Origin of the sequence: Streptomyces sp. NBC_00986, from assembly GCF_045162565.1 — a bacterium.
Lineage (GTDB): Bacteria > Actinomycetota > Actinomycetes > Streptomycetales > Streptomycetaceae > Streptomyces.
In genome coordinates this window covers 8,945,880-9,002,219 of the sequence record NZ_CP108733.1, presented here as the reverse complement: position 1 = coordinate 9,002,219, position 56,340 = coordinate 8,945,880, and the positions used below count along the sequence as shown (strand labels likewise).

At 70.6% G+C, this 56,340-nt stretch carries 55 protein-coding genes and 1 riboswitch (2 of these 56 running past the window's edge); of the genes, 30 read left to right on the top strand and 25 right to left on the bottom strand.

The window, feature by feature from the left end; translation table 11 throughout:
* The 3 genes in view from OG504_RS40440 to tyrS are tightly spaced (at most 45 nt apart) and all read left to right on the top strand, a layout consistent with a single transcriptional unit that may run on beyond the window.
* Window positions 1-139: the 3' portion of a TldD/PmbA family protein gene (locus OG504_RS40440; protein ID WP_405994234.1), read on the top strand. Its footprint begins 1,385 nt before the window's first position; the window shows 139 of its 1,524 coding nt (coding positions 1,386-1,524); the start codon falls outside the window, past its left edge; it ends in the stop codon at window positions 137-139.
* On the top strand, window positions 136-1,530 hold the full coding sequence (locus OG504_RS40435; RefSeq protein ID WP_405994233.1) for a metallopeptidase TldD-related protein: 1,395 nt from the start codon (window positions 136-138) through the stop codon (window positions 1,528-1,530). The genes OG504_RS40440 and OG504_RS40435 overlap by 4 nt, the downstream gene beginning before the upstream one ends.
* A gap of 45 nt (window positions 1,531-1,575) precedes the next feature.
* Window positions 1,576-2,844, top strand: coding sequence for a tyrosine--tRNA ligase (gene tyrS, locus OG504_RS40430; protein WP_405994232.1), 1,269 nt, complete (start codon window positions 1,576-1,578; stop codon window positions 2,842-2,844).
* A 66-nt stretch (window positions 2,845-2,910) separates the two neighbouring features.
* Here the strand turns inward: tyrS and OG504_RS40425 are convergent, their stop codons facing one another.
* Window positions 2,911-3,189, bottom strand: a complete 279-nt coding sequence (locus OG504_RS40425) for a GlsB/YeaQ/YmgE family stress response membrane protein (RefSeq protein ID WP_033286407.1) — start codon at window positions 3,187-3,189, stop codon at window positions 2,911-2,913.
* 254 nt (window positions 3,190-3,443) lie between these two features.
* Between OG504_RS40425 and OG504_RS40420 the strand changes: the two genes are divergently transcribed.
* Both OG504_RS40420 and OG504_RS40415 read left to right on the top strand, forming a co-directional pair.
* Complete coding sequence (locus OG504_RS40420) at window positions 3,444-3,842, top strand: DUF3099 domain-containing protein (protein ID WP_405994231.1); 399 nt, start codon at window positions 3,444-3,446, stop codon at window positions 3,840-3,842.
* Window positions 3,843-4,066: 224 nt separating this feature from the next.
* On the top strand, window positions 4,067-4,285 hold the full coding sequence (locus OG504_RS40415) for a hypothetical protein (RefSeq protein ID WP_405994230.1): 219 nt from the start codon (window positions 4,067-4,069) through the stop codon (window positions 4,283-4,285).
* Between the two features lie 23 nt (window positions 4,286-4,308).
* Here OG504_RS40415 and moaA read toward each other — a convergent pair whose 3' ends face one another.
* The 3 genes from moaA to OG504_RS40400 all read right to left on the bottom strand — a co-directional run bounded on the left by moaA (window position 4,309) and on the right by OG504_RS40400 (window position 7,455).
* The gene (moaA, locus tag OG504_RS40410; protein ID WP_405994229.1) at window positions 4,309-5,298 is read right to left on the bottom strand and encodes a GTP 3',8-cyclase MoaA; all 990 of its coding nucleotides are present in this window, start codon (window positions 5,296-5,298) and stop codon (window positions 4,309-4,311) included.
* A 184-nt stretch (window positions 5,299-5,482) separates the two neighbouring features.
* Window positions 5,483-7,102, bottom strand: a complete 1,620-nt coding sequence (locus OG504_RS40405) for a cation acetate symporter (protein ID WP_405994228.1) — start codon at window positions 7,100-7,102, stop codon at window positions 5,483-5,485.
* Entirely contained in the window at window positions 7,099-7,455 is a 357-nt protein-coding gene (locus OG504_RS40400) for a DUF485 domain-containing protein (RefSeq protein WP_405994227.1), read from the bottom strand. Before OG504_RS40400 ends, OG504_RS40405 begins: the two co-directional genes overlap by 4 nt.
* Window positions 7,456-7,697: 242 nt before the next feature.
* On the opposite strand from OG504_RS40400, the gene OG504_RS40395 reads away from it, so the two are divergent.
* The 3 genes from OG504_RS40395 (at window position 7,698) to OG504_RS40385 (ending at window position 11,909) form a co-directional block, all read left to right on the top strand.
* On the top strand, window positions 7,698-9,236 hold the full coding sequence (locus OG504_RS40395) for a S8 family serine peptidase (protein WP_405994226.1): 1,539 nt from the start codon (window positions 7,698-7,700) through the stop codon (window positions 9,234-9,236).
* Between the two features lie 107 nt (window positions 9,237-9,343).
* Window positions 9,344-10,798 carry a CoA transferase gene (locus OG504_RS40390; RefSeq protein ID WP_405994225.1) on the top strand — a complete coding sequence of 485 codons (1,455 nt, stop codon included), beginning with the start codon at window positions 9,344-9,346 and terminating at the stop codon, window positions 10,796-10,798.
* 100 nt (window positions 10,799-10,898) lie between these two features.
* Window positions 10,899-11,909, top strand: a complete 1,011-nt coding sequence (locus OG504_RS40385) for a CopD family protein (protein WP_405994224.1) — start codon at window positions 10,899-10,901, stop codon at window positions 11,907-11,909.
* 56 nt (window positions 11,910-11,965) lie between these two features.
* Here the strand turns inward: OG504_RS40385 and OG504_RS40380 are convergent, their stop codons facing one another.
* The 8 genes from OG504_RS40380 to OG504_RS40345 form a co-directional block, all read right to left on the bottom strand.
* Window positions 11,966-13,012 (bottom strand): zinc-dependent alcohol dehydrogenase family protein, encoded by a 1,047-nt coding sequence (locus tag OG504_RS40380; protein ID WP_405994223.1) that lies wholly within the window; start codon window positions 13,010-13,012, stop codon window positions 11,966-11,968.
* A 37-nt stretch (window positions 13,013-13,049) separates the two neighbouring features.
* Window positions 13,050-13,757 carry a lysoplasmalogenase gene (locus tag OG504_RS40375; protein WP_405994222.1) on the bottom strand — a complete coding sequence of 236 codons (708 nt, stop codon included), beginning with the start codon at window positions 13,755-13,757 and terminating at the stop codon, window positions 13,050-13,052.
* Window positions 13,754-14,632 carry a sterol desaturase family protein gene (locus tag OG504_RS40370; protein WP_405994221.1) on the bottom strand — a complete coding sequence of 293 codons (879 nt, stop codon included), beginning with the start codon at window positions 14,630-14,632 and terminating at the stop codon, window positions 13,754-13,756. The genes OG504_RS40375 and OG504_RS40370 overlap by 4 nt, the downstream gene beginning before the upstream one ends.
* Window positions 14,633-14,757: 125 nt before the next feature.
* On the bottom strand, window positions 14,758-15,492 hold the full coding sequence (locus OG504_RS40365; RefSeq protein ID WP_405994220.1) for a VIT family protein: 735 nt from the start codon (window positions 15,490-15,492) through the stop codon (window positions 14,758-14,760).
* Window positions 15,493-15,517: 25 nt separating this feature from the next.
* Window positions 15,518-16,783 carry an amidohydrolase family protein gene (locus tag OG504_RS40360; RefSeq protein WP_405994219.1) on the bottom strand — a complete coding sequence of 422 codons (1,266 nt, stop codon included), beginning with the start codon at window positions 16,781-16,783 and terminating at the stop codon, window positions 15,518-15,520.
* Entirely contained in the window at window positions 16,780-18,063 is a 1,284-nt protein-coding gene (locus tag OG504_RS40355) for an amidohydrolase family protein (RefSeq protein WP_405994218.1), read from the bottom strand. Before OG504_RS40355 ends, OG504_RS40360 begins: the two co-directional genes overlap by 4 nt.
* Before the next feature lie 10 nt (window positions 18,064-18,073).
* Window positions 18,074-18,958 (bottom strand): SDR family NAD(P)-dependent oxidoreductase, encoded by an 885-nt coding sequence (locus tag OG504_RS40350; RefSeq protein WP_405994217.1) that lies wholly within the window; start codon window positions 18,956-18,958, stop codon window positions 18,074-18,076.
* Window positions 18,958-19,755, bottom strand: a complete 798-nt coding sequence (locus tag OG504_RS40345) for an acetoacetate decarboxylase family protein (protein WP_405994216.1) — start codon at window positions 19,753-19,755, stop codon at window positions 18,958-18,960. The genes OG504_RS40350 and OG504_RS40345 overlap by 1 nt, the downstream gene beginning before the upstream one ends.
* A gap of 172 nt (window positions 19,756-19,927) precedes the next feature.
* On the opposite strand from OG504_RS40345, the gene OG504_RS40340 reads away from it, so the two are divergent.
* From OG504_RS40340 to OG504_RS40320, 5 genes are all read left to right on the top strand, one after another.
* The gene (locus OG504_RS40340) at window positions 19,928-20,911 is read left to right on the top strand and encodes a DEDDh family exonuclease (protein WP_366494352.1); all 984 of its coding nucleotides are present in this window, start codon (window positions 19,928-19,930) and stop codon (window positions 20,909-20,911) included.
* Window positions 20,912-21,004: 93 nt separating this feature from the next.
* Window positions 21,005-21,238 (top strand): hypothetical protein, encoded by a 234-nt coding sequence (locus OG504_RS40335; RefSeq protein ID WP_033286388.1) that lies wholly within the window; start codon window positions 21,005-21,007, stop codon window positions 21,236-21,238.
* Window positions 21,239-21,323: 85 nt separating this feature from the next.
* Window positions 21,324-22,118 carry an SURF1 family protein gene (locus tag OG504_RS40330; protein WP_405994215.1) on the top strand — a complete coding sequence of 265 codons (795 nt, stop codon included), beginning with the start codon at window positions 21,324-21,326 and terminating at the stop codon, window positions 22,116-22,118.
* 71 nt (window positions 22,119-22,189) lie between these two features.
* Complete coding sequence (locus OG504_RS40325; protein ID WP_405994214.1) at window positions 22,190-23,977, top strand: glycoside hydrolase family 15 protein; 1,788 nt, start codon at window positions 22,190-22,192, stop codon at window positions 23,975-23,977.
* A 5-nt stretch (window positions 23,978-23,982) separates the two neighbouring features.
* Window positions 23,983-24,738, top strand: a complete 756-nt coding sequence (locus tag OG504_RS40320; RefSeq protein ID WP_405994213.1) for an SDR family oxidoreductase — start codon at window positions 23,983-23,985, stop codon at window positions 24,736-24,738.
* A gap of 44 nt (window positions 24,739-24,782) precedes the next feature.
* On the opposite strand, the gene amaP is transcribed toward OG504_RS40320, so the two are convergent.
* From amaP to OG504_RS40295, 5 genes are read right to left on the bottom strand one after another with little or no spacing between them, the layout of a single operon-like run.
* A complete protein-coding gene (gene amaP, locus OG504_RS40315; RefSeq protein ID WP_405994212.1) occupies window positions 24,783-25,361 on the bottom strand; it encodes an alkaline shock response membrane anchor protein AmaP in 579 nt (192 codons plus the stop codon).
* A gap of 5 nt (window positions 25,362-25,366) precedes the next feature.
* The gene (locus OG504_RS40310; RefSeq protein WP_405994211.1) at window positions 25,367-26,044 is read right to left on the bottom strand and encodes a DUF6286 domain-containing protein; all 678 of its coding nucleotides are present in this window, start codon (window positions 26,042-26,044) and stop codon (window positions 25,367-25,369) included.
* Window positions 26,041-26,427, bottom strand: coding sequence for a hypothetical protein (locus OG504_RS40305; RefSeq protein ID WP_405994210.1), 387 nt, complete (start codon window positions 26,425-26,427; stop codon window positions 26,041-26,043). Before OG504_RS40305 ends, OG504_RS40310 begins: the two co-directional genes overlap by 4 nt.
* A complete protein-coding gene (locus tag OG504_RS40300) occupies window positions 26,424-26,609 on the bottom strand; it encodes a hypothetical protein (RefSeq protein ID WP_019060657.1) in 186 nt (61 codons plus the stop codon). The genes OG504_RS40305 and OG504_RS40300 overlap by 4 nt, the downstream gene beginning before the upstream one ends.
* Before the next feature lie 55 nt (window positions 26,610-26,664).
* Window positions 26,665-27,150, bottom strand: a complete 486-nt coding sequence (locus OG504_RS40295; protein ID WP_405994209.1) for an Asp23/Gls24 family envelope stress response protein — start codon at window positions 27,148-27,150, stop codon at window positions 26,665-26,667.
* Between the two features lie 87 nt (window positions 27,151-27,237).
* Here OG504_RS40295 and OG504_RS40290 point away from each other — a divergent pair, with 87 nt between their 5' ends.
* Window positions 27,238-28,047 carry a nucleopolyhedrovirus P10 family protein gene (locus tag OG504_RS40290; protein ID WP_405994208.1) on the top strand — a complete coding sequence of 270 codons (810 nt, stop codon included), beginning with the start codon at window positions 27,238-27,240 and terminating at the stop codon, window positions 28,045-28,047.
* A gap of 21 nt (window positions 28,048-28,068) precedes the next feature.
* On the opposite strand, the gene OG504_RS40285 is transcribed toward OG504_RS40290, so the two are convergent.
* From OG504_RS40285 to OG504_RS40275, 3 genes are all read right to left on the bottom strand, one after another.
* Window positions 28,069-28,881 (bottom strand): enoyl-CoA hydratase/isomerase family protein, encoded by an 813-nt coding sequence (locus OG504_RS40285; protein WP_405994207.1) that lies wholly within the window; start codon window positions 28,879-28,881, stop codon window positions 28,069-28,071.
* A gap of 117 nt (window positions 28,882-28,998) precedes the next feature.
* Entirely contained in the window at window positions 28,999-29,217 is a 219-nt protein-coding gene (locus tag OG504_RS40280; RefSeq protein WP_019060653.1) for a helix-turn-helix domain-containing protein, read from the bottom strand.
* 368 nt (window positions 29,218-29,585) lie between these two features.
* The gene (locus tag OG504_RS40275) at window positions 29,586-31,184 is read right to left on the bottom strand and encodes an ABC-F family ATP-binding cassette domain-containing protein (RefSeq protein WP_366432060.1); all 1,599 of its coding nucleotides are present in this window, start codon (window positions 31,182-31,184) and stop codon (window positions 29,586-29,588) included.
* Between the two features lie 438 nt (window positions 31,185-31,622).
* Here OG504_RS40275 and OG504_RS40270 point away from each other — a divergent pair, with 438 nt between their 5' ends.
* Both OG504_RS40270 and OG504_RS40265 read left to right on the top strand, forming a co-directional pair.
* On the top strand, window positions 31,623-32,513 hold the full coding sequence (locus OG504_RS40270) for a neutral zinc metallopeptidase (protein WP_405994206.1): 891 nt from the start codon (window positions 31,623-31,625) through the stop codon (window positions 32,511-32,513).
* A gap of 115 nt (window positions 32,514-32,628) precedes the next feature.
* Window positions 32,629-33,042 carry a VOC family protein gene (locus OG504_RS40265; protein WP_405994205.1) on the top strand — a complete coding sequence of 138 codons (414 nt, stop codon included), beginning with the start codon at window positions 32,629-32,631 and terminating at the stop codon, window positions 33,040-33,042.
* A 27-nt stretch (window positions 33,043-33,069) separates the two neighbouring features.
* On the opposite strand, the gene OG504_RS40260 is transcribed toward OG504_RS40265, so the two are convergent.
* The 3 genes from OG504_RS40260 to OG504_RS40250 all read right to left on the bottom strand — a co-directional run bounded on the left by OG504_RS40260 (window position 33,070) and on the right by OG504_RS40250 (window position 37,572).
* Complete coding sequence (locus OG504_RS40260) at window positions 33,070-34,479, bottom strand: hypothetical protein (protein ID WP_405994204.1); 1,410 nt, start codon at window positions 34,477-34,479, stop codon at window positions 33,070-33,072.
* Between the two features lie 242 nt (window positions 34,480-34,721).
* A complete protein-coding gene (locus OG504_RS40255; protein WP_405994203.1) occupies window positions 34,722-35,849 on the bottom strand; it encodes an alpha/beta hydrolase family protein in 1,128 nt (375 codons plus the stop codon).
* A 979-nt stretch (window positions 35,850-36,828) separates the two neighbouring features.
* Entirely contained in the window at window positions 36,829-37,572 is a 744-nt protein-coding gene (locus OG504_RS40250; RefSeq protein ID WP_405994202.1) for a class II aldolase/adducin family protein, read from the bottom strand.
* A 196-nt stretch (window positions 37,573-37,768) separates the two neighbouring features.
* Between OG504_RS40250 and OG504_RS40245 the strand changes: the two genes are divergently transcribed.
* From OG504_RS40245 to OG504_RS40225, 5 genes are all read left to right on the top strand, one after another.
* The gene (locus OG504_RS40245; protein ID WP_405994201.1) at window positions 37,769-38,572 is read left to right on the top strand and encodes a lysozyme; all 804 of its coding nucleotides are present in this window, start codon (window positions 37,769-37,771) and stop codon (window positions 38,570-38,572) included.
* Window positions 38,573-38,739: 167 nt separating this feature from the next.
* Window positions 38,740-39,990, top strand: a complete 1,251-nt coding sequence (locus OG504_RS40240) for an anion permease (RefSeq protein ID WP_405994200.1) — start codon at window positions 38,740-38,742, stop codon at window positions 39,988-39,990.
* A gap of 33 nt (window positions 39,991-40,023) precedes the next feature.
* Entirely contained in the window at window positions 40,024-40,245 is a 222-nt protein-coding gene (locus OG504_RS40235) for a hypothetical protein (RefSeq protein ID WP_405994199.1), read from the top strand.
* Between the two features lie 278 nt (window positions 40,246-40,523).
* Window positions 40,524-41,390 (top strand): helix-turn-helix domain-containing protein, encoded by an 867-nt coding sequence (locus tag OG504_RS40230; RefSeq protein WP_405994198.1) that lies wholly within the window; start codon window positions 40,524-40,526, stop codon window positions 41,388-41,390.
* Between the two features lie 43 nt (window positions 41,391-41,433).
* A complete protein-coding gene (locus OG504_RS40225) occupies window positions 41,434-42,066 on the top strand; it encodes a hypothetical protein (RefSeq protein ID WP_405994197.1) in 633 nt (210 codons plus the stop codon).
* Between the two features lie 246 nt (window positions 42,067-42,312).
* Here the strand turns inward: OG504_RS40225 and OG504_RS40220 are convergent, their stop codons facing one another.
* On the bottom strand, window positions 42,313-42,531 hold the full coding sequence (locus OG504_RS40220; protein ID WP_405994196.1) for a DUF397 domain-containing protein: 219 nt from the start codon (window positions 42,529-42,531) through the stop codon (window positions 42,313-42,315).
* 268 nt (window positions 42,532-42,799) lie between these two features.
* Window positions 42,800-42,942: riboswitch (cobalamin riboswitch) on the top strand.
* A 99-nt stretch (window positions 42,943-43,041) separates the two neighbouring features.
* Between OG504_RS40220 and OG504_RS40215 the strand changes: the two genes are divergently transcribed.
* The 7 genes from OG504_RS40215 to cobI are packed head-to-tail and all read left to right on the top strand — an operon-like array spanning window position 43,042 to window position 53,987.
* Window positions 43,042-43,983 carry a cobalamin biosynthesis protein gene (locus OG504_RS40215; protein WP_405994195.1) on the top strand — a complete coding sequence of 314 codons (942 nt, stop codon included), beginning with the start codon at window positions 43,042-43,044 and terminating at the stop codon, window positions 43,981-43,983.
* A complete protein-coding gene (locus tag OG504_RS40210) occupies window positions 43,980-45,491 on the top strand; it encodes a cobyric acid synthase (protein WP_405994194.1) in 1,512 nt (503 codons plus the stop codon). The genes OG504_RS40215 and OG504_RS40210 overlap by 4 nt, the downstream gene beginning before the upstream one ends.
* Complete coding sequence (gene cobN, locus OG504_RS40205; protein WP_405994193.1) at window positions 45,488-49,141, top strand: cobaltochelatase subunit CobN; 3,654 nt, start codon at window positions 45,488-45,490, stop codon at window positions 49,139-49,141. Before OG504_RS40210 ends, cobN begins: the two co-directional genes overlap by 4 nt.
* A complete protein-coding gene (locus OG504_RS40200) occupies window positions 49,138-51,153 on the top strand; it encodes a putative cobaltochelatase (protein ID WP_405994192.1) in 2,016 nt (671 codons plus the stop codon). Before cobN ends, OG504_RS40200 begins: the two co-directional genes overlap by 4 nt.
* Entirely contained in the window at window positions 51,153-51,752 is a 600-nt protein-coding gene (gene cobO / locus OG504_RS40195; RefSeq protein ID WP_405994191.1) for a cob(I)yrinic acid a,c-diamide adenosyltransferase, read from the top strand. The genes OG504_RS40200 and cobO overlap by 1 nt, the downstream gene beginning before the upstream one ends.
* Before the next feature lie 7 nt (window positions 51,753-51,759).
* Entirely contained in the window at window positions 51,760-53,256 is a 1,497-nt protein-coding gene (locus OG504_RS40190; RefSeq protein ID WP_405994190.1) for a cobyrinate a,c-diamide synthase, read from the top strand.
* Window positions 53,241-53,987 carry a precorrin-2 C(20)-methyltransferase gene (gene cobI / locus OG504_RS40185; protein ID WP_405994189.1) on the top strand — a complete coding sequence of 249 codons (747 nt, stop codon included), beginning with the start codon at window positions 53,241-53,243 and terminating at the stop codon, window positions 53,985-53,987. Before OG504_RS40190 ends, cobI begins: the two co-directional genes overlap by 16 nt.
* A gap of 20 nt (window positions 53,988-54,007) precedes the next feature.
* On the opposite strand, the gene OG504_RS40180 is transcribed toward cobI, so the two are convergent.
* Window positions 54,008-54,736, bottom strand: a complete 729-nt coding sequence (locus tag OG504_RS40180) for a ZIP family metal transporter (RefSeq protein WP_327405031.1) — start codon at window positions 54,734-54,736, stop codon at window positions 54,008-54,010.
* 140 nt (window positions 54,737-54,876) lie between these two features.
* Here OG504_RS40180 and cobM point away from each other — a divergent pair, with 140 nt between their 5' ends.
* Entirely contained in the window at window positions 54,877-55,713 is an 837-nt protein-coding gene (gene cobM / locus OG504_RS40175; RefSeq protein WP_405994188.1) for a precorrin-4 C(11)-methyltransferase, read from the top strand.
* Window positions 55,710-56,340, top strand: partial view of a precorrin-6y C5,15-methyltransferase (decarboxylating) subunit CbiE gene (cbiE, locus tag OG504_RS40170; RefSeq protein WP_405994187.1) — the 5' portion only. It continues 608 nt past the right edge of the window; the window shows 631 of its 1,239 coding nt (coding positions 1-631); the start codon lies at window positions 55,710-55,712; its stop codon lies off the right edge, out of view. The genes cobM and cbiE overlap by 4 nt, the downstream gene beginning before the upstream one ends.

Sequence of the window (56,340 nt, the reverse complement as noted above, 5' to 3'; positions counted from 1 at the left end):
GCAGACCTACGTCCTGGGCGGCGCCTTCAACTGCGGCAAGGCCCAGCCGGGCCAGGTCGCCTCGGTCTCGCACGGCTGCCCGTCGGCCCTCTTCACGGGCGTCAACATCCTCAACACCACGCAGGAGGCCGGTCGATGAGTCCTCGTACGAACAAGCCGCACGAGATCGTCGAGCGTGCCCTCGAACTGTCGCGGGCCGACGGCTGTGTCGTCATCGCCGACGAGCAGTCGACCGCCAACCTCCGCTGGGCGGGCAACGCGCTGACCACGAACGGCGTCACGCGCGGGCGCACGCTCACCGTCATCGCGACCGTCGACGGCAAGGAGGGCACGGCCTCGGGGGTCGTGTCCCGGTCGGCCGTCACCCCGGAGGAACTGGAGCCGCTGGTGCGGGCCGCCGAGGCCGCCGCGCGCGGGGCCGAGCCCGCCGAGGACGCGCAGCCGCTCGTCACGGACGTACCCCAGTCGCCCGACTTCACGGACGGGCCCAGTGAGACGTCCTCCACGGTGTTCGCCGACTTCGCGCCGGCGCTCGGCGAATCGTTCGCACGCGCGCGTGCGGGCGGTCGCGAGCTGTACGGCTTCGCCTACCACGAGCTGGTCTCCAGCTACCTGGGTACGTCGACGGGCCTGCGCCTGCGCCACGACCAGCCGAACGGCACGCTGGAGCTGAACGCCAAGTCCCCGGACCGTACGCGCTCGGCCTGGGCCGGCCGCTCGACCCGGGACTTCAAGGACGTCGACCCGGCCGCGCTGGACGCCGAGTTGGCCGTACGACTGGGCTGGGCGGAGCGGAAGATCCAGCTGCCCGCGGGCCGGTACGAGACGCTGCTGCCGCCGACCGCGGTCGCGGATCTGCTGATCTACCAGATGTGGTCGGCGTCGGGCCGGGACGCGGTCGAAGGGCGCACGGTGTTCTCCAAGCCCGGCGGCGGCACGCGCGTGGGCGAGCGGCTCACCGAGCTGCCCCTGACCCTGCGCAGCGACCCGAACGAACCGGGCCTGGAATCCGCCCCGTTCGTGCTCGCGCACACCTCCGGGGGCGACCAGTCGGTCTTCGACAACGGGCTGCCGCTGACCGCCACCGACTGGGTGTGTGAGGGCGAGTTGCAGCACCTGCTGACCAGTCGGCACAGCGCGGGGCTGACCGGGCTGCCGGTCGCGCCGTCGATCGACAACCTGATCCTGAGCGGCGGCGAGGACCGTTCCCTGGAGGAGATGGTCGCGAACACCGAGCGCGGGCTGCTGCTGACCTGCCTCTGGTACATCCGCGAGGTCGACCCGGCGACGCTGCTGCTGACCGGGCTGACCCGGGACGGCGTCTACCTCGTCGAGAACGGCGAGGTGGCGGGCGAGGTGAACAACTTCCGGTTCAACGAGTCGCCGGTGGATCTGCTGGGGCGGGCGACCGAGGCGGGGCGGACGGAAAAGACGCTGCCGAGGGAATGGAGCGACTGGTTCACTAGGGCTGCGATGCCCGCGCTGCGGGTGCCCGACTTCAATATGAGCTCTGTCAGTCAGGGCGTATAACCTCGTACCTGATCCACGAGACCATCCCAAGGAGATACGAGAACCGTGACGGACATCGTCGACGAGCTGAAGTGGCGGGGCCTGTTCGCCCTGTCCACCGACGAAGATGCTTTGCGCAAGGCGCTCGCGGACGGTCCCGTCACGTTCTATTGCGGCTTCGACCCCACGGCGCCGTCGCTCCACCTGGGCCACCTGGTGCAGGTGCTCACCGTGCGCCGGCTCCAGCAGGCAGGCCACCGGCCGCTGGCGCTGGTCGGCGGGGCCACGGGCCAGATCGGCGACCCGCGCCCGACGGCGGAGCGCACGCTGAACGACCCGGAGACGGTCGCCGGCTGGGTCCAGAGGCTGCGCCGCCAGATCGAGCCGTTCCTGTCCTTCGAGGGCGAGAACGCCGCGGTCATGGTCAACAACCTCGACTGGACGGCGAACCTCTCCGCGATCGAGTTCCTCCGCGACATCGGCAAGCACTTCCGTGTCAACAAGATGCTGGCGAAGGACTCGGTCGCCAAGCGTCTGGACTCCGACCAGGGCATCAGCTACACGGAGTTCAGCTACCAGATCCTCCAGGGCATGGACTTCCTCCAGCTCTACCGGAGGTACGGCTGCACGCTCCAGCAGGGCGGCAGCGACCAGTGGGGCAACCTCACGGCGGGCCTGGACCTGATCCACCGCCTGGAGCCGGACGCCACGGTGCACGCCTACGGCACACCGCTGATGACCAAGGCCGACGGCACGAAGTTCAGCAAGTCCGAGGGCACCGCCATCTGGCTCGACCCGGAGATGACCACGCCGTACGCGTTCTACCAGTTCTGGCTGAACACGGACGACCGGGACATCTCCACGTACGCGCGCATGCTGTCCTTCAAGTCCCGTGAGGAGCTTGAGGAGTTGGAGCGGCAGACCGAGGAGCGCCCCCAGGCCCGTGCCGCGCAGCGCGCGCTGGCCGAGGAGCTGACGACGCTGGTGCACGGCGCCGAGCAGACGGCCGCCGTGACCGCCGCGTCCAAGGCCCTCTTCGGGCAGGGCGAGCTGGCGGAGCTCGACGAGAAGACGCTGGCCGCGTCGCTCTCCGAGGTGCCGCACGTCCAGGTCGCCGAACTCGGCCTGGTCGTGGACCTGTTCGCCGAGGTCGGCCTGGTGGCGAGCAAGTCGGCTGCGCGGCGGACCGTGAAGGAGGGCGGGGCCTATGTGAACAACGTGAAGGTCGCCGCCGAAGATGCCGTGCCGGCTAAGGAAGATCTGCTGCACGGGCGGTGGCTGGTGCTGCGGCGCGGCAAGAAGAACCTGGCGGCCGTGGAGGTCACGGGCGCGTGAGTGCTTGAGCGCATGGCGAAGGGGCGGTTTCCCGGTTCGGGAGGCCGCCCCTTCGTCGTACGACTGTCAGGCTCTCTGTTTGTTCTTGCCGATCGTCGCCATGTACGCCATGTCGACGACGAAGACGATGATGATCGCGGCGACGAGCTGGAACGCGTGGCGGCTCCAGTCGATGCCGCTGGTCGCGTCGACGCCGGCCGCTCGGGCGATCGCGTTGCCGACGATGGCGCCGAGAATGCCGCAGATGGTGGTCAGCCAGAGCGGACTGTGCTGCTTGCCCGGGATGATCGCCTTCGCGATCAGTCCCAGCACGAATCCCACGATGATCGCCCACAACCAGCCCATGGCTGCCTCCTTGTACGGCTCGACGTCCGACGTGAGCATTACGCCAAGTGTGGGTCCGGTCGCCGTACGGCGCATGTCGGGTACGGCCATACGCGCTACGGCGCAGTTCGTTCGCCCAGGCCGGAGGTCCCCCGGTCTCGAAGGCGACGGAGGCGCGGCGTAACGTAGGACGTGTCGGGGCCCGGTTCCCGGATCGGGTGCTGACCGGGGTTGCGGGCCGGGGAGAGTCCGATGCGGGCGGATGGTGGAATGTGATGCGGAAGCTGCACGGCGAAGGCAACGCCCAGGTGTTCCGGATCACCGGAGCCCGGACGGGACTCGCGGAGGACATCCGCGGCCGCCAGCGCCGGTACGTCATCTCGATGTCGATCCGTACGGTGTCGGTGATCCTCGCCTGTGCGCTGTGGAACGTCGAACGGCACGTCGCGATCGTCGCGTTGGTCCTCGGTGTGCTGCTCCCCTATGTCGCCGTCGTGATCGCGAACGCCGGGCGGGAGAACGCGCCGGGGCTTCCGTCCACGTTCGTCACCGCGCCGCTGCGGCCGATGATCGCGCCGCCGAGGGCGGACGGGACGTTCGCGGAACCCGTCCCGGAAGAGGTCGTGCCCGAGCCGGCACCCCACGCGGGAGGCGAACCGTACGACCGGTCGTGACCATGGCGAACGCGCCAGAACCGGACGTCGGCTCCGCACCAAGCTCAAGAAAAGCTCAGATCAATCATGTTGTTCCGGTGCCGGGCGAGCGGTCACCCGTGACATACTTCGTACGCGCTCCGCATCCCCCGTCGGAGCGACGGACCGACGCCGGGCAGCTCCCCCCGTGGCTGCTCGGCGTCGCCTTTATCAGCGCATCTGTGAGACGAATTCCGTGAGTTCCCGTGAGTGACGAGACCCCGATCTGCTCCGCGAAGGGCTGCCGCGCCGACGCCGTGTGGGTCCTCGCGTGGAACAACCCGAAGCTCCACACGCCGGAGCGACGCAAGACGTGGCTCGCGTGCGAGGAGCACCGCGAGCACCTGTCCCAGTTCCTCGGTGTGCGGGGTTTCCTGAAGGACGTCGTCACGTTCGAGGACTGGGAAGAGCCCGAGATCCCGTAGGCGCCTTCGTCTACGACGGCTGCTCAGCCGCCGATCGCCGACATCGGCCGGTCCGGCTGGAGGAACGAGGGGTCGTCCAGGCCCGAGCCCGCCTTCTTGCCCCACATCGCCTGGCGCCAGATGCGGGCGATCTCCTCGTCCGGGGCGTCGGAGCGGAGCGCGCTGCGGAGGCTGGTCTCCTCGCGGGCGAACAGGCAGTTGCGTATCTGGCCGTCAGCGGTGAGGCGGGTGCGGTCGCAGGCCGCGCAGAACGGGCGGGTGACCGAGGCGATGACGCCCACGCGGTGCGGGCCGCCGTCCACGGTCCAGCGCTCGGCGGGGGCCGAGCCGCGCTCGTCGGAGCCTTCGGGGGTCAGCTCGAAGCGGGTGCGGAGGGAGGTGAGGATGTCGCCTGCCGTGACCATGCCGTCGCGCGTCCAGCCGTGCTGGGCGTCCAGGGGCATCTGCTCGATGAAGCGCAGTTCGTAGTCGTGCTCCACGGCCCAGGCCAGCAGGTCGGGGGCCTCGTCGGCGTTGAGTCCCGGCATCAGCACCGAGTTGATCTTCACCGGGGTCAGACCGGCGTCGTGGGCGGCTTCCAGGCCCGCGAGGACGTCCTTGAGGCGGTCGCGGCGGGTGAGGGTCTTGAAGACGTCGGGGCGCAGGGTGTCCAGCGAGACGTTGACCCGGTCCAGGCCCGCCTTCTTCAGGGCGGCTGCCGTGCGCTTGAGGCCGATGCCGTTGGTGGTCAGGGACATCTGGGGGCGGGGCTCCAGGGCCGCGACCCGCTCGACGATGCCGACCAGGCCGGGGCGGAGCAGGGGCTCGCCGCCGGTGAAGCGGACCTCCTCGATGCCGAGGGAGGTGACCGCGATGTCTATCAGGCGGACGATCTCGTCGTCCGTGAGGAGGTCGGGCTTTGCCAGCCACTGCAGGCCCTCTTCGGGCATGCAGTACGTACACCGGAGATTGCACCGGTCGGTCAGCGAAACCCGCAGGTCGGTGGCTACTCGGCCATAGGTGTCGATGAGCACGTGTGCCCCCTCCCTCGTTTCGGATCGCATGTTTTCCGATACCTGCGAGCCTACGCGACACCACTGACAACGAGAGCGGCCCGATCCCACGAGGTACGACACGGCCGCGTCGTAGGGATCTACGACGCGGCCGTCGACGTGGGGGGACTGAGTGGGGGGACTCAGGTGGACCGGGTGGGGCGGGTCAGTGGGCTCCGGTGCCGGTCAGGGACCGTACCTCCAGCTCCGCGTACTTGCCGGTGTCCGGTTCCTCCTTGGAGAGGATCGTGCCGAGCCAGCCCAGCAGGAAGCCGACGGGGATGGAGATGATGCCGGGGTTCTCCAGGGGGAACCACTGGAAGTCGACGTGGGGGAACATCGACGTCTCCTTGCCGGAGACGACCGGCGAGAACAGGACCAGGCCGACCGCGGTGACCAGGCCGCCGTAGATCGACCAGAGGGCGCCCTGGGTGGTGAACCGCTTCCAGAAGAGGCTGTAGAGGATCGTCGGGAGGTTGGCGGAGGCGGCGACCGCGAAGGCGAGGGCGACCAAGCCGGCGACGTTCAGGTCGCGGGCGAGGGCGCCGAGGACGATGGAGACCGCGCCGATGCCGACCGTGGCGTAGCGGGCGGCGGCCATCTCCTGCTTCTCCGTGGCCTGGCCCCGCTTGATGACGTTCGCGTAGATGTCGTGGGCGAACGAGGAGGACGAGGCCAGGGTCAGGCCGGCGACGACCGCGAGGATCGTGGCGAAGGCGACCGCCGAGATGGTGGCCAGGAGGATGGCACCCCAGTTGGAGTCGACTCCGCCCAGATGCAGTGCCAGGAGTGGGGCGGCTGTGTTGCCCGCCTTGTTGGAGGCGATGATCTCGTCGGGTTTGATCAGCGCGGCGGCACCGAAGCCGAGCGCCAGGGTCATCAGGTAGAAGGCGCCGATCAGGCCGATGGCCCAGATGACCGACTTACGGGCGGCCTTGGCGGTGGGCACCGTGTAGAAGCGGATCAGGATGTGCGGCAGACCCGCGGTGCCGAGGACCAGGGCGAGGCCCAGGGAGATGAAGTCCAGCTTGGTGGTGCCGGTGGCGCCGTACTTGAGGCCGGGGTTCAGGAAGGCGGAGCCCTTGCCGCTGTTGGAGGCGGCCTTGCCCAGCAGGTCGGAGACGTTGAAGTTGAACTTCAGCAGCACCAGGAAGGTCAGCAGCAGCGCGCCGGCGATGAGCAGGCAGGCCTTGACCATCTGGACCCAGGTGGTGCCCTTCATGCCGCCGATGGTGACGTACACGATCATCAGGACGCCGACCAGGGCGACGATGCCGATCTTGCCCGCGTCGGTGGTGATGCCGAGGAGCAGCGAGACCAGGACGCCCGCGCCGGCCATCTGGGCCAGCAGGTAGAAGATCGACACCACGATGGTGGAGGTGCCGGCCGCGGTGCGGACCGGGCGCTGGCGCATGCGGTACGCGAGGACGTCGCCCATGGTGTAGCGGCCCGAGTTGCGCAGCGGTTCGGCCACCAGGAGCAGGGCGACCAGCCACGCGACAAGGAAGCCGATGGAGTACAGGAAGCCGTCGTAGCCGAAGAGGGCGATCGCGCCGGCGATGCCGAGGAAGGACGCGGCGGACATGTAGTCGCCGGAGACGGCGAGGCCGTTCTGGAAGGCGGTGAACTGGCGGCCGCCCGCGTAGAAGTCGGCGGCGCTCTTGGTCTGACGGCCCGCCCATACGGTGATGACGAGCGTCGCGGCGACGAAGATCGCGAACAGGGTGATGATCAGCGGCCGGTGCTGGCTCGCCTCGCCTGCGGCCAGGGTGATCGTGGGGCTCATGCGCCGCCCTCCATCCGGGACTTGATGGCCGCGCCCTTGGGGTCGAGCTTCGCGGCGGAGTAGCGCGCGTACCACCAGGCGATGAGGAACGTGGTGAGGAACTGCGCGAGGCCCAGGACCAGCGCGACATTGATGTTGCCGACGACCTTGGTGTCCATGAAATCGTCCGCGTAGTTGCACAGCAGCACGTAGAGCAGGTACCAGACGATGAAGGCGACGGTCACCGGGAAGGCGAAGGAGCGGTGGGCATGGCGCAGTTCGGCGAACTCCGCGCTCTCCTGGACCTGTTCGAACTCCTCGGTACTGGGGAGTTGGCGTTCGGCTTTCGAGGGGGGTGGTGTCTCGGTGGCCACGGTGTCTCCTCGCGTTACGGACCTGCGGGTTCTGGTCTGGCTCGGCGCTTCCTGCCCAAGGGCACGGCGCCGCACGTCGACCGGTTCAACTCCTTTGACTTCTTTCGGTAGTCGTCTTTGGGAAATCATTGCTGGCCAGCCATCGCGGGAGATAGCTTCAGGTCTGCACCACTCGTCATGTACCTGCCCGAGCGCGCCACCACGTCTCGGGCCGTTTCATTTCCGGATGATGTGGAGATCCCATGGCTCATCTGCGCCCCAGACGCCGGCTCGCCCTCGCCGTACCGGTCGTCCTGTCGCTGACCGCCTCGCTCGGCTTCCTCCCGTCGGCGGCCTCGGCGGTCCCGATCGCGGAGACCGGGACCGCGGCACAGGCCGCCGACGCACCGAACCTTGCGTATGTGGTCAACACCCGGCTGGACCACCGGACGATCAACTCGGTCAAGAAGGCGATCAATGCGGCCGGCGGCACCATCGTGGTGACGTACGAGAAGATCGGTGTCATCGTCGTCCACTCGGCGAACCCCGACTTCGGCGCGCGGATCCGTGCGGTGCGCGGTGTGCAGTCGGCGGGTGCCACGCGCACGGCGCCGCTGAGCCCCGCCTCGACGACCGACGAGGGCGCGGTGCAGTACCTCTCCAAGGACCAGGCCACGAAGACGGCGAAGGCCTCCGCCGCCGCCGGCGACAGCGAGCCCCTCGAGGCCGACCAGTGGGATCTGCCCGCGATCGGTGCCGACAAGGCCGCCAAGATCAACCCGGGCAGCAAGAGCGTGACAGTCGCCGTTATCGACGTCGGCGTCGACGACACCCACCCGGACATCGCCCCGAACTTCTCCGCCTCGCAGTCCGCCAACTGCGTGGGCGGCAAGGCGGACACCACGTACGGCGCCTGGCGCCCCGTGGACTCCAGCCACTACCACGGCACGCATGTCGCGGGTGAGATCGCCGCCGCCCGCAACGGCATCGGTGTGGCGGGTGTCGCGCCGGGTGTGAAGGTCGCCGGGATCACGGTGGCCGAGCCGGACTCGACCCAGCTGTTCTACCCGGAGAGCGTGGTCTGCGCGTTCGTGTTCGCCGCGGATCACGGCGTGGAGATCACCAACAACAGCTACTACGTTGATCCTTGGTTGTACAACTGCATGGACGACCCCGATCAACGTGCCATCGTTGATGCGGTCAACAGGGCCCAGCTGTACGCACAGAGCAAGGGCACGCTCAATGTCGCCGCGGCCGGCAACTCCAACGACGACCTGGACTCCCACGCCCTCGTCGACTCCTCCAGCCCCGACGACTCGACCGCGACGACCCGGACGGTCGACCCGCACGAGTGCTTCGACGTACCGACCCAGTTGCCGGGTGTCGTCACGGTGAGCTCGGTCGGCGTCAAGAAGGCCAAGTCGTACTTCTCCAGCTACGGCCAGGGCGTCATCGACGTGGCGGCGCCGGGCGGGGACGCCCTGCAGATCCCGGACACCCCGTCGAAGAACGGCCGCATCCTGTCGACGCTGCCGAACAACACGTACGGCTACCTCCAGGGCACCTCGATGGCGACCCCGCACGTCGCCGCCGTGGCCGCGCTGCTCAAGTCGACCCACCCGCACGCCAGTCCGGCCCAGTTGCAGGCGCTGCTGAAGGCCGAGGCCGACAACCCGGGCTGCCCGACCGAGCCGTACGACACCAACGGCGACGGCGTAGCGGACGCGACCTGCGTGGGCGGCAAGCGCGTCAACGGCTTCTACGGGTTCGGCATCGTCAACGCGTTGCGGGCGGTGAAGTAGCCCCTGCCTCTCCGATGACGCGGGCCGGGCGGATCTCCGCCCGGCCCGTTCATGTCTGTATCGCAGCCCTTTCAGTATTGATTGAATCAATACTGCATAGTGCAATCATGACTGACATCAAGATGGCATGGGCCGCTCTGGGCGGCGATCCCGCTCTGGTCCCGCGTGTCTCGACCGTCACGCGTCAGGGGGCGCTCGAAGCCCGGCTTCCCGTACGGGAGCTGGCGCGGGCCTGCGTAGGAGCGTGCGCGCTGGCCGCCGCCGAGCTGGGGGCGCGGCGGGCCGGGCTCGCTGAGGTGCCCGGGGTGCGGGTGGACGACGGGGCCGTCGCTACGGCGTTCGTCAGCGAGCAGCATCTGTTGATCGACGGGCGGGCGCCGGTCAGCTTCGCGCCGCTGTCACGGTTCTGGCGGACGGCCGACGGGTGGGTCCGCACCCACGCGAACTATCCGCACCACCGGGCGCGACTGCTGGACGCGTTGAAGCTGCCGGAGGGCGCGTCGGTGGAGAACGTGGCCGAGGTGCTCGCCGCGCGGTCCGCGCTCGAGGTCGAGGACAGGGTGCACAGCGCCGGGGGCCTCGCGGTCGCGCTGCGGACGGCGGAGGAGTGGGCCACGCACGCGCAGGGGGTCGCGGTGGCCGGGCGGCCGCTCGTCGAGCGCGAACGGCTCGACAGCGCACGCGCGCGTGCACTCCCGCCGCTCGACGGCGACCCGTTGCTGCCCGCCGCCGGACTGCGCGTGCTCGACCTGACCCGGGTCATCGCGGGCCCGATCGCCACGCGGACGCTCGCATTGTCGGGCGCGGACGTGCTGCGTGTGGACGCGCCGCAGTTGCCCGAGGACCCTGACGCGCACGCGGACACCGGTTTCGGTAAACGGTCGACCCGGGTGGACCTCGGCCTCGCGGCCGATCGGCGGATCTTCGAGGAGTTGCTCGCGCGGGCGGACGTGGTCGTCACCGGGTACCGGCCGGGCGCCCTGGACCGGTTCGGGCTCTCCCCCGAGGCGCTGGTCGACCGTAGACCTGGGCTGATCGTGGCGCAGTTGTCGGCGTGGGGTGCGTACGGGCCGTGGGGTGACCGGCGGGGGTTCGACAGCTTGGTGCAGGTCGCCACGGGCATCGCGGCGATCGAGGGGTCACCGGAACAGCCGGGCGCACTGCCTGCGCAGGCCCTCGACCATGGGACCGGGTATCTGCTGGCGGGCGCGGTGCTGCGGGCGGTGACGGAACAGGCCGAGCAGGGTTACGGCATCGCCCTGAGGTTGGCGCTTGCCCGGACTGCGGCGTGGTTGATGGCGGACGGGGGTGAGCGGGGAGGGGTGGCGGCCGGCGGGGTGACGGACGGGAGCGAGCAGGGCCAGGCTGCGCGCCAGCGCGGCGGAACCGCAGACGAGGATCGCGGGACGGCGTACAACCGGCCCGACGCCTGGCTCGTCGAGGCGGACAGCGGTATCGGGCGGCTACGACATGCCCTGTCGCCGGTGTCGTTCGTAGGTGGGCCCTCGAACTGGGCGCGGCCGCCGGGGTGTTGGGGCACGGACCCGGCTCGTTGGGCTTGATGCGGGGGTCGGGCGGAAAGGTACCTATGAGCGGAATGCCGTTCCCCCGGCCGTTTTGTTGCACTTGCCCGGTTCTGTGGCGGCTGGTGAAGATCTTGGGGTGACCTTGATACGACCGACTGTCGAAGTGGCCGACACGAGCGGCTCCGGGCGGCGCCCCGGTACGCGTCGAGCCGTCGCCGTACTGGCCCTCGTGGTGCTCGCCGCGCTGATACCCCTGCTCGGCCCGTCCGCCGCGCTGCACGACACCGGGGAGGCCGCCGCACCCGGAGTCGGCGGCATCGCGCTGCTACGGGCGATGGTGTTCGGCGCGCTGTGTGTCCCCGTGGGCGAGCTGTTCGTGAACCGGCTGGCGCATACCGTGCCCGGCGCTCCCCCGAACGGCCCCCGCAGCTGGGCCCTGTGCGCAGCCGGTGCCGGTTTCGTCGCCGCGCTGGGGCTCGCGTCGGTCGTGGCGACGGGCAACCTGGTGCCGCACAGCCTCGCCCAGATCGACGTCGGCGGCCTCTACCAGTCCCGGGACGGCAAGTTGGCGCTCCTGGAGGTGAACGCGTTCGCCATGGCGGCCCTGTGCGCCCGGTCGCGCAGACCCGGCCTCCAGGTGTGGCCCCTGGCCGCCGTGGTCGTCGCGGAGGCGCTGCGCGTGCACCCGGCGAGCGAACACAGCCCCCTGATCGGCTCCGAACTCACCCTGGTGCACCTGACGTGCGCTGCGCTGTGGGTGGGCGGTCTGCTGCACGTGCTGCGGACACTGCGGCAGTGGCGCGGTACCGAGGCGGGGGCCGCGTTGTTGGGACTCTACGCGCGCGTGGCGGCCGTACTGCTCGCCGCGATCACTGCCACGGGGGTGTGGAGTTCGCTGCGCCGGATGCCGGCCGGCACGATCCTGGACCAGCTGACGACGACGGCGTACGGGCGCACCCTGCTCGCCAAGGTGATCCTCGTGGCCGCCGTCGCCGTCCTCGCTCTGTGGGCGCGGTCCCGGCTGCGGCGGGCCGCCGATCCGCTGACCGCCTGCTCACCCGCGCGGGCGGAGGTCGTCACCCTGGGGGTGGTGGTCATGGTCTCCGGACTGTTGACGGCCTTGCCGGTGCCGATCCGGTGGCATTGATCAACCCGTCGCTCAACCGGTCGCTCGACCAGTCAATGTCTGCCGTCAATACTTGATCAACTGTTCGTGACGAGGACCTTCAGGGCCGTGCGCTCGTCCATCGCCTTGTAGCCGTCGGGCACGCCCTCCAGGCCGACCGTCAGGTCGAAGACGGGCGAGGGGTCGATCGTGCCGTCCAGGATGTCGGGCAACAGCTCCGGGATGTACGTGCGGACCGGTGCGACGCCGCCGCGCAGCGCGATGTTCCGGTCGAACATGACCCCGAGGTCGAGCCCCGTGCCGCTGCCGTGCGGCACGCCGACGAAGCCGATCGCGCCGCCGTCGCGCGCGATGTCGACGGCCGTGCGCATGGACTGCTCGGTGCCGACGGCCTCGACGACGGCGTGTGCGCCCTGGCCGCGGGTGAGTTCGCGGACGGCCGCGACGGCCTCCTCGCCACGCGCCGCGACGACGTCGGTGGCGCCGAAGCGGCGGGCGATGTCCGTGCGCACCTCGTGGCGGCCGAGCGCGATGATCCGCTCGGCGCCGAGGCGCTTGGCGGCGAGCACTGCGCACAGGCCGACCGCTCCGTCGCCCACGACGGCGACGGTGGCCCCCTTGCGGACGCCCGCGCCGAGCGCCGCGTGGTGGCCGGTGCCCATGACGTCCGACAGGGTCAGCAGCGCGGACAGCAGGTGGTCGTCGGAGGCCGCTTCCTTCGGCAGCCGTACGAGGGTGCCGTCGGCGAAGGGCACACGTACCGCCTCGCCCTGGCCGCCGTCGTAGCCCACGGCGCCCCAGAAGCCGCCGTGCACGCAGGACGTGGTGAGGCCCTCGCGGCAGTAGTCGCAGACACCGTCGGACCACACGAAGGGCGCGACCACGAGGTCGCCGGTCCTGACGCCGGTCACCTCGGAGCCGGTCTCCTCCACGATCCCGAGGAACTCGTGTCCGATGCGCTGCCCGGGCTGCCGGGCCGACTCGCCGCGGTACGCCCACAGGTCGCTGCCGCAGATGCAGGCGCGCAGCACCCGGACGACGGCGTCGGTGGGCAGCTGCACCAAAGGCTCGGGCACGTCCTCCACGCGCATGTCGAACGGGGCGTGGATGGTGGTGGCGCGCATGGCGAGGGTCCTTCTCGTCGCGGGTGTGCTGATGCGCTCATGGGGTGGTCGAGCGCACTTCACGGTACGCCGCCGCCGGTGCGCGACGCTCGGCGAGGGTGCCGAGCACGCCCTGGACCAGCAGGAACTGCGCGGCGACGTACGTCAGCATGATCCAGAAGTCGGGCCTGGGCGGCTGCGGCCAGTCGGCGACCCCGGTCGCGATGAGGGTGTCGGAGACCATGAAGAGCGCCCCGCCGAGCCCGGCGACGAGGCCGAACCGGGTGGCCGCGGCACACGCCATGGCCGTGAGGAGGGCGCTGTAGCCGGCCACGGGGACGCGCAGGTCCGCCGGGAGGTCGGGCCACAGCAGCATGACGGTGACGGCCAGGGCGACGGCGTATCCGGCGGCGAGAAGGCCGGCACGCACGCGTGGAGCACTGTTCAGGCCGCCGTACGTCCTGAAGAGGGCGAGGTAGCAGAGGTGGCCTGCCGCGAAGCAGGCCATGCCGGCGAGGAAGGCGGGGTCGGCGTCGGAGAGCAGCAGAGTGTCGCCTCCCCAGCCGAAGAGGAGCGCGGCGACGAGGAGCCGGGGTGCGCCGCGCAGGGCCGCGTACGCGGCGAGGAGCGGCATCAGGAGGGGCTTGGTGACGGTGTGGCCGGGGTCGTAGCCGACGGCGAGCGCGAGCAGGTCCAGGAGGGCTACCAGTCCGAAGACGGCCAGGAATGTGCGCGAGACGGCCGGGTGTGCGGAACGTGGGTTCACGCGGCCGCGGTCTCCTCGGCGGCCGGAACGCCCTGCGCCGGGGCGGGCACCGGCTGCCAGCCCGGTCCCCGGAACACGCGTCCCGCGCGCTCGCGCCAACTGGTCGCCGCCTTCAGGTCCTTGGCGATGGCGACGTACTCATGGGTGGCCACCTTGATCGGGTTGAACGTGTTGATGTTCTTCGTCAACCCATAGACGGGCCGCTCAACCTCGGGCACGAAGGACCCGAAGAGCCGGTCCCAGACGATGAGGATGCCGCCGAAGTTGCGGTCCAGATAGCCGCCCTGGGAGGCGTGGTGGACCCGGTGGTGGGACGGCGTGTTGAAGACGAACTCGAACCAGCGGGGCATCCGGTCGATCCGCTCGGTGTGGATCCAGAACTGGTAGACGAGGTTCGCCGAGGAGCAGAACGCCAGCGCGGCGGGGTGCACGCCCAAGGCGATGAGCGGGACGTAGAACGGCCACACCGTGAGGGTCGTCCAGGGCTGGCGCAGGGCCGTGGTGAGGTTGAACCTGCGGCTGGAGTGGTGGACGACGTGGCAGGCCCACAGGATGCGGATGACGTGGTGGCCGCGGTGGGACCAGTAGTAGAAGAAGTCCTGCCCGAGCAGCATCAGCGGGATCGTCCACCACAGGACGGGCACGCGCAGCGGGGTGAGTTCGTAGACCGCCGTGTAGATCGCGACGATCGGGATCTTCCAGAGGAAGTCGAAGACGAGACTCCCGAGGCCCATGCCGACGCTCGTGACGGCGTCCTTCGTCTCGTAGCCCGCCGCGTCCTCGTCGGGATGGACGCGCACGCTGATCATCTCGATCACGGTGAGCAGCACGAAGGCGGGTATCGACCAGAGCACGGCATCGGGCAGGTTCGGCATGGATGAACCGTAAAACCGCGAATCGGCCGCGACTAGACGTTGTTACCCACAAGTATTACCGGGGGTACGCGCTTGCTTGTTGGCGATCTCCGCCAATGGGCCCGCCATGTCCCGGTTGTGGGTCACTACACCCCGGCCGCCCCCAGCAACGCCCCCGCCGCGTAGGTGACCCCCATCGCCAGCGCCCCGCCTGCCACGTTCCGCAGCATCGCCGGTCTCGTGTCCGCCGCCCCGAGCCGGGCGCTGCTCCAGCCCGTCAGGACCAGCGCGGCCAGGGACGACACCACGGTGACGCCGAGCCGCCAGTCGGCCGGGGGCAGGACGATCGCCAGCAGCGGCAGCAGCGCACCGACCGTGAAGGAGAGAAAGCTCGCCCAGGCCGCGTGCCAGGGGTTGGTGAGGTCGTCGGGGTCGATGTTGAGCTCCACGCGCGCGTGGGCACGCAGCGCGTCGCGTTCCGTGAGCTGGGCCGCCGCCTCCATGGCCACCTCACGGGTCAGGCCGCGGTCCTGGAGGAGCTCGGTCAACTCCTCCAGTTCGGCCTCCGGTTGCTCCTTCAGCTCGCGCTTCTCCAGAGCCAGGGCGGCCTTCTCCGAGTCGCGCTGGGTGGAGACGGACACGTACTCCCCCGCAGCCATCGACATGGAGCCGGCGAGAAGGCCCGCGAGGCCGGCCGTCAGCAGTGCCGAGCGGTCGTCCGTGGCACCGGCCACGCCGACGACGAGACCGGCGGTGGACACGATGCCGTCGTTGGCTCCCAGTACCGCGGCCCGCAGCCAGTTCAACCGCGAGCCCAGGGAGCCGTCATGGGCCTCGTCATGGTTCTCGCCGTGGGCCTCGTCGTCGGTCGGTTCCGTCACACCGCAAAGGATCGCACCCCCGCCCTCACCACACCCGTACCGACGCTCCCCGCGCGAACACCGGGCTCGTCGCGCCCGCCGGAGGTTCGGCGAGCGGCTCCGCGATCTCGGTCACCAGGGGGCCGACCTTCGCCGCGATCGGGTCCAGGGTGTCGAGGTCGAAGCCGTAGACGCGGGCCGCGTTGCCGCCGATCATCGCCGCGACCTCGTCGCGCGGCACGCGCGCGTAGGCGAAGCGGAGGCCCTCCCTGGAGTACGGGTACGTGCCCTCGTCGTGCGGGTAGTCGCTCCCCCACATGATCTTCTCGATGCCGATGCGCTCGCGCAGGGGCACCTCATGGGGGCGCATGAAACTGGCGCCCACGAAGCAGTTGTCGCGCCATACCTCCGAGGGACCCTTGCCCATCGAAGTGGCAAGCCCCGCGCCGAACTTGGACTCCGCGGTCGATGCCTTCGACGCCGCCGCGACCAGCCGCCCGTGGTAGTAGTCCAGCATGTCGAGCACCCCGGGTATCCAGCCGGAGCCCTGCTCGGTCAGGACCAGTCTCAAGTCGGGGTGACGGCGGAACGCGCCGCCGAAGATGAGGTGCCACAGGGCGCGGTGCGAGAACCAGGTCGTCTCGACCATGTACACCGCGCGGGCGGCCGGTTCATCACCGAGGGGCGGAGACGCCGAGCCCGCGTGGTGGTTGACGGGGACGCCGAGTTCCGCGCACACGGCCCAGATCGGGTCGTACGTCGCCGAGTACAGCTCGGGCAGCCCCGAGCCCGGCGGAGTGCCGGGCAGCAGCAGGCCGCCCCGGAGGCCCGCCTCGACCGCCCACCGGATCTCCTGGACGGCCTCCGGGACGTCGTTGAGGAGGATCTGGAAGACCCCAGCCCGTCGGCCCGGCGCCGCCGCGCAGAAGTCCGCCAGCCAGCGGTTGTGGGCCCGCAGGCCGGCCCAGCGGCGCCGGAACTCCTCGGCCGTGGGCGCGGGCGCCATCAGGGAGCCGGACGGGAAGAACGGCGGGATGGTGTTCGGGAAGACGACCTCCGCGACGATCCCGTCCTCCTCCAGCTCCGCGATCCGCCGCCCGGAGTTCCAGTTCTTGTCGGCCGTGTCGGCGACCAGGTCCTCGTACGGGTTGACGTACGTGGCCGCCCACGCGTCGAACTCGTCGTGGTACCGCTTCTCCAAGTAGGGCCTGTAGTCCGGGAGATCGGCGCCCGCGTGACAGTCGGCGGAGATGACCGTGTACCGGTCCGCACCGCCGGGACCCACGGAACCCAGGGAGCCCGTCGTGCTCATGGTGTCGCCCCCAGGACCGGGAAGTCGTGGTCGGTCAGCCAGTGCCGCCCCACCTCCCGCGAGCGCGCCCAGGACGCCGTCACGGCCTCCTGGTCGTCCCGCTGGCCCAGTTCGGCGGGGGTCGGGCCGATCCGGCGGGCCAGCGGCTCCAGGGCCGCCACGTCGAAGCCGAACGCGTCCGCCGCCGCCAGGCCCAGCATGCGGCGGGTCTCGTCCACCGGGATGTCGTGGAAGGTGCGCTTCAGCCACGCGCGCGTGTCGGGCCAGGTGCCCTCGGGGTGCGGAAAGTCGCTGCCCCAGAGGATGTTGTCGACCCCGATCTCGTACCGCTGGGCGAGTTCACGGCGCTTGGTGTTGGTGGCGCAGATGAAGACCTGCCGGTCGAGGTACTCGCTCGGCGGCCGCTTCAGCTCCGCGAACGGCGACAGCTTCTTGCCGCCGTGGGCGCCCAGGTAGAGGCGGTCCATGAACCACAGCTGGTTCGGCAGCCACCAGCAACCCGACTCCGCGACACCGAACTTGAGGCCCGGGTGGCGCTCGAAGACCCCGGACCAGAGCAGGAACCACAGCGGCCGGGCGGGCCACCAGGTCACCTCGCTCACGTAGATGCCCAGGTGGTCGCCGTACTCGTGGCGGGGTGCCGCCCCGGAGTGTGTGAGCACGGGCATCGCGCACTCGGCGGCGGTCGCCCACACGGGGTCGTAACGGCGGTCGTGGTAGGGCTCCTTGTCGACCCACATGGAGGGGATCATCAGGGCGCCGAGGCCCGACTCCTTGGCGCGGCGGATCTCCGCGACGACCTTCTCCGTAGGGGCCGTCACGGGCAACAGGGCGACTCCGCAGTGCCGTTCGGGATTCTCGGAGACGAAGTCGGCGAGCCAGCGGTTGTGGGCCTGGGCACCCGCCATGCCCAACTCGGGGTCCTGGTCCCCGGAGAGGCCGAGGCCCACTCCGAAGGGCGCGGCCGTCTGGCTGTCGACCGCGTCCGCGTCCGGGAAGACCACCTCGGCGGCCACCCCGTCCCCGTCCAGCTCCTTGAGGCGCTGCGCGGTGTCCCAACCCCCGCGCAGGCCCTCCTCGTTGTCCTGGAACCACTTCGTCGCGAACGCCTCGTTGCGGATGCCGAGCCGGGTCATCTCCTCGCGGCGGCGGTCACGTCCGGCGAGGAACTCGTCGAAGTCCCGGTGGAACCGGGCGTCCAGATAGGGCCGGTACTCCTCGGTGGGCAGCCCGGCGTGGCAGTCGGAGGAGATGATCAGGTACGGCTCCTGGTCGGTCACAACAGCCCCCTCAGTCCAGGATGAAGCTTTCGAGGTACGACGGGTTCGCGCGGTCGAGCATCGAGCCCGCCCGTGCCCGGATCTGGGCGTCGCTGTGCTCGCTCTCGGGCAGCAGCCAGAAGCGGTCCGCGCGGATGCCGTCCACGACGAGGTCGGCGACTTCCTCGACGGGCGTGAAGGCGACCTCCTTACCCGCCGCCTTCATCGCGGTCTCCCACTGGTCGAGGCTGCGGTACGGGGTCCTACGGGGGCGCTCTTTGGCGTACCGGTCGGGCCGGTTGCGGTGCGACTCCCACAGGCCCGTGCGCAGCATGTGCGGCCCCGGGAAGAGCACCGAGGCGCCCACGCGCGCGTGCTCCGCCTTCAAATGGGCGTACAGCGACTCGGTCATCGTCACGACGGCCGCCTTGGTGACGGCGTACACGGAGGCGGTGGGCAGCGGGGCGATACCGCCGTCCCCGGAGGACGTGTTGACGACATGACCGGGTTGACCGGACTTGATCATCCTCGGCACGAACGCCTGGATGCCGTGGAAGACACCCCACACGTTGACCGCGAACGCCCACTGCCAGTCGTTCGGTTCGTGCTCCCACATCCGGCCCTCGGCACCCGAGCCGACCCCGGCGTTGTTGCAGAGGACGTGGACGGCGCCGTACGTGTCGTAGGCCGACTCGGCCAGATCCAGGACCTGTTGGCGTACGCCGACGTCGACCACGCGCGCGTGCACATCGGTACCGTCGGCGCGCAGATCGGCGGCGGCCTTGTCGAGGGCCCCCTGCTCGACGTCGGCGAGGACCACTTTGAGTCCGTCGGCGGCGAACCGCCGCGCCATCGCGAGCCCGATCCCGCTCGCCGCCCCGGTGACGACGGCGACCTGACCCTCCCTCAGCTCCATCAGACGCTCCCCTCAGGGGGCCCGTCATGGACCTGCTGCGGATCGTCGTAACGCTGGTGGATGTACGGCAACAGGGCCTGTGCGTCGACCCGTTCGACGACCTTGCCGCGCTGGTCGCTGGTCTTCTCGCCGATGGTGATGTCGACGAGGGTGCGCACGGGGAGGTCGGCGACGGGGTCGTACATGGACTCGCGCAGGACGACGTCCCCGGTGACGCGTTCGAGGCGGCGGACCTTCTCGTTGCGCAGGCAGTGCACGAGCACGGGGTCGGCGTCGAAGCCCGAACCGTCCACCGCCGGAAGGAACTTGAAGTAGAAGTCGGTCTTCTGCGTCGGCCCGGGGAGGGGCAGTTCCTCGCTGATCGCGCCGCGGACCTCCACGAAGGCGATGCCCTGCCGGGCGAGGGACGCGTGCACGACGAGGCCCACGCGCTCGACGGTCACCTCACCGAGTTTCTTGGGCTCCCCGAAGACCTCGCGGCCACCGGTGAGGGCCCGTTCGTGGGTCATCGGCATCACCAGGGGGTACCAGCCCTCGACGCCGTCGTGCGCGGCGGCGACCGCGAACGAGCCCGCGCCCAGGGGGTATCCGGTCAGTTCGACCTTGCTGATGTTCACCCGGACCAGGGGCCGCCCGGTGGGCTTGAGGGGCGGCGGAAGGACCGCCGCGACCGCGTCCGGGTCGCTCTCCCAGACGGCCACCACACCGGTGGACCAGATGTCCGGAAGCTTGGAGCTCGCCGTGCGTGCGGCGGCGATCTCCGCCTCGGTCCGTGCGCCGTACCGTACGCGTGCCATACGCCGTACCGCCCTTCGTAGGCCGTCATCCGTCAGGCGGGCAGCACGCTTGCACCGGGCGGGCAAAAGGTCCATAGCCACGCGCACGCGCATTCGGCGGACCCGAACGGGCGGGCGGGGCGGGCGACCTGAGGGACGGGACTGTCAGTGGCGGCCCGTATCCTCAGTGACCATGCTCGAAGACCACTCGCCGACAGTGTCCGCAGCCACTCCGTGGCCGGCCGCATATCCCCAGGGATACGCGGTAGTTGACGTGGAGACCACCGGCCTGGCCCGGGACGACCGGATAATCTCCGCGGCCGTCTACCGTCTGGACGCGCTCGGCGAGGTCGAGGACCACTGGTACACGATGGTCAACCCGGAGCGCGATCCCGGCCCCGTGTGGATCCACGGTCTGACGAGTGACGTCCTGGAGGGCGCGCCCCTCTTCAAGGACATCGCCGAGGAGTTCGCGACCCGCCTGGAGGGCCGGGTGCTGGTCGCGCACAACGCGGTCTTCGACTGGCAGATGATCGCGCGGGAGTACGCGCGCGTGCAGATCGAACCTCCGGTCCGTCAGCGGCTGTGCACCATCGCCCTGTCGAAGGAGCTGAGCCTGCCGCTGCCCAACCACAAACTGGAGTCCCTGGCAGCGCACTTCGGAGTCGTCCAGCAGCGCGCGCACCACGCGCTGGACGACGCGCGCGTGCTCGCCGAGGCGTTCCGGCCGAGCCTCAGGGCGGCGGCCCAGGGCGGCGTACGACTGCCGCTGCACGAGTGCCGGCCGCTGACCGAGTGGGCCCAGCCCGCACCCCGGATCGGTCAGCAGGCAGGGGGCTACGGCGGCTTCGGGGCGGGCAGTTGGCGTCCCGCGCGCAAGCGGCCCGCGTGCCCCTATCCCAACCCGGGGCGCTTCGAGGACGGCAGGCCGCTCAAGCAGGGGATGCGGATCGCGTTCTCCGGGGACACGTCCATCGAGCGCGAGCTCCTGGAGGACCGGGCCGTGGAAGCGGGCCTTCATGTCGCCACGAGCCTGTCCCGGCTGACCAGCCTCCTCGTCACGAACGACCCCGACTCGGGCACCTCGAAGGTGGTCAAGGCCAAGCAGTTCGGCACGCCGGTGGTGGACGAGGCCGCGTTCGGGCAGCTGCTGCGGGACGTCGAGGCGGCGGACTGACGGCGCCCCGGTGACCGTACGGACGGGTGATTGTCGTACGACTCGCCCCGCGCCCGCTCGCCCGTGCCGGGCGGACGGCCCACCCTGTGGCGCATGGCGAGATGTGAAGTGTGCGGCAATGACTACGGCATGAGCTTCGAGGTGCACGCGCAGGGCGCGGTGCACGTCTTCGACTGCTTCTCCTGCGCGATCCACCGTATGGCCCCGATCTGCGAGCACTGCCGGGTGCAGATCATCGGCCAGGGCGTGGAGGTCGAGGGGCGCTGGTTCTGCGGGGGCCACTGCGCTCGGGCGGAGGGGATGGTGGGGATCATCGACAAGGTGTGAGCCGCCGGCCTTCCGGAAGCTGCGACCCGTATCCCATCCGGTACCCCCCTGAATGCGCCCCACGACCGAGTTGTACGGTCGTGGGGTGTACCGCTTCCTGATGTCCCGGCAGTGGGTGATCCTCGCGTTGATCACCCTCCTCCTGATCCCCACGATGATCAGGCTGGGCATCTGGCAGATGCACCGCTACGAGATGCGCAGCGCCCGGAACCAGCTGGTCACGAACGCGCTGCACGCGAAGCCGGTCCCCGTGGAGACGATCAGCACCCCCGGGCACGCGGTGACCCGTACCGAGAAGTACCGCACCGTCACCGCGACCGGCACCTTCGAGACTTCCAAGGAAGTCGTCGTCCGGCGCCGTACCAATGACGACGACGAGGTCGGTTTCCACGTCCTCACCCCGTTCGTGTTGACGGACGGCAAGGTCGTGTTGATCAACCGTGGATGGATCCCGGCGACCGGGGTGCAGACGGCGTTCCCGAAGATCCCCGCGCCGCCGAGCGGCAGGACGACCATCACGGGGCGTCTGATGGCCGACGAGACGACCGCGGCGAGCGGCATCAAGGACATCAAGGGCCTGCCCGACCGGCAGATCATGTTGATCAACAGCGAGGAGCAGGCGCGGCGCCTGCACGCCACGGTGCTCGGCGGCTACGTCGAGCAGACCGCGCCGGAGGCGAAGGGTGACACGCCGGAGCAGATCTCCGACCCGGGCAAGGAAGACGCCCCGCTGAACTATGCGTACATGATCCAGTGGTGGCTGTTCGCGGCGGCCGTACCCGTCGGCTACGTAGTCCTCGCCCGCCGTGAGGCCCGCGACCGCCGGGAGGCGGCGGCGAAGGAGGAGGAGACGGCGGAGGCCGAGCCCGCGACCGTGTGAGCCGGGCTTCTCTTCACCCGCCCGGCCCCGAACCTTGATTGCCCCGCCGGCAGGGAGGGAACCCGCACCCCGTGCACCCACGTATCGAGGACTACGCCCTCATCGGCGACGAACAGACCGCTGCCCTGGTCGGCATGGACGGCTCGGTCGACTGGCTGTGCCTGCCACGCTTCGACTCGGCCGCCTGCTTCGCCAGAATGCTCGGCGACGAGGACAACGGCCACTGGCGCATCGCCCCCAAGGGCGCCGACCGCTGCACCCGCCGCGCGTACCGCCCTGACACCCTGGTCCTGGACACGGAGTGGGAGACCGACGAGGGCACGATCCGCGTCACCGACCTGATGCCCCAGCGCCACCGCGCCCCCGACGTCGTACGCATCGTGGAAGGCGTCAGCGGCAAGGTCACCGTCCACAGCAGGATCCGCCTGCGCTTCGACTACGGCTCGGTCGTGCCGTGGATGCGCAGGTCCGACGGGCACCATGTGGCCGTCGCGGGACCCGACTCGGTGTGGCTGCGCAGCGAACCCGAAGTGCACACCTGGGGCGAGGACTTCAGCACCCTCTCGGAGTTCACCGTCGAGGCCGGCCAGAAGGTCGCCTTCGTCCTCACCTGGCACCCCTCGCACGAGCCCCGGCCGCCGCTCGTCGACCCGTACAAGTCGCTGCACAGCAGCGTCGCGGACTGGAAGCGCTGGGCGGCCCGCTGCCGCTACGACGGCCCCTACAGGGACGCGGTCGTACGCTCCCTGATCACCCTCAAGGCCCTCACGTACCGCCCGACCGGTGGCATCGTCGCCGCGGCCACCACGTCGCTCCCCGAGGAGATGGGCGGCGTCCGCAACTGGGACTACCGCTACTGCTGGCTGCGCGACTCGAGCCTCACCCTGGGCGCCCTGGTCGCCGCGGGCTACCACAAGGAAGCCGAGGCCTGGCGCGACTGGCTGCTCCGCGCGGTCGCCGGCGATCCCGCGGACCTGCAGATCATGTACGGCGTGGCGGGCGAACGACGGCTCCCCGAGTTCGAACTGCCGCACCTCTCCGGCTTCGGCGGGTCGGCGCCCGTCCGGATCGGCAACGGCGCCGTCAACCAGCTCCAACTCGACGTCTACGGAGAGGTCCTGGACTCCCTGTGGCTGGCCCGCCGCGCGGGCCTGTCCCCCAAGCCGCACATGTGGTCGCTCCAGGCCGTCCTCCTGGAGTGGCTGCGCGCGCAGTGGCAACAGCCGGACGAGGGCCTGTGGGAGGTGCGGGGCGGGCGCCGGCACTTCGTGCACTCCAAGGTCATGGTGTGGGTGGCCGCCGACCGCGCGGTCCGCACCCTGGAGGAGTACGCCGACCTGCCCGGCGACCTGGAGGGCTGGCGCGAACTGCGCGACGCGGTGCACCGGGACGTGTGCGAGAAGGGCTACGACCCGGAACGCAACACGTTCACGCAGTACTACGGCTCGCAGGAACTCGACGCCGCCCTGCTGCTCATCCCCCGCTTCGGCTTCCTGCCGCCCGACGATCCGCGGGTCGTCGGCACGGTCGACGCGGTCCGCGAGGCCCTGGGCCACGACGGCTTCGTACGCCGCTACGACACCGCCGCCGACACCCCCGTCGACGGGCTCCCGGGCGACGAGGGCGCCTTCCTGGCGTGCTCCTTCTGGCTCGTGGACGCGCTCCAGATGACGGGCCGCAAGAAGGAGGCCCGGGTGCTGTTCGAGCGCCTGGTGGGGCTCGCGAACGACGTGGGGCTGCTCGCGGAGGAGTACGACCCCGTGGCCGGCCGTCTGCTGGGCAACTTCCCGCAGGCGTTCAGCCACATCGGCCTGGTGAACACCGCCCTCACCCTGTTCGGCGACGAGGAGGCAGGATAGGGGCCATGGATCTTGGACTGAGGGACCGGGTGTACGTCGTCACCGGAGCCACCCGCGGACTGGGCAACGCCGCCGCGCGCGACCTGTTGGCCGACGGCGCGAAGGTGGTCGTCACCGGGCGGGACGGGAAGCGGGCCGCCGACGCTGCGGCCGAGCTGGGGCCGAACGCGGTCGGCGTGGCCGTCGACAACGCCGACGCGGAGGCACCGGCCCGGCTGATCGCCGCCGCGCGCGAGCACTTCGGGGGCTTCGACGGCATCCTCGTGAGCGTCGGCGGGCCGCCGCCCGGGTTCGTCGGCGACACCACCGACGAACAGTGGCAGTCGTCGTTCGAGTCGGTGTTCCTGGGCGCGGTACGGCTCGCCCGCGCGGCGGCCGAGGAGCTGGAGGCGGGCGGTGTCATCGGGTTCGTACTCTCCGGGTCGGTGCACGAGCCGATCCCCGGGCTGACGATCTCGAACGCGCTGCGGCCCGGTCTGGCCGGCTTCGCCAAGTCCCTCGCGGACGAGCTGGGCCCGCGCGGCATCCGTGTCGTGGGGCTGCTTCCGGCCCGCATCGACACGGACCGCGTGCGCGAGCTGGACGGGCTGTCCGCGGACCCGGTGGCCACGCGTGCGGCCAACGAGTCGCGGATCCCACTGCGCCGGTACGGGACTTCGGACGAGTTCGGGCGGGTGGCGGCGTTTCTGCTGTCGCCGGCCGCGTCCTACCTGACGGGGATCATGGTCCCTGTAGACGGTGGGATGCGGCACGGGTTCTGACGCTCCGTCAACTCGATCCCCCGCTCAACCCATGAATCAACCTGTCAACTCACCCGCTCCGCCCGGTGCTTGACGCCCGTCAGGCGGACCTCCGTCGGCAGTGTCTCCAGGCCCGCCGAATCTCGGGCGTGGGCAAGGGCGTTGGCCGTCAGGTGGTCGAGGGCGACTCCGGGGTCCACGTGCGGTTCCAGGCTGAGCTGGACGCGGGCCTCGGGGGCCGTGCGGGAGCCGGCGAGCCGCACGTGCGCGTGGGCCACACCGTCCAGGGCGCCCGCGTCGGTGGCGAGGACGCCTTCCAAGGCCCGGCCCCGCAGCAGCGCGCCCTCGCCGTCGCCGGTGCTGACGGCGACCTCGGTGAGCCGACGGCGCCGTAGCACCGCGACGATCCACCACAGGGCGAGCAGGACGAGAACGGCGAGCACGGCGAGGACCGTCGGCCACCACCAGCCGTCGCCCCGCCAGCGGGTCCGCCGGGCGTCGCTCAGCAGGACGTCGTGACGCCCGTCGTAGATCCACCAGGAGGGCGGCTTCACGCCGAGGCCGACGGCCAGTACGGAGCCGCCCAGCACGAGCAGTACGAGGCCCACGACACCGATCACCGCGCGGTTGACGATCCTGAGCATCGGCCTCATCCCTTCCGGCCGGAGCGGCCGACGTGCACCGACAGCGCGGGCGGCCGGGCGAGTCCGAGCCCGGTGATCGCGTCGCCGAGAACGGCGTCCAAGTCGGCCCGTACTTCGTCGAGTTCACGGAAATGCGACACCGCGCGGACGTCGGCTTTCGTGCGGCTGGTGCGCACGCGGACCGACTGCACGCCCGAGACCTCCATGGCCCGGTCGCGCAGCACCATCGCGGCGGCGGCGCGTTGCAGGCCGGCCCGGACGTCGGCGTGGGTACGGCGCATCGGCAGCACCTGACGCAGGCCGGGCGTGAGGGCGAGCACGATCAGCCAGAGGCCGAGGGCGGCGGCGACGCCGGCGCCGACGAGCACCCAGGTGTCGTCCAGGGGCCGCTCGGCGAGCTGCCGGGCCAGTTCCCGGCGCCAGTGCGCGGCGGGCCGCTCCGCGCGCACGGCGGTGACGTCGTAGAGCAGGGCGCCGGCGCCGACGAGCAGCAGGACGGCGACGATGGCCGCGGGGACGCGGCGCGCCGACCAGAAGCGGCCGCCCTTGCCGTCGCCGTCGTGGACGACGGGAACGGGATCGTAGTCGGAGGCGGCGGGGTATCCGCCGGGTCCGGGATCGGTCTCCTTCTCGATGACCGGTAGTCGTTGGGTCGTGCCGTCGGAGCCTTGGGGCTCGCTCATCGCGTCCTCCCCTGTGCCGCGCCATGTGCCGGATGAAGCCGTTCCACTTGGACGGCGACCTCGGGCACCTCCATGCCCACCAACGCGCGTACCCGCTGAACCACCTGTCGACGCACCTGAAAACAGCGGGCGCCGATGTCGCACGGATAGTCGAGTTCGAGGTGCACGCGCACGCGTACCGTCTCGTGGTGTACGACGACGGTGGCATGCGGCGGCGCGGCGTCCGGGTGCAGTGGTCCGAGCGCCTCACGCGCGGCCTGCGCGGCGATCTTCGCCACGACCCGGTCGGCGATCCGGGTGGCGCCCCGCTCTCCGGGCGCGACGACCGCCAGGGGTCTGCCGCGCTCGTCAACCGCGCCGTCCCCGCCGCTCACGCGGGTCATCGCCGCCGGTCGTCACGCGAGCGGAAGAAGTCGCCGAGTTCCAGGTCCCCCTCCAGGAACCGGCCGACGACGAACCCGATGGCGCCCAGGGCCGCCACCAGCAGGAAGGCCCCGAACCCGCCGAAGTATCCGGCGAAGCCCAGTGCCATTCCGGCGATCATGCCGACCACGGCCCTGCTCATCCTGCGCTCCTCAGCTCGTTCGTCGGCCCGCTCAAGGATTCGTTCGCCGGTTCCGTCACTGGAGCCTGGGCTCCGGTTCGTCGTCCTCTTCGTCCGGCAGCTTCACGTCGCTGACCGCGATGTTGACCTCGACGACCTCGAGTCCGGTCATCCGCTCGACGGCCGCGATCACGTTCTCCCGTACGGCGCGGGCCACGTCCGCGATCGACACTCCGTAGTCGACGACGATCTCCAGGTCGAGCGCGGTCTGCACCTCGCCGACCTCGGCCTTCACACCCCGGGACACCGATTTCGTGCCGCCGGGCACCCGGTCGCGCACGGCCCCGAAGGTGCGGGACAGTCCGCTGCCCATGGCATGGACGCCCAGGACGTCCCGGGCGGCCAGCCCGGCGATCTTCTCCACCACGCCGTCGGCGATGGTGGTCCGCCCCCGGGACGCGGGGTCGCCGCCGCCGCGTTTGGTGGGGGGTTTGCGGGTCTGTAGGGACTCCCGCTCACCGTCGGGGTCCTGTGTCCGGTTCCGCTCCGTCATGTCGGTCATCGCCGTACATCCCTTTCGGTCGTCGTCCTTCGACCACGGTAGTTGCGGTTGCTCGGTCCCGCGCTGGACATGCGGCAGGCTGGAGGAATGACGGCGGACGCGTGGACGCGAGCGGTACGGCATCAACTCCGGCTGGGCAGGCTGCTGCCCCTGGGTGATCGGCGCGACGGCGCGTGGATCGCGGAGCGGGCGGCCGAGGCCGTACTCCGGGGCGCGGCGGAGCAGGTGCGGGGCGTGCGGCTGGGCGCGCTGCGGATCGCCCTCGCCGTTCCGGAGGACGCGCACGAGCCCGCCGTACCGCCTCCGCCCGGTGCGCTGCCGCCCGGGCCGCTGCGGATCACGGCCGACTTCGCCGCCGTGGCGACCGAACCCCTGCCGACTGCGGCGTCCCGGCTGCGTACGGCCCTGGCGACGGCTGCGGCGGAGCGGCTCGGTCTGGTGGTGGACGAGGTTGATCTACAGGTGACGGTCCTGCTGGACCATATGGACGACGTTGACGGCATGGACGGCATGGACGATGCCGACCGTCTGGACGATGTGGATCGTATGGACGATGTGGATCGCGATCTGGCCGCCGACATTGACCATGTTGATGACATTGATCGTCTCGACGATGTTGACCGTGTTGACGGCGGCGGCGAGTCCCTGGTCGCCGCGATCGCGCTCGCCGTCCCAGGAGTGGCCCGGCTGACCGGCGCGCTGGGCGGGCTCGGCCGGGCGGTGCACATCGAGGAGGTCGCCGGCGAAGGGGCGCTGCCGCGTCTCCACGCGCGTGTGGAGCTCGCGGTGCGCGCGGACCGCCGGGCGCTGGATGTGGCCCGGGGGGTCCGCGCGAGGGTCGGCGAGGCGTTGCCCGGTCACCCGACCGTGGCCGTACTGGTCACCGAGGTGAGCTGACGGCAGGGTGGGCCGACGGGCTTATTCGCCGACGCCGGCCAGGTCCCGCAGGCGTCGGGCCTGGGCGGCACGCTCGGCGCCGCGCTGGTCGTCGTAGGCACGGCCCTGGACGCCCTGGAGCAGCGCCTTGGTCTCGATGAGGGCGTCGCGCGGTGCGGCCAGCAGGGCGGTCGCCAGGTCGCGTACGGCGTCCTCGATCTGGTCGGCGGGTACGGCGATGTTCGCGAGGCCGGTGCTGACGGCTTCCTCGGCCAGGACGGAGCGCCCGGTCGCGCAGATCTCGAGCGCGCGAGCATAGCCGACGAGGCCCACCAGGGGATGTGTGCCGGTCAGGTCGGGCACCAGTCCGAGGCTGGTCTCGCGCATGGCGAACTGCACATCGTCGGCGACGACGCGCAGGTCACAGGCGAGGGCGAGCTGGAATCCGGCCCCGATGGCATGCCCCTGGACGGCGGCGATGGACACGATGTCGCTGCGTCGCCACCAGGTGAAGCCCTCCTGGTACTCGGCGATGGTCCCGTCCAGCACGGCGTCACTGCTGTGCGCGAGGTCGATGAACGACGGTTCGCCGTCGAAGCCCTCGGGCGTGAACGCCTGCCGGTCGAGTCCGGCCGAGAAGGACTTGCCCTCGGCGCGCAGCACCACGACACGGACGGAGCCCGGCAACGACCGCCCGGCCTCCGCCAACGCCCGCCAGAGAGCAGGACTTTGAGCGTTGCGCTTGGCCGGGTTGGTCAGCGTCACCGTGGCGATCGCGTCGTCGACGGTGAGCCGTACGCCGTCCTTGTCGAGTACGGGACCGAGGTCCTTGTCGTCCTGTTCGGGCGAAGCCATGGGGCGCCTCCGATGTGTGCGGTCAGCAGAGCAGAGCTAAGTGACTGCACAGTAACCACCCGGTCGGTCAGTCGTCCGACCGGGTGGCCACCATCGAAGCCGATGAGCCACCCGGGGTCAGGCCGAAGCCTTCTTGCCCCTGGTCGCCCCGCCACGCCCACGAAGCGTGACGCCCGACTCACTGAGCATCCGGTGGACGAAGCCATACGAACGGCCGGTCTCCTCGGCCAGCGCTCGAATGCTCGCACCGGAGTCGTACTTCTTCTTCAGGTCTGCCGCGAGCTTGTCGCGCGCGGCGCCGGTTACCCGGCTGCCCTTCTTCAGAGTCTCGGCCACCCGTGCCTCCTCATGGGAAGTGCGCTCTTGGTCTCCTCATGATCACCCCTCCAAGCGTTCATGGCCACCCATTCGGCAAGGTCCGTAAGACAAGGTTTTGACGACAGGAGCGCGTCCCCACAAGTGGAATGTGGAATTCCCGAGGGTCGTGTCCGTACGGCCGAACGAGTTGTTCCGTGAAGTACCTGGTCAGAGACGCAGGACGGCCGAGCCCTTGTCGATAAAGGACTCGGCCGGGAAATCGGTGTACGACACACCTCGGTACGAGGAGATCTCACACAGATGGTGGATCACCGGTAGGCCGAATGATCCATACGCCGTGGATCAAGCATTCGGTCAAGCGCCGCTGACCGTCGGACGGCCGGCTGTCAGGCGAGCGCGACGAGATCCGCGTAGTCCGCGCCCCACAGGTCCTCGACGCCGTCCGGCAGCAGGATGATGCGCTCCGGCTGGAGAGCTTCTACGGCGCCCTCGTCGTGGGTGACGAGAACGACGGCGCCCTTGTAGGTGCGCAGTGCGCCGAGGATCTCCTCGCGGCTGGCGGGGTCCAGGTTGTTCGTCGGCTCATCCAGGAGGAGGACGTTCGCCGACGACACGACGAGGGTGGCGAGCGCGAGGCGGGTCTTCTCACCGCCGGAGAGGACCCCGGCCGGCTTGTCGACGTCGTCCCCGGAGAACAGGAACGAGCCCAGCGTCTTGCGGACCTCGACCAGGTCCAGGTCGGGGGCGGCGGAGCGCATGTTCTCCAGGACCGTGCGCTCCGGGTCGAGGGTCTCGTGCTCCTGCGCGTAGTAGCCGAGCTTGAGGCCGTGGCCCTCGATGACCTCGCCGGTGTCCGGCTTCTCGGCGCCGCCGAGGAGCTTCAGGAGGGTCGTCTTGCCAGCGCCGTTCAGGCCGAGGATGACGACGCGCGAACCCTTGTCGATGGCCAGGTCGACGTCGGTGAAGATCTCCAGGGAGCCGTACGACTTCGACAGGCCCTCCGCCATGAGCGGGGTCTTGCCGCAGGGCGAGGGCTCCGGGAAGCGCAGCTTGGCGACCTTGTCGGAGACGCGCACCGCGTCCAGCCCGGCGAGCAGTCGGTCGGCGCGCTTGGCCATGTTCTGCGCGGCGACCGTCTTGGTGGCCTTGGCGCGCATCTTGTCGGCCTGCGAGTGCAGGGCGGCGGCCTTCTTCTCGGCGTTCTGCCGCTCGCGCTTGCGGCGCTTCTCGTCGGCCTCGCGCTGCTGCTGGTAGAGCTTCCAGCCCATGTTGTAAATGTCGATCTGGGAGCGGTTGGCGTCCAGATAGAACACCTTGTTGACGACGGTCTCGACGAGGTCGGCGTCGTGGGAGATCACGATGAAGCCGCCGCGGTACGTCTTCAGGTAGTCGCGCAGCCAGACGATCGAGTCGGCGTCGAGGTGGTTCGTGGGCTCGTCGAGAAGCAGCGTGTCCGCGTCGGAGAACAGGATGCGGGCCAGCTCGATACGGCGGCGCTGACCGCCGGAGAGCGTATGGAGCGGCTGGCCGAGCACGCGGTCCGGGAGGTTCAGCGCGGCGGCGATGGTGGCGGCCTCGGCCTCGGCGGAGTAGCCGCCCTTGGTGAGGAACTCCGTCTCCTGGCGCTCGTACTGGCGCATGGCCTTGTCGCGGGTGGCGCCGCTGCCGTTGGCGATGCGCTGTTCGTTCTCGCGCATCTTGCGGATCAGGGTGTCCAGGCCGCGCGCGGAGAGGATGCGGTCGCTGGCGAGCACGTCCAGGTCGCCGGTGCGGGGGTCCTGCGGGAGGTAGCCGACCTCGCCGGAGCGGGTGACGGTGCCGCCGGCGGGCTGGCCCTCGCCGGCCAGGACCTTGGTCAGGGTGGTCTTGCCGGCGCCGTTGCGCCCGACCAGACCGATGCGGTCGCCCTTGGCGACACGGAAGGTGGCGGACTCGATGAGGACGCGGGCACCGGCGCGCAGCTCGATACCGGAGGCGGAGATCACGGTCAGACTCCAGAGCGGGGTCGTAGGCGGAAGGGGCGGCTGAGGACGTTCCCGCCGTCTAATGCGCGAGGAGAATGGCCATGGGCCAAGTCTAACGGGGACATGCAAGCGCTTTTCCTTGCGCGGCGGGTCATCGCCCTGGGGCGGACGGCCCGGGATGATCCGGTACGGGTCGTCCACGGCGATGAGCTGCGTGGTCCGGGCCGGTGCCGGGAGATGAGCACCGCCGCACCGTGACGTACGGCACGCGTGCGTGCAGGTTCGGTAAGACGGCCGACGCCTTCGCAATCCCCTTCAGCACGGCACGCGCGTGTGTGCAGGCTCGGTGGGCCGGTAGGCACGCGCGTGCCTACGGCCTCGGTGGGCCGGGCTGGGAGCCGTCCCCCGTTCGGCCCCTCGTCCGGCGCCCCGCCGGGAACGCCGGGCGAGGATGACGCCATGCAGTTCGACGACGACGCGAATCTGGACACCTCCGAGGTGCAGGACGTGCGCGGCAGCCGGATTCCCGGGGGCCGGGCGACCGTGGGCGGTGGCCTCGCGGGGCTGATCGCGCTGCTGCTCGGGCTCTTCTTCGGTGTCGGTCCCGACAACCTCGGGTTGTCGTCGGGCAGCGACTCACCGGCGGCGACGGCGTCCTCGCTGGCCCAGGTGCAGTCGACCTGCCGTACCGGGCAGGACGCGAACACCAAGGAGGACTGCCGCATCGTGGCGGTGGTCAACAGCGTGCAGGACTACTGGACGCAGGAGTTCCGGCGGCGCAGCGGTACGTACACACGGTCGCCGACGGTCTTCTTCAGCGGGCAGGTCGCCACCGCGTGCGGGACGGCGACCTCCGCGGTGGGGCCGTTCTACTGCCCCGGCGACCGGAAGGTCTATCTGGACCTGGGGTTCTTCGACGAGCTGCGGACGAAGTTCGGCTCAAGCGGCGGGCCGTTCGCGCAGGCGTACGTCGTGGCGCACGAGTACGGGCACCACGTGCAGGACCTGATGGGCACGCTCGGCAGGTCCCAGGACGGGCGGACCGGGGCGAACAGCAACGCGGTGAAAGTGGAGTTGCAGGCCGACTGCTACGCCGGGGTCTGGGCGCACCACGCGACCACCACGAAGGACGAGTCGACCGGGCGGCCGTTGATCACCAGCCTCACGGACGCCGACATCCGGGACGGCCTGGACGCGGCGGCGGCCGTGGGCGACGACCGGATCCAGGAACGGTTCCAGGGCCGGGTGACGCCGGAGAGCTGGACGCACGGGTCGGCGGCGCAGCGGCAGCAGTGGTTCTACACGGGCTACAAGACCGGGGACATGGCGCAGTGCAACACCTTCCGCTGACGGCCGTCGTCGGCCGCTGTGCCCGGTTCGGGGGCCGTTGTCAGTGGCGGGTGCAAGACTCGTCGAAAGCACTCAGACCATCGAAAAACACCCGACGCACAAGGAAGTGATCGGCATGGCAGGCAAGGACAGTGGGCGTCCCAGCATCTACCCGTCCCTGCTGTACACGGACGCGAAGGCGGCGATCCGGCAGCTCACGGAGGCCTTCGGCTTCACCGAACTGGCGGTGTACGAGGGCGAGGACGGCTCGGTGATGCACGCCGAGCTGGTGCAGGGCAACGGCGCGGTGATGCTCGGCTCCAAGGGCCGCGGCGGCCGTTTCGACGAGGCGATGAAGAGCGCGGGTCCCACCGGTGTGTACATCGTCGTGGACGACGTCGACGCCCATCACCGGCGGGCCGTGGAGCACGGCGCGGAGATCCTGATGCCCCCGACGGACCAGGAGTACGGATCGCGGGACTACATGGCCCGGGACGCCGAGGGCAACATCTGGAGCTTCGGTACGTACGCTCCGGAAATAGGGATCTGACCGCGCCTGGTCTCGCGCGCTTCGCGCCTAGCTTCCCCCCGTGTGCACCTGAAAGGCCGCCCGGCGTACGGCCTTGGCGAGGGCCGGGTCGGGATGGGCGGCGGCGAGCGCGACGAGGACCTGCACGGTGCGGGGGTGGCCCACGGCGCGCACCTCGTCGAGGAGCATAGGGACGGTCGGCTGGATGGCGGACTCCAGGTGCCGCACCAGCAGCGGGGCCTCCCCGTGGTCGGCGACGGCGGCGGCGGTGTCGACCCACAGCCAGGTCGCCTCGGCACGGGTGAGGACCTCGTGGGCGTCCTCCGGATCGATCCCGTCGTGCTCGGCGAGCCACAGCAGGGCGTACGGCCGCAGGGTCGCCTCGTCGGCGACGGCGCGGACGTCGGGCTCGGCCGGGGCGCCGACGACGCGCAGCGCCTCGAAGGCGAGGCCGCGCAGCAGGGCGTCCTCACCGCGGGCGGCGTCGATCAGCTGGCCGACGGCGGTGCCCACGGTGCGGGCAGCGAGCCAGGCGCGGTACTCGGCGCGGGCGGCGTTCGGGCGGAGCTGCGAGCAGCCGCGGAGCATGTCCTCGGCGGACTGCTCGATGTTCCCGGCGGGGCTCTGCGCGGCCACGCAGATCTGCTCCAGCTTGACCCAGACCGCCCAGCTGCCGAGCGGGGTGAGGGTGGCCTGGGCGTCGCCGTAGGTGAGGGCGCCGACGGAGGCGAGGGCGTGCAGGGCCCAGTCGAGGAGGGGGTCGAGAGGGGTGTCGGGGGTGTCGGCGGCCGGGGGCTGCTGGACGGGTTCGGGCTGGGGGCCGTAGGGGATCTCGCAGCGCTCGGTGCGCAGTTCGGTGACCCGTTGGCCGAGGAGGTCGAGGAGCTGTTCGACGGGGACGGGGCCGGCGGACAGCTGGAGGAAGGAGAGCACCTGGGGCATGGCCGAGACGACCTCGGCGACGGCTGAGGGCTCGTGCTCCCGGGGTTCCGGGTGGGCGAGCGACCAGGCGTCGAAGAGGGCGACCCAGCCGCGCAGGACGGCGCTGTCGTCGCGGTCCCAGGCGCGCAGCCGCCAGCCGGGGCGGGCCTCGTCGCCGTGCACCTCGACGAGGCCGGCGAGGCGGGCGGTGTCCCAGTCGGCGCGGACCTGAGCCGGGGTCAGGCCGAGGTCCTCGGCCGCGAGTTCGGCAGTCGAGTCGGAGAGGGTGCCCTTGCCGTCGGGGCTCGCGCTGTCACGGCCGGGGCGTAGTGCGGCGTCGGCCCAGTGGGCGACGCGGGCGGCTCCGGCCAGGCCGGAGCGTGCCATTCTGGCCAGTTCCGCGGGGGCCGGTGTGCCCTCCGGAGGGCGGGGTGCGGGGCGGCGCGAGCGCCGCTGGTTCATCGCTCGGGGGGCGGCGGCCAGGGGTCGCGGGCGGACGAGTCGAAGCCTGGAGTCGCGCGGGATACGGGACGTCACGGGTGCAGTCTTCCGGTTGACGGTCCGAAAACCCAAACGGAATGTCACGGCGGGCGACGGGGAGGGCCAAGGCACGGGGTCTCGCGGGCAGCTGGGGACCGGGATCAGGCCAGTGGTACAGGGCTAAACGGAAGGTCGGCGGGGTGTGGTGGGGGTGCGAGTCCGGGGTGGTGAAGGGGGGCGTCCGGTACGGGCCGGTGGATCACGTCAGCGGTGAGCGAAAGGCATCAGCGGGGTGCGGATCACATCAGCGGTGTCAGGAAGCGGCGCAGGATCTCCTCGTAGCCGGCCGGGTCGGCGTTCCACATCGCGCTGTGCGGGGCGTGGGCGACCGGCTGGAGGGTGATCAGGTCGGGGCGGTGCGCGGCGAAGCGGCGGGAGAGGTTCCAGGGGGCCACCGTGTCGTCCGGACCGTGGAAGATCAGGGTCGGAACCCGGAGCCGGGTCGGGTCGGCGGCCTCGGCGATGCGGTCGCCGTGCAGGCCGGTACGGCCCTGGGCGGCGCGGACCGCGAGCGGCAGCAGCGCGCCCGGGGTGTGCCGGGCGGTGGCGAGGGCGCGCAGCGTCGTCTCCCAGTCCAGCACCGGGGAGTCCAGCACCAGGCCGGAGACGTGGTCGCGCATCGCGGAGTGGGCGGCGGCGCGCAGCGCCATGGTGGCGCCGGTGGACCAGCCGTACAGGACGACGTGCTCGGCGCCGTAGCGCACGGCGTAGCGGATCGCCGCGTCCAGGTCGCGCCACTCGGTCTCGCCGAGGTGACCCAGGCCGTCGGGGTTGCGGGGCGCGCCCAGGTCGCCGCGGTAGGCGAGGGCGAGCACCGGGAAGCTGTTGCGGTGCAGGAACTCCATGACGTTCAGGGAGAGTTCGCGGGTCGCGGCCAGTCCGTGCACCGCGATCACCCAGGTGCTGCGCGCTCCGGGCACGAACCACGCGGGCAGGGAGCCGAGTTCGCCGGGGATGTCGATGTCGGCGTGGTCCAGGCCGAGGGCGGTGCTCGGGTTGCCGACGTGGACGTTCGGGGTGAGCCACACCTTGCCGCCGGGGCGGAGGGTGCCGTGGGTGACGCGTTCCAGGCGGCGTACGACGGCGTCGGCGGAGGGCGACGCCGCGTCGACGACGGGCCCGACGACCGCGTGGGAGCCGTCGCCGGCGAGGCCGTACGTACCCGGGCGCAGCGAGGCGAGGTCCCGGGTGAGCGCGATCTGACCGGCGGCGGTGGAGTGCACCGTGAGCCGAGGTTCGGTCGGCAGGGGACGCCCGGGCGGCGCCTTCAACGCGGCATCACTGGCGAACCGGCCGACGGCGACGCCGGCGACACCGGCCGCGAGGGCCACGGAGACGGCCGCGGCCGTCGCTTTGACTGTGCGCACGGGTCCAGTGTCCCGGGGGAGACGGGTACCGGCCAGCCGGAGGGGGCGGGGGGTTCCGGGTGGGGGTGTGTCGGGGGCGGGGTGTTTCGGTGGTGGGGGGAGGGGCGGTGCCGGTGGGGCGGGCGCTGCCGGGGGCAGGCGGAGGTATGTGGGGGCCGGGATGCCTCGGTGATGGTGGCGGGGACGGAGCGGTGGTGGCAAGGGCCGCTCGGGGGTGCAGGGCGCAGGTACCCCGGGGGGGCGGTGTCCAGGGGGCTAGAGGGTGTCTCAGTGGCGGCAGCAAAGACGGAGCCGATGGTGGCGCGCGCCGCTTGAAAGTGCCGGGCGGAAGTATGCGGGGGGCGGATGCCTTGCTGATGGCAGCGGGGAAAGAGCGGTGGCGGGTCCTGCTTGGGGTGCCGGGCGCAGGTGTCCGGAGGCCGGGTCGTCTCGGTGACGCCGAGAGACACGATGCCGGTGGCAGCGGGCACTGCTTGAGTGACGATGCGGGTGGCGGTGAGGGGACAGTGCCGGTTGCGCGGGACCTCAAGGGTGATGCGCGACGGGTTGGTGGCACGAGGCGACGCTAAGGCTGCCGGTCGCACGGGACGCGGGGATTGCGCGAGGCGGACCGGTGACGCGGAGCCGTGCGGGTGACGCGGGTGATGCGAAGCAGCTCGGCGCCACCCGATCGGTCCTCGCCGGAAGCACACCCCGGCAGGACCCGAAGGAAGCGAGCCGACGACAGCACCCACCTAGCCCTCCCCGCGCTCACCCTTGCCACCCGTCACCCTCACCCCACCCAACCTCGCCCCTTCACCGCCGCCCGCACCCCACACACGGCCGACCTCACCCGCTCCCTTCCGCCGCCCGTACCCGCACCCTCACCGCGCTCTCCCCTTCCCCTCGCTTCCACCCCCCTCACCTCGCCGCCTTCACCCTCCGCGCTCACCCCTCACCCCGCCGCACCCTCACCGCACCCTCACCGCACACCCACCCCTCACCCCGCCCAACGCACCCCCTGCCCATACCCCCGCAACCTCTCCCCCGCCTCAGCCACCTGCTCCCCCGTCAGCAACGTCGGCGACAGCCCCGGTACCGACGACGCCGTAAGCCACAACCGGCACATCCACTCCAGCTGGGCCGTGCGGTCGAACGCCTGGTCCAGGGAGTCGCCGTAGGCGATCGTGCCGTGGTTCTGGAGGAGACAGGCGGAGCGGTCGGCCAGGGCCTGGAGCATGTTCTCGGCCAACTCCTCCGTGCCGTAGGTCGCATACGGGGCAACCCGGACCGGGCCACCGAGGGCGCCGGACATGTAGTGGACGGAGGGGAGTTCGGGGACGAGGGTCGAGACGGCCGTCGCGTGGACGGCGTGGGTGTGGACGACGGCGTGGGCGTCGGTGCTGCGGTAGACGGCGAGATGCATGGGGAGTTCGCTCGTCGCGAGCAGGGTGCCGAGGACCTGACGGCCGTCGAGGTCCACGCCGACCGTGTCCGTAGGCGCGAGGCGGTCGTAGGGGACGCCCGACGGTGTGACCAGGACGGTGTCGCCGACGCGCACGGAGACGTTCCCGGAGGTGCCGACGACCAGGCCGTCGGAGACCGTCCGGCGTGCGGTCGCGACGAGCGCGCCCCAGGCGTGCGCCTCATCGGCGCGCACACTCCTCCTCCGCGCGTCCCCCACAGCCCCCGCACTCTCCCGGGCGCCCCGCCCGTCCCCCTGGTCCCGCCGTTGCTCAGCCATGCCGTGATCCTGTCAGCCGGTGCCCCAACGCACGTTCGGGCGAAGGCACTTTAGGCCGGAAGCCGCGCATCCGAAAGATGACATATGGGTGCCAACCACCCACTCCAGCCGCTTGGCCGGAGACCGACCGGCATTGACGGATCTTCCAATAACCTCTGGGAGATTTGTCGTGCACGCCGCCATTCCCGGGGGAAACATGGCCCGTGATCGCAAACCGTCCCTGACCCGCGCCCGCACCGGCATCCGCCTCCACACCCACCCCCGCGCCCGCCTCGTCGCGACCGCCGTCGCCGCACTCACCGTCGGCGCAACCACCCTCGCGCTCGCCGAGATCCCGGCCACCGCCGCGAGCATCGCCGCGAGCCCGACGAAGGGCCACGACGTCTCCTCACACCAGAAGAACGTCAACTGGCCGAGCGCGAAGGCGAAGGGCGCCACCTTCGTCTACGTCAAGGCGACGGAGTCGACCACCTACCGCAACCCGTACTTCAACCAGCAGTACGACGGCGCCCGCAAGGCCGGCATCATCCGCGGCGCGTACCACTTCGCCCTGCCGGACAGGTCGTCGGGCGCGAGCCAGGCCGGGTACTTCGTGGCGCACGGCGGCGACTGGAAGGCGGACGGCTGGACACTGCCGCCGGCCCTCGACATCGAGACCAACCCGTACGACAAGAAGCACGGTTGCTACGGCCTGAGCAAGACCGGGATGGCCAACTGGATCAAGGCCTTCAGCGCCGAGGTGAACCGGGAGACCGGCCGCCGCCCGGTGATCTACACGACCGCCCTGTGGTGGAAGACCTGCACGGGCAACAACAGCTCCCTGGCCTCGACACACGCCCTGTGGATCGCCCGCCACGAGGCGGCGGACGCGGGCTCGCTGCCCGCCGGATGGTCGTACTGGACCTTCTGGCAGTACGACAACAGCGGGAGCCTGCCGGGTGACCAGAATCTCTTCAACGGAACGGTGAGCCAGCTGCGGAAGTTCGCCCGGGGCTACTAAACGACCCGCAAGGCGATCCACAAGACGACCCACGAGACGTCCACCAGGCACCCACCAGGCATCCACCAGGCAAATCGGCCACCACGGATACCCCCCTAGTTCATCTTCCGTTCATTCAGGTTTCCTACGGTCAACGCGCCAATGACTTCGAACGATTGCCTGGGTAAATGGAAAACTTCTCGCTGATCCTCGCGATTGTGGTAATCACCGCACTCGCGTTCGATTTTACGAACGGTTTCCACGACACCGCCAACGCGATGGCCACCACCATCTCGACCGGTGCGCTCAAGCCCAAGGTCGCGGTGGCCATGTCGGCCACCCTCAACCTGGTGGGCGCTTTTCTCTCCGTGGAGGTCGCCAACACGATCTCCAAGGGGCTCGTCGACGAGAGCGGCATCCGTCCCGAGGTCATTTTCGCCGCCCTGGTCGGCGCGATCCTCTGGAACCTGGTGACCTGGCTCGTCGGCCTGCCGTCCAGTTCCTCGCACGCCCTCATGGGCGGTCTGATCGGCGCCACCATCGCCTCGGCCGGCACCGGCGCGGTCCACGGCGACGTCCTGGTCACCAAGGTGCTGCTCCCGGCGATCGCCGCCCCGATCGTCGCGGGCGTCGCGGCGATGCTCGCCACCCGCTTCTCCTACGCCCTGAGCAAGAACGCGGGCGGCAAGGCCGCCGACAAGGGCTTCCGCGTCGGCCAGATCGCCTCCGCCGGACTGGTCTCGCTGGCCCACGGCACGAACGACGCGCAGAAGACGATGGGCATCATCACCCTGGCCCTGATCGCCGGCGGCTCCATCGCCCCCGACTCGGACCCGCCCACCTGGGTCATCCTCTCCGCGGGCCTCGCCATCGCGATGGGCACGTACATCGGCGGCTGGCGCATCATCCGCACGATGGGCAAGGGCCTGACCGACCTCCAGCCGCAGCAGGGCTTCGCCGCCCAGACCAGCGCCGCCGCGGTCATCCTGGCCTCCTCGCACATCGGCTTCTCGCTCTCCACCACGCACGCCGTCTCCGGCTCGGTGATGGGCGCGGGCCTGGGCCGCAAGGGCGGTGTCGTCCGCTGGTCGACCGCCACCCGGATGTTCGTCGCCTGGGGCCTGACACTCCCGGCCGCCGCCCTGGTCGGCGCGCTCGCCGAGTCCGTGACCGACCTCGGCGACTGGGGCACCGCGCTGGTGGCCGTCTTCCTGGTCGCCTCCAGCACCGCCATCTGGCTGCTCTCCCGCCGCCAGGTCGTCGACGCCTCGAACGTCAACGAGATCGACGAACCGGCCGGCGTGGTCACCACCGCGATCGCCGCCGTGACCCCGCCGCCCCCGTCGGTCGCCCTCTCCGAGGGCCTGTCGGCGACGATCCCCTCCCCGCCCACCCTCGCGAAGTCCGACCCGGCGACACCGCCGGCCGCCGCCGTCTGAGCCCGCGCCCCGGACACGAAGGAACGAATCAGCATGCACATCGACTGGGCAGCCCTCGGCTCCGTCTTCGGCGTCAGCCTCGTGGCCACCGTCTCCCTGGTGGCGGTCTTCACCCTCGGCATCGTCGGCCTCTCCCGCCGCGAACGCGCCACCGCCCAGGGCGATTCCGCGACCCTCGCCCTGACCGGCGCCTACGCCTGCTTCGCGGCCTGCACGGCGGCGGTGGCGTACGGGATCTATCTGATCGTGGCCTGACGCCACAACTCGAAATCCCGGGAGGCCCGACCATTGGTCGGGCCTCCCGGGATTTATGCGTTCACGCCACGCCACGCCCCGCCTTGCCGCGTGGCAGACGGGCAGGCCCCAACCAGCCGAAACTCGATCCGACATGTGTCATATCGGAGTGCTCCCATCTGATAGGCTCACGTTGACGCAAGGCCAGTGGACAGGCAGCACTTTGCCACATATCGATGGGCCTGTACTCACATGACAGCAGGCGCCGCCGACTCGCAATGAGGACCAAAGGAAGAGTCATGCGCAGGGAAGTGGACCCGAGCCTGAATCGCCGCAAGCTCCGCATCGCACTGCGCCGAGCACGTGAGGCAGCCGGTCTGTCCCGGGAAGAGGCCGCAGGTCAGGTGGATTGGTCCGTCTCGAAACTCAACCGCATCGAGACAGGGACGGTCAGTGTCGCCCTGACCGACCTGCGCGCCCTCGTGCAGTTGTACCGCCTGGAAGATCCCGAGACGGTGGACGACCTGGAGAACGCCGCCCGCAACTCCAAGGGTCAGTCGTGGTGGGCGCCCTTCGCGGGTCTCTCCGCTCCGCGCTTCTACGAGTACCTTGGCTTCGAGACGGCCGCCACGTCGTTGCGTACGTACCACCCCGTCGTCATTCCCGGCCTGCTGCACACCGAGGAGTACGCGGACGCCCTGGCAGTGCCCGAGCTGCCCGACGCCGTCTTCCGGCGCAAGATCGTCGAGTTCCGCACCGCCCGACAGGAGCGGGTCTTCGACGAGGACACCGGCATCGACCAGTTGCACTTCGTGGTGGACGAAGCGGCTCTACGGCGCAGAATCGGTGAACCCGACGTCATGCGTCGACAGTTGCAGCACCTCAAGAACATGGCTGAGCATCCGCGCGTCACCCTTCAGGTACTGCCGTTCTCGGCCGGTGCCCTGTTGAGCACACAGACCGCGTTCGTCCTGCTCAGCTTCAAGGACGAGGAAGACCTGATCTACCTCGAGTTCTCCCAGGCCGGCTCGATCGCCACCCGGGACAACTTCGAACTCGTGGCCAATTTCCAGGACTCCTTCGAGCAGTTGCGGAATCTCGCCTACAGCGGGACCCAGGCACTCGATCTGATCGACGATGCCAAGGAAGCCTTCAGCGTGGTCTGACCCGGAGCCCCACGGCTCGGGCACAGCAGGGGGAGGGCCGGCAATGCCGCTCTTCGATTGGCAAGGGCTCGTGCGGCACTTCCTCACTGCCCTGTCCGCTGCCCGCAGCCCTGATCAAGCCGCCTCCGGCGACACACACGCCACCAGAGCATCATCACCACCCGCGACCCCAGCAACACCAGACTCCCTTCAAAGCGAGACCTCCAGCGAGAACCCGCCGGTCCAGGAGGAGTGGAACCACCCCACGGTCCACGACCTCTTCGCTGTGGGCATGAAGGACGAAGGCCAGGCCAAAACGCTGGACGGCCTCCTGGAAGCAGAGCATGAGCGCGGGCTCCGCACCAGGGACCAGGAGCTGAGGGGCTTCCTGGCCAAAAGTGGCTGTCTCACTCTGTGCACCGCGCTCATCGTGGGAAGCCTGGTGATATCAGTGCACATCGCAAAGGGCATCGATCTCCACCACGTCAGGCTCTCGCCCACCACACACGTAGCACTGGTCTCGGCGGGCAGCGCGTTCCTGACCGGGACGATCGGATGGCTCATACGCAGGCTGCGGGATCGCCGTGAACCGCAGGCGAGGAGGAGAACCGGGAATCTCAACGACCGGACGGAGAACGACGGTCGGCCCTCGGGCGGGAGGCGAACCGATGACCCGCAGCAAGGCAATGGAAGCTGACCGGCGCGAACCCCCATGCCACCCCGGCCCCCGCCGCGACTACCGCCGAAGTGACGATCCAGACCGTGAACCGCTCATGGACTCCGTCGAAGAGCAGGGAGGTCAGGGCCCCGGCAGCCGTGGCAACGGCTCCGCACACGGCGCAGTACGACAACAGCGCGAGCCGTTTCCGCTCGGCAGGAATCCCACTGCCCGGCGGCGGTCGTTCACTCTCGGCCCCCATTTGTGCCCCCAGCCTCTCGCGGCTCACGCTGGACGGGTTGCGTCGCCATCGGCTCTGCCCGCTGCCACCGCCGTCACAAACGTGGACCACGCCATACGGGTCACGACCATGTGTTGCTGCGCGTGATTCTTGGAGTCCCGCACCCACACCTCGCCTCCGGGATGGGCGACCTCGACGCACTCTCCGGTCGGATTGGTGTAGCTGCTCTTCTGCCAACGCCACGCGGATGCCCGGTCGGCCACACCGCCTCCCCCATGTCGAGCCTCAACCCCTGTCGCGGCGCACCCGCCCGGTCGATGCAGACTAGTCCCGGACGGCAAAGGCACGACACCTAGTTCCCGGATTGACCGCACCAGGACCGAACCGGACGGGACCCGCCCCGGATGTTCTGTGCCGCTCCCTTGTCGTTGTGTCCAATTCTACGAATTGGACAGGCGCTGCCTAGCCTGAATCCGGACCTAGTGTGGGCATCAGCACACTCCGTCCCCGCAGGTCAACAGCAAGTTGACGGCCCTTCCAACAGCATGGTGGACTGCCGGAGCCATATACGGCGGCAGGAGAGGAAGCCGGTGTGAATCCGGCGCGGTCCCGCCACTGTCACCGGGGTAGACACCCCCGGGAGCCAGGAACTCTCACCGCCGGTCTCGTCGAACCAGGGCGTGGACACCCTGAGTGAGGACATATCGCCATGCTCGGCTGCCGTTCGAGGTCCCGCACCATCCCCGTGTCCGACCCAGCGATCGGCTGACCCGATGCGTGCCGATCGCGTCTTCGCGTACGGCGCCGCCGCCGGCCTCCTCGGCGACCACCTCCTCGGCGATCCCCGCCGCGGGCATCCGGTCGCCGCGTTCGGCCGTGCCGCCGGTGCCGTGGAACAGGTGCTGTGGCGCGACCACCGAGGCTGGGGCGCCCTGCACACCGCCGTGTGCGTCGGTGGCACCATCGCCCTCGCCGCCGCGGCCAGTTCGGCCCTACGACCGTCTCGTACGGCCTCTGCCGCCCTCACCGCCGCCGCCACCTGGGCCGTCGTCGGCGGGACCTCCCTCGCGCGCGAGGCCGGGGTCATCGGGCGCGCGCTGGAGGCCGGGGACATCGACGGTGCGCGGGCACGGCTCCCCCACCTCTGCGGGCGGGACCCGCAGTCCCTCGACGCCGACGGGATCGCCCGTGCCGTCGTCGAGTCCGTCGCCGAGAACACGTCCGACGCGGTCGTCGGCGCCCTGGTCTGGGGCGGCATCGCGGGCGTCCCGGGCCTGCTCGGCTTCCGGGCCGTGAACACGCTCGACGCGATGGTCGGCCACAAGTCGCCCAAGTACCGCCGCTACGGCTGGGCTTCGGCCCGCCTCGACGATGTCGCCGGCTGGCCGGGCGCCCGCCTCACCGCGACCCTCGCGACCGTCGCGGGCGACGACCCGCGCGGAGCGGCACGCGCCTGGCGCACCGACGCCGGCAAACACCCCAGCCCCAACGCCGGCCCCGTCGAGGCCTCCTTCGCGGGAGCCCTCGGCGTACGGCTCGGCGGAACGCTCTCCTACGGCGGCCGGGTCGAGCACCGGCCCGTGCTCAACGGCGACGGACGCCCCGTCGCCGTACCGGACATCGCGCGGGCCGTACGCCTGTCCCGGCGCGTCGGTCTGCTCGCGCTCGGCGTCAGTGTCGCCGGGCGGCTCCTCGTGAAGGGACGGAAGTCATGAGCGGCGGTGGGCTGTTGGTGGCCGGGACCACCTCGGACGCCGGCAAGAGTGTCGTCACCGCCGGGATCTGCCGGTGGCTGGTGCGCCAGGGCGTGAAGGTCGCGCCGTTCAAGGCGCAGAACATGTCCCTGAATTCGTTCGTGACGCGGGAAGGGGCGGAGATCGGGCGGGCCCAGGCCATGCAGGCACAGGCCTGCCGCATCGAGCCGACCGCGCTGATGAACCCCGTCCTCCTCAAGCCGGGCAGCGACCGCAGCAGCCAAGTCGTCCTGATGGGCAAGCCAGTTGGCGAGATGAGTGCCCGCGGCTATCACGGCGGGCGCCAAGAGGCGCTGCTCGGCACGGTGTTGGACTGTCTCGCCGAGTTGCGGGGCACGTATGACGCGGTGATCTGTGAGGGCGCCGGCAGTCCCGCCGAGATCAATCTGCGGCGGACCGACATCGTGAACATGGGCATCGCGCGAAATGCCCAACTGCCCGTGCTCGTCGTCGGCGACATCGACCGCGGGGGCGTCTTCGCCTCCTTCTTCGGAACCGTGGCGCTGCTCAGCCCCGAGGACCAGGCCTTCGTCGCCGGGTTCCTCGTCAACAAGTTCCGGGGCGATGTCTCGCTGCTGGAACCGGGGTTGGAGATGCTCCTCGGCCTCACCGGGCGCCGGACCTACGGCGTGCTGCCGTTCCAGCACGGGCTCGGGATCGACGAGGAGGACGGGCTGCGGATCTCGCTGCGCGGCACCGTGCGCGAGTCGAACACCGCGCCGCCGGTCGGCGAGGACGTGCTGCGGGTCGCCGTCTGCGCGATCCCCCTCATGTCCAACTTCACCGACGTGGACGCTTTGGCCGCCGAACCGGGCGTCGTGGTGCGGTTCGTGGACCGGCCGGAGGAGCTGGCCGACGCGGACCTCGTCGTGATCCCGGGGACCCGGGGCACGGTGAAGGCGCTGGAGTGGCTGCGGGAGCGGGGACTTGCGGACGCCCTCGTGCGCAGGGCGGCCGAGCAACGGCCAACACTCGGGATCTGCGGCGGCTTCCAGATCCTCGGTGAGCACATCGACGACGAGGTCGAGAGCCGGCAGGGGTCGGTCGACGGGCTCGGAGTTCTGCCGCTGCGCGTACGGTTCGCGCGCGAGAAGACCCTCACCCGGCCGGTGGGCGAAGCCCTCGGCGAGCCGGTCGAGGGGTACGAGATCCATCACGGGGTCGCCCAACTCACCGGCGGAGAAGCCTTCTTGGACGGCTGCCGGGTCGGTCAGACCTGGGGCACCCACTGGCACGGCTCGCTGGAGTCGGACGGGTTCCGGCGGGCGTTCCTGCGCGAGGTGGCGGCCGCCGCGGGCCGCCGGTTCGTGCCGGCGCCCGACACCTCGTTCGCCGCGCTGCGCGAGGAGCAGCTGGACCGGCTCGGCGACCTCATCGAACAGCACGCGGACACGGACGCGCTCTGGCGACTCATCGAGTCCGGCGCGCCGCAAGGACTGCCTTTCATTCCACCGGGAGCGCCCGCATGAGCACAGTGTTGTTGTTGTCGACCGCCGACACGGATCTGCTGGCGGCCCGGGCCTCCGGCGCCGGGTACCGGATCGGCAACCCGTCCCGGGTGGACGCGGCGGAGGAACTCCCCGCCCTGATCTCCGGTTCGGACATCGCCGTCGTACGACTGCTCGGCGGCAAGCGTGCCTGGGAGGACGGGCTCGCCGCACTCAAGGCCTCGGGCATCCCGACCGTTCTGCTGGGCGGAGAGACCGTCCCCGACGCCGAGTTGATGGCCGAGTCGTCGGTACCGGCCGGTGTCGTCGCTGAGGCACTGCGCTACCTCGTCGAGGGCGGCCCTGACAACCTCACCGAACTCGCCCGGTTCCTCTCGGACACCGTGCTGCTCACCGGCGAGGGCTTCGAAGAGCCGCAGAAGATGGCCGAGTTCGGCGTCCACGGCGAGCGCGCCCACGTCGAGGGCCGCCCCACGGTCGGCGTGCTCTTCTACCGGGCACACCACCTCTCCGGCAACACCGCCTTCGTGGACACCCTCTGCGAGCAGATCGAGGCGAAGGGCGCCAACGCCCTTGCCGTGTACTGCGGTTCACTGCGCGGCGCCGACTCCGGGCTGTACGAGATCCTCGGCACGGCGGACGCCCTGATCGCCACCGTCCTCGCCTCCGGCGGCACCCACGCCTCCCAGGCCTCGGCGGGCGGCGACGAGGAGGCCTGGGACATCGGCGCCCTCGCCGACCTCAACATCCCTGTGCTGCAAGGACTTTGCCTTACGTCGTCCAAGGCGGCCTGGGACGACTCCGCCGCCGCCCTCTCCCCCATGGACGCGGCGATGCAGGTCGCGATCCCGGAGTTCGACGGCCGCCTCATCACCGTCCCCTTCTCCTTCAAGGAGCAGGGCCCGGACGACGTCCCGGTCTACGTCGCCGACCCCGAGCGGGCCGCGCGGGTCGCCGGAATCGCCGTACGGCACGCGAAGTTGAAGCACAAGCCGAACGCTGAGAAGAAGCTCGCGGTCGTCTTCACCGCCTACCCGACGAAGCACTCGCGGGTCGGCAACGCGGTCGGTCTGGACACGCCCGCTTCTGCGATTCGAGTGCTTGATGCTCTGCGGGACGCCGGGTACGGGGTCGACGAACACCCGGACAACGGTGACGAGTTGATCCACCGGCTCATCAACGCCGGTGGTCACGACGTCGAATGGCTCACCGAGGAGCAACTGGCCGCCGCACCCGCGCGGGTGCCGCTCGCCGACTACCAGGCCTGGTTCGACAAGCTCGAACCGGAGCTCAGGCAGGGCATGTTGGACGCGTGGGGCGAGCCGCCCGGCAACCTCTACGTCGACGGCGACGACATCGTGCTGGCATCCCTCCAGTTCGGAAACGTCGTGGTCATGATCCAGCCCCCGCGCGGCTTCGGCGAGAACCCGATCGCGATCTACCACGACCCCGACATGCCCCCGTCGCACCACTACATGGCCGCGTACCGCTGGCTGGACAACTCGTTCGGCGCCGACGCGATCATCCACATGGGCAAGCACGGCACCATGGAATGGCTGCCCGGCAAGGGACTTGGGCTCAGCAGCGGCTGCGCGCCGGATGCCGTGCTCGGTGAACTCCCCCTGATCTACCCGTTCATCGTCAACGACCCCGGCGAGGGCACCCAGGCCAAGCGGCGCGGGCACGCCACGGTCGTCGACCACCTCGTGCCGCCGATGGCGCGTGCCGACACCTACGGCGACCTGGCCAAGCTGGAGCAACTCCTCGACGAGTACGCCCTCGTGTCCGACCTGGACCCGACGAAGGCGCCGGCCGTGCGCGCGCAGATCTGGACGCTGGTGAAGGCGGCCGAACTGCACCACGACCTGCATGTGGACGACCAGCCGGACGACGCGGCGTTCGACGAGTTCGTGATGCACATCGACGGCTATCTGTGCGAGATCAAGGACGTGCAGATCCGCGACGGGCTGCACATCCTCGGCGGCGGCCCGGTCGGCGAGGCGCGCGTGAACCTCGTGCTGGCCGTGCTGCGCGCCTCGCAGGTGTGGGGCGGGCAGGCGAACGCCCTGCCCGGTCTGCGGGCCGCGCTGGCACAGCACTTCGGCCTGGTCGAGAAGGAGTTGCTGGCCGAGCCGGGTGCGCCGGTGAAGGTGCCCGTGGAGCTGACCGAGCTGGTCGACGGGCCCGCCCGGTCCGCCGCCGACGCGATCGATCTGCTGGAGCAGCTGTGCCGCCGGTTCGCGGAGGGCATGGAGTCCCAGGAGTGGGAGGTCACGGCGGTACCGGCGCTCGTCCATGCCGTCATCGGCACCGAACTCCCGGACGCCGTCGCGGTGTTGGAGTTCGCCTGTGACGAGGTGGTCCCCCGCCTCTCCCGCACCACCGACGAGATCGACCACATCCTGCTCGCCCTGAACGGCGGTTACGTCCCGGCGGGCCCCTCGGGTTCCCCGACCCGTGGCCTGGTCAACGTCCTGCCGACCGGCCGGAACTTCTACTCGGTCGACCCCAAGGCCATTCCGTCCAGGCTGAGTTGGGAGGTCGGGCAGGCGCTGGCCGACTCGCTCGTGCAGCGCTACCTCCAGGACAACGGCGAGTTCCCCACGTCCGTCGGCCTCACGGTGTGGGGTACGTCGGCGATGCGCACCCAGGGTGACGACATCGCCGAGATCCTCGCGCTGCTGGGCTGCCGTCCCGTCTGGGACGACGCCTCGCGCCGGGTGACCGGCTTCGAGATCGTGCCCGTCACGGAGTTGGGCCGGCCGCGCATCGACGTCACGGTGCGCATCTCCGGCTTCTTCCGGGACGCCTTCCCGCACGTCGTCGGACTGATCGACGACGCGGTGCGGGCAGTGGCCGAGTTGGAGGAGCCGCCGGAGTCCAACTACGTCCGCAAGCACGCCGACGAGGACACCGCCGAGCACGGCGACCGACGCCGGGCCACGGCCCGCATCTTCGGCTCCAAGCCGGGCGCGTACGGGGCGGGGCTGCTGCCGCTGATCGACGCGCGCAACTGGCGCAGCGACGCGGACCTCGCCGAGGTGTACGCCGTGTGGGGTGGTTACGCGTACGGGCGCGGCCTGGACGGACGGCAGGCCCGCGGGGACATGGAGACGGCGTTCAAGCGCATTGCCGTAGCGGCCAAGAACGTTGACACCCGCGAGCACGATCTAGTCGACGCGGACGACTACTTCCAGTACCACGGCGGCATGGTCGCCATGGTCCGTCACCTGACCGGCACCTCCCCCGAGGCGTACGTCGGCGACTCCGCCACCCCGGACCAGGTGAAGACCCGCACGCTGGGCGAGGAGACGCACCGGGTCTTCCGCGCCCGCGTGGTCAACCCCCGCTGGATGGCGGCGATGCGGCGCCACGGCTACAAGGGCGCCTTCGAGATGGCGGCGACCGTCGACTACCTCTTCGGGTACGACGCGACGGCCGGGGTCGTCGACGACTGGATGTACGAGAAGCTCAGCGCGGAGTACGTCTTCGACCCGGAGAACCGGGACTTCATGAAGAAGTCCAACCCGTGGGCGCTGCGCGGCATCACCGAGCGGCTGCTCGAAGCGGCCGAGCGCGGACTGTGGGCCGAGCCGGACGCGGACACGCTGGAACGACTGCGGGCCACCTACCTGGAGCTCGAAGGCGACCTGGAGGGTGACGACCAGTGACAACTCCCTTTCCGTTCACGGCCCTTGTCGGCCAGGACGATCTGCGGCTCGCGCTGCTGCTGAACGCCGTGTCGCCGGCGGTCGGCGGTGTGCTGGTGCGCGGCGAGAAGGGCACCGCCAAGTCGACGGCCGTGCGCGCGCTCTCGGCGCTGCTGCCGGAGGTCGCCGTCGTCTCCGGCTGCCGCTTCTCCTGCGACCCCGCCGCGCCCGACCCGGCCTGCCCGGACGGACCGCACGAGACCGGGCCCGGGGCCCAACGCCCCGCCCGTATGGTCGAGTTGCCGGTCGGCGCCTCAGAGGACCGGCTCGTCGGCGCGCTCGACATCGAGCGGGCGCTCTCCGAAGGCGTCAAGGCCTTCGAGCCCGGCCTGCTGGCCGACGCCCACCGGGGCATCCTCTACGTCGACGAGGTCAACCTCCTCCACGACCACCTGGTGGACCTGCTGTTGGACGCCGCCGCGATGGGCGCGTCGTACGTCGAACGCGAAGGCGTCTCCGTCCGGCACGCCGCCCGCTTCCTGCTCGTCGGCACCATGAACCCCGAAGAGGGCGAACTGCGCCCGCAGTTGCTCGACCGCTTCGGCCTGACCGTCGAGGTCGCGGCCTCGCGGGAGCCCGACCAGCGGGTCGAGGTGGTCCGGCGCAGGCTCGCCTACGACGACGATCCCGCCGGGTTCACCGTGCGCTGGGCGGACGAGGAGTCCGCCGTACGCCAACGGATCGTGGCCGCGCGGGAGTTGTTGCCGTCGGTGCGGCTCGGGGACGGCGCGCTGCGGCAGATCGCGGCTACCTGTGCGGCGTTCGAGGTGGACGGTATGCGGGCCGACATCGTGATGGCCCGTACGGCGACCGCGCTGGCCGCGTGGGCTGGGCGGACGGACGTACTCGCCGAGGACGTACGGCAGGCCGCGTTGCTCGCGCTGCCGCACCGCAGGCGGCGAAATCCCTTCGACGCGCCGGGACTTGACGAGAACAAGCTCGACGAGACGTTGGAGGAGTTCGCGGAGCAGGAGCAGGAGCCCGACGACGATCCGGATCCGGACGGCGGTCCCGACGGGTCCGGTGGGGGTGGCGGGCAGCCGCCCGAGTCGGATTCCGACGGGCCTCAGGACGGGGACGCCGGGGCGCAGCCCGAGGCCGGCGATGGCGGGGAGCCGCAGCCTTCGGGTCCGGGCTCGGGTGAGCAGCAGCCCGTACGGGCCTCCGAGCCCTTCCGTACCAAGGTGTTGAGCGTGCCGGGGATCGGTGAGGGTGCCGCCGGGCGGCGTTCGCGGGCGCGGACCGAGCACGGGCGGACCACCGGGGCCAAGCGGCCCCAAGGGGCGCTCACCAAGCTGCACTTGGCGGCGACCATCCAGGCGGCCGCTCCGCATCAGCTCGCGCGTGGGCGGTCCGGGCGTGGGCTGGTCGTGCGCCGGGACGATCTGCGGCAGGCGACGCGGGAGGGGCGTGAGGGCAACCTCGTGCTGTTCGTCGTGGACGCGTCCGGGTCGATGGCGGCACGGCAGCGGATGAGTGCGGTGAAGGGGGCTGTGCTGTCGTTGCTGCTCGACGCGTATCAACGGCGGGACAAGGTGGGGCTCGTGACCTTCCGCGGGTCCGCCGCCGATGTCGCCCTGCCGCCGACCTCTTCCGTGGACGCCGCCGCCGTACGGCTGGAGTCGTTGCCGACGGGTGGGCGGACGCCGCTCGCGGCCGGGCTGCTCAAGGCGCATGACGTGCTGCGGGTGGAGCGGTTGCGGGATCCGGCCCGTCGGGCGTTGGTCGTCCTGGTGACCGACGGGCGGGCCACCGGTGGGCCCGAGCCGGTCGCGCTCGCCGGGCGGGCGGCGCGGTTGTTCGCCGCCGACGGGGTCGCCTCCGTGGTCGTGGACTGCGAGACCGGGCCCGTACGGCTGGGGTTGGCCGGGCAGTTGGCCGGTGAGCTGGAGGGTACGGCGGTGACGCTGGACGAGTTGCGGGCGGACTCGATCGCCGGGCTCGTGAAGGACGTACAGAGGAGGGCCGCGTAATGCCGCAGGGACAGCCAAGTGTCGTACCGGACGACGGATTGACGACTCGTCAGCGGCGGAACCGGCCGTTGGTGATCGTGCACACGGGCGTGGGCAAGGGCAAGTCCACCGCCGCCTTCGGGCTCGCTCTGCGCGCCTGGAACCAGGGGTGGCCGATCGGGGTGTTCCAGTTCGTCAAGTCGGCGAAGTGGAAGGTCGGGGAGGAGAACGCCCTTCGGGTGCTGGGTGCTTCCGGTGAGGGCGGGTCCGTCGACTGGCACAAGATGGGCGAGGGGTGGTCGTGGGTTCAGCGCGACTCCCAGATGGACAACGAGGAGAAGGCGCGCGAGGGCTGGGAGCAGGTCAAGCGGGATCTCGCCGCCGAGACGTACCAGCTGTACGTGCTCGACGAGTTCGCGTACCCGATGCACTGGGGCTGGGTCGACACGGATGAGGTGATCTCCGTGTTGCGGGACCGTCCGGGGACGCAGCACGTGATCATCACGGGGCGGAACGCGCCCGAGAAGCTGGTCGGATTCGCCGACCTCGTCACCGACATGTCCAAGGTCAAGCACCCGATGGACATGGGGCAGAAGGGCCAGCGGGGTATCGAGTGGTGAAGCCGTCGTGACTTCCTTGTCCTCCTCCGTCCCTCGGTTGGTCATTGCCGCGCCGTCTTCCGGCAGTGGCAAGACCACCGTTGCCACGGGGTTGATGGCCGCGTTCGCCTCGCGGGGGCTTGCCGTGTCTCCGCACAAGGTCGGGCCGGACTACATCGATCCCGGGTATCACGCGCTCGCCACCGGGCGGGTGGGGCGGAACCTCGACGCGTACCTGTGCGGGCCGGAGTTGGTCGGGCCGCTCTTCGCGCATGGCGCTCGCGGGTGTGATCTCGCTGTTGTCGAGGGTGTGATGGGGATGTACGACGGGGCCGCCGGGGAAGGGGAGTTGGCGTCCACGGCGCATGTGGCGAAGTTGCTGCGGGCGCCGGTGGTTCTTGTCGTCGACGCGTCTTCGCAGTCCCGGTCTGTCGCGGCCTTGGTGCATGGGTTTGCTTCCTGGGACCCGGAGGTTCGGGTCGGGGGTGTGATCCTGAACAAGGTCGCGTCCGATCGGCATGAGGCCTTGTTGCGGGAGGCGTTGGACTCGGCGGGTGTGCCTGTGCTGGGGGTGTTGCGGCGGGCTCCTCAGGTGGATACGCCTTCTCGGCATCTGGGGTTGGTGCCGGTTGCTGAGCGGCAGTCGGCTGCGGTGGAGGCCGTTGCGGCCATGGGGGCGCAGGTGTCCGCCGGCTGTGATCTTGAGGGGTTGCTGGCGCTGGCGCGGAGTGCCGGTGCGTTGGCTTGTGCGGGGTGGGATGCGGCTGAGGCTTTGGCTTCTTCGCCCCCGCCGCCCCTACCCGTCCCATCGCTGGGGGCTGCGCCCCCAGACCCCCGCTTCGGCCCTGAAGGGGCCTCGTCCTCAAACGCCGGACGGGCTGAGAATGCCGGCCTGCACTCAAAAGCCCCCGGAGTGCCTGACCAACTGAAAATCGCCGTCGCCGGTGGTCCCGCCTTCACCTTCTCCTACGCCGAGCACGCCGAACTGCTCACCGCCGCCGGTGCCGAAGTCGTCGTGTTCGACCCCCTCCGCGATGAACAACTCCCGGACGGGACACGCGGGTTGGTCATCGGGGGTGGGTTCCCGGAGGTGTACGCCGCGGAGTTGTCGGCCAACGAACCGTTGCGCAAGGCAGTCGGGGCCCTCGCGGAGACCGGCGCTCCCGTCGCCGCCGAATGTGCCGGACTGCTGTATCTGTGCCGGGAGTTGGACGGGATGCCCATGTGCGGGGTGCTCGATGCCACCGCGCGGATGAGCGAACGGCTGACCCTGGGGTATCGGGACGCAGTCGCGTTGAGCGACAGTGTGCTGGCCGTGGCCGGGACGCGGATGCGGGGGCACGAGTTTCATCGGACCGTCGTCGAGCCCGGCTCGGGGGCGGCTCCCGCCTGGGGGGTTCGCGCCCCTGAACGGCGGGTCGAAGGTTTCGTACAACAGGGTGTGCACGCCAGTTATCTGCACACGCACTGGGCGGCCGAGCCCGGTGTGGCCCGTCGGTTCGTGGAGAGGTGCCGGACGTCATGAGCAGCAGCAGGTTGATCGGAGTCGGGGTGGGTCCCGGCGATCCGGAGCTGGTGACCGTCAAGGGTGTCAACGCTCTGCGGGCCGCCGATGTCGTGGTCGTGCCGGTCATGGACAGCGGTGAGCGGGGGCGGGCCGAGGCCACCGTTCTGCATTACGTGCCTGAGGAGAAGGTGCTGCGGGTCGTGTTCGCGCTCAACGAGCGGACCGACCGGGCCCGGCGCGAGGCCGCCTGGGATGCCGCGGGGGCGAAGGTCGCCGAGTTGCTCGGCGCGCATCGCGTCGTCGCGTTCGCCACCATCGGGGACCCGAACGTCTACTCCACCTTCACCTATCTCGCCCTGACCATCGGGGAGTTGGTGCCGGGGACCGTCGTCGAGACCGTGCCCGGGATCACCGCCATGCAGGATCTCGCCGCGCGGTCCGGGGCCGTACTCACCGAAGGGACCGAGCCGTTGACGCTCGTGCCCGTGACCGCCGGGTCGGGTGTGCTGAAGGATGCGCTGGCGGGGCCGGGGACGGTCGTGGCGTACAAGTTCGGGCGGCAGGCGGCGGAGGTCGCCGAGGCGCTGCGGGAGACCGGGCGGATCGGGGACGCGGTGTGGGGGTCGGCGCTCGGGCTGCCCGAGGAGTCGATCCGGCCCGCCGCCGAACTGGACGGGGAGCCGTTGCCCTATCTGTCCACGCTCATCGCACCCGCGCGGCGCGAGGGCGGGCGGGGCGGGAAATTGTGACCGGCCGTAGATGCCGTGGATCAGGCCGCGAGGCCTACCACCAGCCAGATGAACGCCGCCCCGGCGACCGTGCACAGCAGGGTCGCGGGCGCGGGGTGTTCGTGGTGGGCCTCGGGGAGGATCTCGGCGGCGGCGAGGTAGAGGAGCACGCCTCCGAAGAAGCCGAGATAGCCGCCGAGCAGGGCCTCCGGGATGGTGAGGAAGGCCGTCGAGGCGGCTCCCGCCACCGGGGCCGCCGCGTCCGCGACCAGCATCGCGATCGCCTTGCGGCGGGCGTTGCCGTACAGGCTCGTGATCGTGTACGTGTTGAAGCCGTCCGCGAAGTCGTGGGCGATGACCGCGAGCGCGACCGCCGTGCCCATGCCACCGCCCACCTGGAAGGCGGCGCCGATCGCGACCCCGTCCATGAAGCTGTGGCCGACCATCGCGGAGGCCGCCGTGAGGCCCACCTCGGGCGCGCGGCCGTTGTTCTCCTCGGCTCCGTGCGAGGCCTGGCGGGCGGCGAGCAGACGTTCGACCAGATGGGCCACGAGGAAGCCGGCCACGAAGAGCAGCAGGGCGGCCGGTACGCCGAAGACCTCGCGGCCCGCCGCGTGCAGCGCCTCCGGCAGCAGGTCGAGGCCGACCACGCCCAGCATCAGGCCGCCGGCCAGGCCCAGGACGAGATGGCGGCGGTCGGTCACCCGCTGTGCCGTCCAGCCGCCGGCCAGCGTCATCAGGAACGCGCCGAGCGCGACGAAGACCGCCATAGTCCCCTTGCTATCCGATCAACCCCTGTTCGCGCACATCCTGGCCCACTCCGCCCCCATTCGTATTGACGTTCCCCACGTCTCCCGCGTCTCCCCCCTTCCGTATGTCCCGCATGTTGCGTTTGAGAGGATCCGACCCCATGGCCGATGCCGATACCGATGCCGCTGCCCCCACCGGCAAGGTGACCTTCGTCGGTGCCGGTCCCGGCGCCGCCGACCTGCTGACGTTCCGTGCCGCGCGCGCCATCGCCGAGGCCGACGTCGTGATCTGGGCGGCCAGCCTGGTGCAGGCCGAGGTCCTCGACCACGCGCGCGTGGGCGCCGAGATCCTGGACTCGGCGACGATGTCCCTGGAGGACGTCGTCGCCGTCTACGAGCGGGCCGCTGCGGAAGGGCTGCGCGTCGCGCGTATCCACTCCGGTGATCCCGCTCTGTGGGGCGGTACTCAGGAGCAGGTCGACCGATGTGCCGCGATCGGCATCGAGACCGAGATCGTCCCGGGTGTCTCGGCGTTCTCCGCCGTCGCCGCCCTCGCGCAGCGCGAGCTGACGATCCCCGAGGTCGCGCAGTCCGTCGTCCTCACCCGGCTCGGCGGCGGCAAGACACCGATGCCGCCCGGCGAGGAGGTGCGGGAGTTCGCGCGCCACGGCACGACCATGGCGATCTTCCTGTCGGCCGCCCGCAGTGGGCAGTTGGTGCGGGAGCTGCTGGAGGGCGGCTATCCGACGGAGACGCCCGTCGTCGTCGCCTACCAGGCGACCTGGCCCGAGGAACTGATCGTGAGGTGCACGATCGCCACGCTCGAGGAGACGGTCAAGGAGCACAAGCTCTGGAAACACACCCTCTTCCTGGTCGGCCCGGCCCTCGACGCCCACGGCACCCGCTCGCACCTCTACCACCCGGGCCATTTCCACGGCTACCGCAAGGCCGACCCGGAGGCCCGCCGGGCCCTGCGCTCGCGGGGTGCGAGCACGTGATCACCGTCATCGGGACGGGGACGGGGACGGCGGTCGCGGAGGATGTGCTCGCCGGCGCCCGGCTCGTCGTCGGCGGTCAGCGCCATCTCGCCGCCGTCACCGTCCCTGAGGACGCCGAACAGATCGTCCTCGGTCCGCTCGCGCCCGCCCTCGACACCATCCAGGCCTACGTCGAGAAGGGCGAGCCGGTCGTCGTGCTGGCCTCGGGGGACCCCGGGTTCTTCGGGATCGTACGGGCGCTGGCGGAACGGTTCACCAGCGACGCCCTCGACGTACGCCCTGGTGTCTCCTCGGTGGCCACCGCCTTCGCGCGCGCCGGTCTGACCTGGGACGACGCGGTCGTCGTCAGTGCCCACGGACGTGACCTTCGTACGGCCGTCAACGCGTGCCGCGCTCATCCCAAGGTCGCCGTGCTGACCGGGCCGGGAGCCGGACCAGCCGAGCTGGGGGCCGCGCTCACCCACCGGACCGGCGGGCGCGTCCTCGTCGTCGCGTCAGCGCTGGGCTCCGGGGAGGAGCAGGTGGAGCGGGTCACGCCCGCCGAGGCGGCCGCCCGGGACTGGGGTACGGCGGTGAGTGTGGTGCTGTGTCTGGACGAGTCGCGGGTGCCGGGTGCCGTGCGGACGG

Bases quoted from the DNA above. Each gene is read 5' to 3' on its own strand.
- OG504_RS40435 (WP_405994233.1), top strand. From the start codon at position 136: ATGAGTCCTCGTACGAACAAGCCGCACGAGATCGTCGAGCGTGCCCTC.
- OG504_RS40425 (WP_033286407.1), bottom strand. From the start codon at position 3,189: ATGGGCTGGTTGTGGGCGATCATCGTGGGATTCGTGCTGGGACTGATC.
- OG504_RS40420 (WP_405994231.1), top strand. From the start codon at position 3,444: ATGCGGAAGCTGCACGGCGAAGGCAACGCCCAGGTGTTCCGGATCACC.
- OG504_RS40405 (WP_405994228.1), bottom strand. From the start codon at position 7,102: ATGAGCCCCACGATCACCCTGGCCGCAGGCGAGGCGAGCCAGCACCGG.
- OG504_RS40395 (WP_405994226.1), top strand. From the start codon at position 7,698: ATGGCTCATCTGCGCCCCAGACGCCGGCTCGCCCTCGCCGTACCGGTC.
- OG504_RS40390 (WP_405994225.1), top strand. From the start codon at position 9,344: ATGACTGACATCAAGATGGCATGGGCCGCTCTGGGCGGCGATCCCGCT.
- OG504_RS40380 (WP_405994223.1), bottom strand. From the start codon at position 13,012: ATGCGCGCCACCACCATCCACGCCCCGTTCGACATGCGCGTGGAGGAC.
- OG504_RS40370 (WP_405994221.1), bottom strand. From the start codon at position 14,632: ATGCCGAACCTGCCCGATGCCGTGCTCTGGTCGATACCCGCCTTCGTG.
- OG504_RS40360 (WP_405994219.1), bottom strand. From the start codon at position 16,783: ATGAGCACGACGGGCTCCCTGGGTTCCGTGGGTCCCGGCGGTGCGGAC.
- OG504_RS40350 (WP_405994217.1), bottom strand. From the start codon at position 18,958: ATGGAGCTGAGGGAGGGTCAGGTCGCCGTCGTCACCGGGGCGGCGAGC.
- OG504_RS40345 (WP_405994216.1), bottom strand. From the start codon at position 19,755: ATGGCACGCGTACGGTACGGCGCACGGACCGAGGCGGAGATCGCCGCC.
- OG504_RS40340 (WP_366494352.1), top strand. From the start codon at position 19,928: ATGCTCGAAGACCACTCGCCGACAGTGTCCGCAGCCACTCCGTGGCCG.
- OG504_RS40335 (WP_033286388.1), top strand. From the start codon at position 21,005: ATGGCGAGATGTGAAGTGTGCGGCAATGACTACGGCATGAGCTTCGAG.
- OG504_RS40320 (WP_405994213.1), top strand. From the start codon at position 23,983: ATGGATCTTGGACTGAGGGACCGGGTGTACGTCGTCACCGGAGCCACC.
- amaP (WP_405994212.1), bottom strand. From the start codon at position 25,361: ATGCTCAGGATCGTCAACCGCGCGGTGATCGGTGTCGTGGGCCTCGTA.
- OG504_RS40310 (WP_405994211.1), bottom strand. From the start codon at position 26,044: ATGAGCGAGCCCCAAGGCTCCGACGGCACGACCCAACGACTACCGGTC.
- OG504_RS40305 (WP_405994210.1), bottom strand. From the start codon at position 26,427: ATGACCCGCGTGAGCGGCGGGGACGGCGCGGTTGACGAGCGCGGCAGA.
- OG504_RS40300 (WP_019060657.1), bottom strand. From the start codon at position 26,609: ATGAGCAGGGCCGTGGTCGGCATGATCGCCGGAATGGCACTGGGCTTC.
- OG504_RS40295 (WP_405994209.1), bottom strand. From the start codon at position 27,150: ATGACCGACATGACGGAGCGGAACCGGACACAGGACCCCGACGGTGAG.
- OG504_RS40290 (WP_405994208.1), top strand. From the start codon at position 27,238: ATGACGGCGGACGCGTGGACGCGAGCGGTACGGCATCAACTCCGGCTG.
- OG504_RS40285 (WP_405994207.1), bottom strand. From the start codon at position 28,881: ATGGCTTCGCCCGAACAGGACGACAAGGACCTCGGTCCCGTACTCGAC.
- OG504_RS40270 (WP_405994206.1), top strand. From the start codon at position 31,623: ATGCAGTTCGACGACGACGCGAATCTGGACACCTCCGAGGTGCAGGAC.
- OG504_RS40265 (WP_405994205.1), top strand. From the start codon at position 32,629: ATGGCAGGCAAGGACAGTGGGCGTCCCAGCATCTACCCGTCCCTGCTG.
- OG504_RS40250 (WP_405994202.1), bottom strand. From the start codon at position 37,572: ATGGCTGAGCAACGGCGGGACCAGGGGGACGGGCGGGGCGCCCGGGAG.
- OG504_RS40245 (WP_405994201.1), top strand. From the start codon at position 37,769: ATGGCCCGTGATCGCAAACCGTCCCTGACCCGCGCCCGCACCGGCATC.
- OG504_RS40240 (WP_405994200.1), top strand. From the start codon at position 38,740: ATGGAAAACTTCTCGCTGATCCTCGCGATTGTGGTAATCACCGCACTC.
- OG504_RS40235 (WP_405994199.1), top strand. From the start codon at position 40,024: ATGCACATCGACTGGGCAGCCCTCGGCTCCGTCTTCGGCGTCAGCCTC.
- OG504_RS40230 (WP_405994198.1), top strand. From the start codon at position 40,524: ATGCGCAGGGAAGTGGACCCGAGCCTGAATCGCCGCAAGCTCCGCATC.
- OG504_RS40225 (WP_405994197.1), top strand. From the start codon at position 41,434: ATGCCGCTCTTCGATTGGCAAGGGCTCGTGCGGCACTTCCTCACTGCC.
- OG504_RS40215 (WP_405994195.1), top strand. From the start codon at position 43,042: ATGCGTGCCGATCGCGTCTTCGCGTACGGCGCCGCCGCCGGCCTCCTC.
- OG504_RS40210 (WP_405994194.1), top strand. From the start codon at position 43,980: ATGAGCGGCGGTGGGCTGTTGGTGGCCGGGACCACCTCGGACGCCGGC.
- cobN (WP_405994193.1), top strand. From the start codon at position 45,488: ATGAGCACAGTGTTGTTGTTGTCGACCGCCGACACGGATCTGCTGGCG.
- cobO (WP_405994191.1), top strand. From the start codon at position 51,153: ATGCCGCAGGGACAGCCAAGTGTCGTACCGGACGACGGATTGACGACT.
- OG504_RS40180 (WP_327405031.1), bottom strand. From the start codon at position 54,736: ATGGCGGTCTTCGTCGCGCTCGGCGCGTTCCTGATGACGCTGGCCGGC.
- cobM (WP_405994188.1), top strand. From the start codon at position 54,877: ATGGCCGATGCCGATACCGATGCCGCTGCCCCCACCGGCAAGGTGACC.